This window comes from Streptomyces pyxinae (genome assembly GCF_024756275.1).
Classification (GTDB): Bacteria; Actinomycetota; Actinomycetes; order Streptomycetales; family Streptomycetaceae; genus Streptomyces; species Streptomyces pyxinae.
The window spans coordinates 1-57,671 of sequence record NZ_JANUGQ010000004.1; the positions used below are offsets into that span (position 1 = coordinate 1).

The window sequence follows — 57,671 nt, forward strand, 5'->3', positions numbered from 1 at the left end:
ACCACGGGGTCGTCGTCCTCGGCGGGTGCGACGGCCGCCTCCGGTGCGGCGGTGACGGCACGGCCGGTGATCCCGGTGTGCAACTGCCGCGCCAGCGCCTCGGCGTTGGGGTGGTCGAAGACCAGGGTGGGAGACAGGGCGAGCCCGGTCTCGGCATGGAGCCGGTTGCGCAGCTCCACCGCGGTCAGGGAGTCGAAGCCCAGATCCTTGAAGGCTCGATCGGACTCCACCTCGGCGGCCCCGCCATGGCCGAGCACGGCCGCCGCGTGGGTGCGCACCAGGTCGACCAGCAGGGTGTGCTGCTCGGTCTCCGGCAGCCTCGCGAGGCGAGCGGCCAGCGGCGAGGCGGCGGCCGGGCCGGGCTCATCGGAGGCTGGGCCGACCCCGCTCGGGACCGGCCCGGCCTCCGGAAGGTCACCGAGCAGCGCACTGGGACGGCTCAGGGTGAACGGGGGCAGGAAGCGCTCCCAGTCGACATCGGCCACGGTCACGGTCGCCTCGCCCGAGTCCAGCGCCTGCCGCAGGGCGGCCACGGCGAGCTCGGCGGGCATCGGGACCAGACCCCGGCGGCGCAGTCGTGCGTCCGCGCCTTCGCTCTCGGCCATGCCCCCGCCGGCCCAGGGCCCCCAGGCCACGGCGGTCGCGGGCAGGCCCTGGGCCCGCCGTCGTTCGGCGAGCCCGTCGAGCAGAGCGTTGGCCGCCGCGTAGGCGGCCTGATGGCCGCTGCCCCACACACCGGCGATGGAGGAGAACAGCACAAAGGCGTCCAGCTCCTGGCCGGCGAGGAGCGCGTCGAGGTGCAGGGCACCGGCCGCCTTGGCGGACAGCACCTCCGCGAAGGAGCCCGGTGTCATGGCGTCCAGCGGCTCCAGGTGGTCGACCCCTGCCGTGTGGACGACGGCGTTCACCGGATGCTCGGCCAGCAGCGCCGCCAGCGCCTCACGGTCGGCCACATCACACGCCACCACCGTCACCCGGACCCCCAACGCCTCCAGCTCGGCCGTGAGAGCCGCCGCACCGGGCGCCTCAGGACCCCGCCGACCGGCAAGCACCAGATGCCCGGCACCCGCACCCGCCAGCCAGCGGGCCACATGACCCCCCAGCGCACCCGTACCACCGGTGACCAGCACCGTGCCACGCGGCGACCAGCCGTGCCCGGTACCGGCGTCGGGGCGAGTGGCGGCATGGGACAGCCTGCGGGCGAACACGCCCCGGGCCCGGATCGCCACCTGATCCTCGGCCGGCCGGCCCGCAGCCGATCCACCCGCTGTCGATCCGCCCGGTGCCGATCCACCCGCTGTCGGCCCGTCCTGCGCCCGACCGTCCGCCGTCCGCTGCCCGAGGACCGCGGCGAGGCGGCCCGTTATCCGGTCGTCGATCAGGTCCGGGAGGTCCACCAGACCGCCCCAGCGCCGCGCATGCTCCAGCGCCACCACCCGGCCCAGCCCCCAGACCGCGTGCTGGACGGCGCCCGGCACCGCGTCCGAGCGACCGGTGGACACCGCCGACCTGGTCAGCACCCACAACGGGGCGTCGACACCGGCGTCGCCCAGGGCCTGGACCAGCGCCAGGGACAGGGCGGTACCGACGGAGAGGGCCGGGTGCCCGGGGTGGGGTCGCTCATCGGTGCCGAGCAGCGAGATCACACCCCGGACCGGGCTCTCTCCGACGGCGTCCCGGAGCTGCCGCAGCAGCGCGTCGCGGTCGGCCGCCGGGTCGACGGCCACCCGGATCAGCCGGGCCCCACGGGCGGTGAGCCCGGCCGCGACGGCGGCGGCCCACTCGGCACCCGGGGCGTCCACCGTGTCCGAGGCGTCCGAGGCGTGCCCGGCACCCTCACCTGTCCTGGTCACCTCGCCGCCCTCGGCGTCCCCCGGAGTGAGGAACAGCCAGTCACCGGGCAGTTCACCCGCCCGGAGGCCGCTCAGCGGCTTCCAGCCCGTGCGGTAGGACCAGCTGTCCGCCAGGGTCTCCCGGCGCCGCTGCCGCCGCCAGGCGGACAGCCGGGGCAGTACCGCGTCCAGGTGTTCGGCGGGCAGGTCGAGGGCGGTGGCGAGGGACTGGGCGTCCTCGCGCTCCACCGTCTCCCAGAAGTCCGCCTCCGCCGGGTCGGCCCCCGCGACGGCGGCGGTGGGCGTGGTGGTCTCCAGCCAGTACCGCCGGTGCTGGAAGGCGTAGGTGGGCAGCTTCGTACGGCGGGCGCCCCGGCCGGCGAAGAAGGCGGCCCAGTCGACCGGCACGCCGTGCATATGGAGCCGCGCGACGGCGTTGGTGATCGCCTCGGGCTCGGGCATGCCGGTCCGCGCGACGGGCACGGTGACCGCGCCGTCCAGGCAGCCCTGCGCCAGGGCGCTCAGCACTCCGCCGGGGCCGACCTCCACGAAACTGGTCACGCCCAGCTCATTCAGGGTCCGTACCCCGTCGGCGAAGCGCACCGCCTCCCGCACATGCCGCACCCAGTAGCCGGCGGTGTACTCCTCGATGAGCCGACCGGTCACATTGGAGACGACCGGAATCCCGGGCCGCCCGAAACGCAACCCCTCGGCCACCCGGGCGAACTCCGCCAGCATCGGCTCCATCAACGACGAATGAAACGCGTGGCTCACCTTCAGCCGGGGAGTCTTCCGGCCCAGCGCGGCGAACCCACCCGCGACGGCCAGCACGGCATCCTCGTCACCGGAAATCACCACCGCAGAAGGCCCGTTGACCGCCGCGACACTCACCCCCTCGGTGAGCGCCGACAGCACCTCCTCCTCCGTCGCCTCCACCGCCACCATCGCCCCACCACCCGGCAGCGCCTCCATCAACCGAGCACGCGCCGACACCAGCGCGGCCGCGTCCTCCAGCGACAACACCCCCGCCACATGAGCGGCAGCGACCTCCCCCACCGAATGACCACCGAGGTAATCCGGCCGGACACCCCACGACTCCAGCAGGCGGTGGACGGCGATCTCGTGGGCGAACAGGGCGGGTTGGGTGAAGGCGGTACGGTGCAGCTCATCGCCGTCCGGGTCGAAGGCCACCTCCCGCAGCGGCCGGTCCAGGTGCCGGTCGAGATGGGCGCACACCTGGTCGTACGCCTCCGCGAAGGCCGGAAAGGCCTCGTACAGCTCACGTCCCATGCCGGGTCGCTGCGAGCCCTGCCCCGAGAAGAGGAACCCGACCTGACCGGAGCCGGCACGGCCGCGTACGACTCCGGGGGCGGGCGCCCCCGCGGCCAGGGCTCGCAGACCCTCGGCCATCCGGTCCCGGTCGGCACCGGTCACGGCGGCGCGATGCTCCAGCGCGGCCCGGCCGGTGGCCAGCGAGAGACCCACATCGGCGAGGGACGGCCCGTTCTCCTCGGCCGTACCCGAGGCCCCGGTGGCACCAGCACCTTCCGGGACTTCGGCGCCTGCCGCGGCTCCGGGGCTTTCCGGGACCCCGGTGCCTTCCCCGACCAGGGACAGCAGGCGCTCGGCCTGGGCCCGCAGCGCGGCCTCGGAGGTGCCGGAGAGCACCCAGGGCACGGTCGCCGGGGCGGTCTCGGCCGGGGTGACGGCGGGCAGTTCGAGGGCCGGGGCCTGCTCGATGATGGTGTGGGCATTGGTGCCGCTCACCCCGAAGGAGGAGACCGCCGCCCGGCGCGGGTGGCCGGTCTCCGGCCACTCCATCGCCTCGGTCAGCAGCCGGACTTCACCGGCCGACCAGTCCACATGCGGCGAAGGCTCCGCCGCGTGCAGCGTGCGCGGCAGCACGCCGTGGCGCATCGCCATCACCATCTTGATCACCCCGGCGACACCGGAGGCCGCCTGGGCATGGCCGATGTTGGACTTCAACGAGCCCAGCCACAGGGGTCGTTCCGCCGGCCGCTCCCGGCCGTAGGTGGCGATCAGCGCCTGCGCCTCGATCGGATCACCCAGTGTGGTACCGGTGCCGTGCGCCTCCACCGCGTCGATCTCGCCCTCGGTCAGCCCGGCGGAGGCCAGGGCCTGGCGGATCACCCGCTGCTGAGCGGGGCCGTTGGGGGCGGTGAGACCATTGGAGGCGCCGTCCTGGTTGACCGCGCTGCCGCGCACCACCGCCAGCACCTCATGACCATGGCGTACGGCGTCGGAGAGCCGCTCCACCAGCACCACGCCCACGCCCTCGGCCCAGCCGGTACCGTCCGCACCCGCGCCGAACGCCTTGCACCGGCCGTCCGGCGACAGCCCACGCTGCCGGCTGAACTCCACGAACGCGGCCGGCACGGCCATGACGTTCACACCGCCCGCGACGGCCATCGTGGACTCACCGCTGCGCAGCGACTGGATGGCCAGATGCAGGGCGACCAGCGACGACGAGCAGGCCGTGTCCACGGTGACGGCCGGGCCCTCCAGACCGAACGAGTAGGCCACGCGCCCGGAGACGACGCTCGCGGCGCTGCCGGTGAGCAGATGGCCCTCGACACCTTCCGGGACCTGCGGGAGGCCGGCGCCGTACCCCTGGTAGGACATACCGACGAAGACGCCGGTGCGGCTGCCCTGCAGGGAGGCCGGGTCGATGCCGGCCCGCTCGAACGCCTCCCAGGACGCCTCAAGGAGCAGCCGCTGCTGCGGGTCCATCGCCAGCGCCTCGCGGGGCGAGATCCCGAACAGCGCGGCGTCGAAGTCGCCGGCGTCGTAGAGGAAGCCGCCGTCGCGGGCGTAGGTCCTGCCGGGGGTGCCCGGGTCGGGGTCGTACAGGTTCTCGATGTCCCAGCCCCGGTCCTCGGGGAAGCCCCCGATGGCGTCGCCGCCGGTCATCACCAGCCGCCACAGTTCCTCGGGCGAGCCGACGCCACCGGGGAGGCGGCAGCTCATGGCCACGATCGCGATGGGGTCCTGGTCGTCGGTGGCGGCGGCCGGGCTCCGTTCCTGCGGTGCGGCAGGCGGTGAACCGAGCAGTTCGGCGCGGAGGTAACGGGCCAGGGCCGTGGCGTTCGGACAGTCGAACACCAGGGTGGTGGGCAGCCTCAGACCGGTCTCGGCCGTGAGCTTGTTGCGCAGATCGACGGCGGTGAGCGAGTCGAAGCCGAGGTCGTTGAAGGCCCGGCCGGCCTCCACCGCCGTCGCGCCGTCGTGGCCGAGCACGGCGGCGGCGTGCGTACGGACGAGGTCCACCAGCGCCCGGTCCTGCTCACCGGCCGGGAGCCCGGCCAGTTTCGCGGCGAGCGACTCGCCGGCCCCGGTGCCACCGGGGGCCGGGGCGTCCAGGGCGCGGCGCGCCTCGGGCACCTCGGAGAGCAGGGCGCTGGGGCGGCCGACGGTGAACGGGCCGATGAACCGCTCCCAGTCGAAGTCCGCGACGGTCAGGGTGGTCTCGTCGTCGGCAAGCGCCTGCTGGAGCGCGGAGACCGCGAGGGCGGGCCGCATGGGCGGCAGGCCCCGGCGGCGCAGCATCTCCTCGCCGTCCCCGACCCCGGCCATGCCGCCCTCGGCCCAGCCGCCCCAGGAGACGGCGAGCGCGGTACGTCCTCGCCCCCTCCGGTGCTCGGCGAGGGCGTCCAGATAGGCGTTGGCCGCCGCGTAGGCGCTCTGTCCGGCGCCGCCCCAGATGCCCGCACCGGAGGAGAACAGGACGAACGCGTCGAGTTCCCGATCGCCCAGCAGTTCATCCAGATAGGTGGCGCCGGCCGCCTTCGCCGCCACCGTACGGGCGAGGCCGGCCGGGTCGGAGTCCTCGATCATGGTGTGGTCACCGACACCGGCGGCATGCACGACGGCGTTGACGGGGTGTTCCGCCAGCAGCGCCCGGAGAGCCTCCCGGTCGGCCGCGTCACAGGCCACCACGGTCGCGGTCGCGCCCAGTTCCGCCAGCTCCGCGACGAGTTCGGCGGCGCCGGGCGCGTCGGGGCCGCGCCGGCCGGTGAGTACCAGGTGCTCGGCACCCGCGCCCGCCAGCCAGCGGGCCACATGACCGCCCAGCGCACCCGTACCACCGGTGATCAGCACCGTGCCGCGCGGCGACCACTCCCGGCCGGGTGCGGTGGCGCGGGTGGCCCGGACGAGCCGCCGTCCGAACACGCCCGAGGCGCGCACCGCCACCTGGTCCTCGGTCACCCCGCTCTCGGCCGCCCCGGCGCCGACTGCCCGGTCCTTGGCCGCCCGGTTCTCGGCCGCCCCGCCGGCGGCCGTCCGGCCGAGGACGGCGACCACCCGGGCCGCGGTGCGGGCGTCCAGCTCCTCGGGGAGGTCGAGCAGACCGCCCCAGCGCTGTGGGTACTCCAGTGCCGCCGCCCGGCCGAATCCCCAGATCTGCGCCTGGAGCGGCCGGTTCAGCCGGTCGGAACGGCCGGTGGACACCGCACCGCGGGTGGCGCACCACAGCGGCGCCTCCACACCAGCGTCACTGAGCGCCCGCACCAGGCAGAGGGTCGAGGCCAGGCCGCTCGACAGGCCGGGGTGACCGGCCGAGGCGTCCTCGTCCTCCGCGAGCAGCGACAGCACACCGGCCACCGGGCCCACGGCCACCAGTTCACGGGCCAGCGTTTCCTGGTCGGTACCGGGCGCGGCGACGAGCGTCGCCAGTTCCAGCCCGCGCCCGCCGAGCGCGTCGCGGACCGAGGCGGCCCACTCGCTCTCCCCGGCCACCACGAGCAGCCAGGTCCCGGACGCACCGGGCCCCGGGAGCACTCCGAGCGGCTTCCAGGTGACGCGGTACCGCCAGCCGTCGACCACGGACTCCTCGCGGCGCCGGCGGCGCCATGCGGACAGCCGGGGCAGCAGCGCGCTCAGCGACGTGTCCGCGCCGACGCCCAGGGTCGCGGCGAGGGACTCCACGTCCTCCCGCTCCACGGTGTCCCAGAACCCCGAGTCGGCCGCGTCCGCCGGAGTGCCGGCGACGGCGGCGTTGTCCTCCTCTCCCGCCAGCCAATACCGCTCGCGCTGGAAGGCATAGGTGGGCAGATCGACCCGTCGTGCCCCGGGAAACAGCGCCCGCCAGTCCGGGGAGACGCCGTGCGCATGGAGCTCCGCGAGCGCGGTGACCACAGCCCGCCGCTCGGGACGGTCCCCCCGCAGTACGGGGACGGTGACCACGCCGCCGTCGCCCAGGCACCCCTGCGTCAGGGCGCTCAGTACGCCCCCGGGCCCGATCTCCAGGAAGGTGGTGACCCCCAGCTCATGCAGGGTCCGTACCCCGTCCGCGAAACGCACCGCCTCCCGCACATGCCGCACCCAATACTCCGGCGTGTACGACTCCGCCAGCGCACCCGTCAGGTTCGACACCACCGGAATACGGGGCTCGTGATACGTCAGCCCGGCCACCACCCGACCGAACTCCACCAACATCGGCTCCATCAACGGCGAATGGAACGCATGGCTCACCTGGAGACGACTGGTCCTACGACCCTGCCGGGCGAAGAGCTCAGCGATCTCCGCCACGGCCTCCTCAGCACCCGAAACCACCACCGACCGAGGACCGTTGACCGCCGCCACCCCGACCCCCTCCATCAGCAGCGGCACCACCTCCTCCTCGGCCGCCTCCACCGCCACCATCGCCCCGCCACTCGGCAACGCCTGCATCAACGCAGCCCGCGCCGACACCAGCGTGGCCGCATCCTCCAGCGACAACACCCCCGCCACATGCGCGGCCGCGACCTCCCCCACCGAATGACCCGCCACAAAATCCGGCCGGACACCCCACGACTCCAACAACCGGAACAACGCCACCTCGACCGCGAACAGAGCGGGCTGAGCCGACCCCGTCCGGTGCAGTTCCTCCGAGTCCACATCGACCGGAACGTCCAGCCGCGCGCACACCTCGTCGTACGCCTCCGCGAACACCGGGAAGGCCGCATACAACTCGCGCCCCATGCCGATCCGCTGCGCACCCTGTCCCGAGAACAGGAAACCGACCTTGCCCCCGGAACGAGCTCGTCCCAGCGTCAGATTGGCCGCCGGTTCGCCTGCGGCAAGGGCGGAGAGCGCCTGCCGGAGCTCGTCCGAGCCCTCCGCCAGCAGCACCGCGCGGTTCTCGAATGTCTCCCGGGCGGCGAGGGAGCGACCGATGTCGGCAGCCGTCCATCCGCCCCGCGTGTCGAGCCAGTCGGCCAGTCGGGCGGCTTGGGCGCGCAGTGCCGCCTCGGTCCTGCCGGAGAGCACCCAGGGCAAAGGGCCGTCGGCAGCAGCCTCCCGGGACTTCTCGACGGCCACCGGCGGTGCCTGCTCGATGATGGTGTGGGCGTTGGTGCCGCTGACGCCGAAGGAGGAGACCGCCGCGCGACGGGGGCGGCCGGTCTCCGGCCACTCCATCGCCTCGGTCAGCAGCCGGACTTCACCGGCCGACCAGTCCACATGCGGCGAAGGCTCCTCGACATGCAACGTGCGCGGCAACAGGCCGTGGCGCATCGCCATCACCATCTTGATCACACCCGCCACCCCGGCAGCCGCCTGAGTGTGACCGATATTCGACTTCAGCGACCCCAGCCAGAGCGGCCGGCCCTCCGGACGACCCTGACCATAGATCGCGATCAGCGCCTGGGCCTCGATCGGATCACCCAGCGTCGTCCCCGTGCCATGCGCCTCCACCACATCCACATCACCCGACACCAACCCGGCCGAGGCCAACGCCCCCCGGATCACCCGCTGCTGAGCCGGACCGTTCGGCGCCGTCAGACCATTCGACGCACCGTCCTGGTTCACCGCGCTGCCCCGCACCACCGCGAGAACCTCATGCCCGTGGCGTACGGCATCGGAGAGCCGCTCCACCAGCACCACACCTACGCCCTCGGCCCAGCCGGTACCGTCCGCACCCGCGCCGAACGCCTTGCACCGGCCGTCCGGCGACAGCCCACGCTGCCGGCTGAACTCCACAAACACACTCGGACTGGCCATCACGGTCACACCACCGGCCAGCGCCATCGAGCACTCACCACTGCGCAGCGACTGCACCGCCAGATGCAACGCCACCAACGACGACGAACAAGCCGTGTCGATCGTGACCGCCGGACCCTCCAGACCGAAGGTGTAGGCCACCCGGCCGGAGACGACGCTGGACGCGCCGCCGACCAGCCGGTGTCCCTCGACGCCCTCCGGCGTCCGGCGCACCTCCGCCCCGTAGCCCTGGTAGGCCATGCCGATGAAGACACCGGTCCGGCTGCCGCGCAGCTGGGCGGGGGTGAGCCCGGCCCGCTCGAATACCTCCCAGGACGCCTCCAGCAGCACTCGCTGCTGCGGGTCCATCGCCAGCGCCTCGCGCGGCGAGATCCCGAAGAAGCCGGCGTCGAAGTCGGCCGCCTCGTACAGGAAGCCGCCGTCGCGGGCGTAGGTCGTGCCGGGGCGCTCGGGATCGGGGTCGTACAGCGCCTCGATGTCCCAGCCACGGTCCACCGGGAACCCGGAGATGGCGTCACCGCCGGAGGTCACCAGGTCCCACAGGGCTTCGGGGCTGTCGACGCCGCCGGGGAGATGGCAGCTCATCGCCACGATGGCGATGGGCTCGTCGTCGGTGGCGACCGGGTGCGGTCCCTGTGGCGCGGTGGTCTCCGTGCCGAGCAGCTCGGTCCCCAGGAGACGGGCGAGAGCTGAGGGGTTGGGGTGGTCGAAGACCAGGGTGGGCGGCAACGCGAGACCGGTCGCCGTGTTGATCCGGTCGCGGAGTTCGACGGCGGTCAGGGAGTCGAAGCCGAGGTCCTTGAACGCCCGGTCGGGCTCGATCTCGGTGGGCGAGGAGTGGCCCAGGACGGCCGCGACCTGTGCGCGTACCAGGTCGGTCAGGGTCTGGGCGCGCTCGGCCTCCGGCAGCCCGGCGAGCCGGGCCGTCAGGGACGCGGCGTTCCCGGCGGCGGCCGGTGCGGCGTCCCCGGAGCCGGTGGCGCCGCGCACCTCGGGCAACTCGGACAGCAGGGCGCTCGGGCGGGCCAGGGTGAACGGTCCGATGAACCGCTCCCAGTCGATGTCGGCCACCACAACCGTGGGGTCGTCGCACTCCAGGGCGCGCCGGAGCGCGGTCACGGCGCGGGCGGCGGGCAGGGTGACGACGCCCCGGCGGCGCAGTTGCTCCTCGTCGGCGTCGGTGACCATGCCGCCGTCGGCCCAGGGGCCCCAGGCGATCGCGGTGGCCGTCAGCCCGTTGGCCCGACGCCGCGTGGCGAGCCCGTCGAGGAAGGCGTTGCCGGCCGCGTAGGCGGTCTGGTGACCACTGCCCCACACCCCGGCGATCGAGGAGAAGAGAACGAAGGCGTCCAGCTCCTGGTCACCGAGCAGTTCATCCAGGTGCGCCGCGCCGGCCGCCTTCGCCTCCAGTGCCCGGGCGAAGTCGGCCGGGGTCAGCGTGTCGAAGGGGGCGAACTGTGCCGTACCCGCCGCGTGGAAGACGGAGGTGAAGGTGTGCTCGGCGAGCACCGCCGCCACCGCGTCGCGGTCGGCCACATCGCACATGGCGAGGGTGACCCGTGCTCCCAGCGCCTCCAGTTCGACCTTGAGGGCCGCCGCGCCGGGCGCGTCCGGGCCGCGCCGGCCGGCGAGCACCAGATGCTCGGCCCCTGCACCGGCGAGCCAGCGGGCGACATGACCGCCCAGCGCCCCCGTGCCGCCGGTGATCAGTACGGTGCCGTGCGGCGACCAGGGCCGGCCGGCGCCGCCGCGGGCAGGGGCGAGCCGGGCGGTGAACACCCCGGACGCCCGGACGGCGACCTGGTCCTCCGCGCTGCCGGTGCCCTGGCTCAGCACGGCGGCGAGCCGGCCGGCGGCGCGCTCGTCCATGGTCAGCGGCAGGTCGATCAGGCCGCCCCAGCGCCGGGTGTGCTCCAGGGCCAGGGCGCGGCCGAGGCCCCAGACCTGGTTCTGCACCGCGCTGAGCGGAGCGTCGTCCGAGCGGCCGGTGGCCGCCGCGCCCCGGGTGACGCACCACAGCGGCGCGTCGATGCCCGTGTCGCCCAGCGCCTGGGCCAGCGCCACGGTTCCGGCGAGCCCCCGGGAGAGCGCGGGGTGTTCGGGCGAGGCGGCCTCGTCGAGCGCCAGCAGTGACAGCACTCCGTCGACCCGGCCGAGCCCGTCGCTCTCCGCCACGACTCGGGTCAGCTCGGCCGCGAAGGACTCCCGTCCGGCGTCCGCGCCGACCGCCAGCGGGACCAGCCGCGCGCCGCGTCCCGCGAGGGCCGCCCGGATCGTCTCGGCCCACGCGTCGCCCTCGGGCGCGGCGAACAGCCAGTTGCCGCCGGCGAGGTCGCCGGCGGGCAGCCCGTTCAACGGCTGCCAGGCCAGCTGGTAGCGCCAGCCGTCCACCGCGGACTGTTCGCGTCGCTGCCGCCGCCAAGCCGACAACTTGGGTACGACGGCGTCCAGTTCCTCGGCGCTCAGCCCCAGAGTGGCGGCGAGCGACTGGGCGTCCTCCCGCTCGACGCTCGCCCAGAAGTCGGCGTCCACCGCGTCCACGACCGCCGCTCCGGCCTCGGGGGCGTCCAGCCAGAAACGCCGCTCCTGGAAGGCGTACGTCGGCAGATCGACCCTTCGCGCGCCGGGGAAGAGTGCCCGCCAGTCCAAGGAGACGCCCTGGACGTGCAGTTCCGCGAGCGCGGTGGCGACGGCCCGCGTCTCGGGGCGGTCGGCGCGCAGCACCGGCACGGTGGCGACACCGTCCACACAGCCCTGCGCCATACCGCTGAGCACCCCGCCGGGCCCGACCTCCACGAACGTCGTCACACCCAGCTCGTGGAGGGTCCGTACCCCGTCCGCGAAACGCACCGCCTCCCGGACATGCCGCACCCAGTACTCGGCGGTGTACGACTCCGCCACCTCACCCGTGAGGTTCGACACCACCGGGATCCGGGGCTCGTGGTACGTCAGCCCGGCCACCACCCGGCCGAACTCCGCCAACATCGGCTCCATCAACGGCGAATGAAACGCATGGCTCACCTGAAGACGACTGGTCCTACGACCCTGCCGGGCGAAGAGCTCAGCGATCTCCGCCACCGCGTCCTCAGCCCCCGAAACCACCACCGACCGGGGGCCGTTGACCGCTGCCACCCCGACCCCCTCCGTCAGCAGCGGCACCACCTCCTCCTCGGCCGCCTCCACCGCCACCATCGCCCCACCCACCGGCAACGCCTGCATCAACCGAGCCCGCGCCGACACCAACCGTGCCGCATCCTCCAGCGACAACACCCCCGCCACATGAGCGGCAGCGACCTCCCCCACCGAATGACCCGCCACGAAGTCCGGCCGGACACCCCACGACTCCAACAACCGGAACAACGCCACCTCAACCGCGAACAGAGCGGGCTGAGCCGACCCCGTCCGGTGCAGTTCCTCCGAGTCGACATCGACCGGAGCGTCCAGCCGCGCGCACACCTCGTCGTACGCCTCCGCGAACACCGGGAACGCGTCATACAACTCCCGCCCCATACCGACCCGCTGCGCACCCTGTCCCGAGAACAGGAACCCGGTCTTCTCCCCGGTGCGGGACGCGTTGCAGACCACGGCAGCGGACGGCGTGCCCGACGCCAGTGCCCGTACTCCTTCGGTGAGTTCGGCCAGGTTCTCACCGACGACGGCCGCCCGGGTGTCCCAGGCGGTACGTGTGGTGGCGAGGGAGAAGCCGATGTCGGCCGGCGACCGGTCGGGGCCGTCCGCCAGGAAGGAGAGCAGGCGCTCGGCCTGGGCCCGCAGTGCCGCCTCGTTCCTGGCCGAGAGCACCCACGGAAGCGTGGGCAGCGCACCGGCGGCAGCGATCCCGTCGGCCCCGTCGATGGTCTGGCCGGCGGGCTCGTCGTCGACGGCCGGGGCCTGCTCGATGATGGTATGGGCGTTGGTGCCACTGACCCCGAAGGACGAGACGGCCGCACGGCGGGGGCGGTCCGATTCGGGCCAGGGGACGGCCTCGGTGAGCAGCCTGACCCCACCGGCCGACCAGTCGACCTGGGGGGACGGCTCGTCCACATGCAGCGTCTGCGGCAGCACACCGTTGCGGATGGCCATCACCATCTTGATCACACCGGCGACACCGGAAGCCGCCTGGGTGTGACCGATGTTGGACTTGATCGAGCCCAGCCACAGCGGCCGGTCGCCCGGGTGTTCCTGGCCGTAGGTGGCGAGCAGCGCCTCCGCCTCGATCGGGTCGCCGAGGGTGGTGGCCGTGCCGTGCGCCTCCACCGCGTCCACCTGGGAGGCGGTGAGCCGGGCGTTCTCCAGCGCCTGCTGGATCACCCGTACCTGCGAGGGACCGTTCGGCGCGGTGAGGCCATTGGAGGCGCCGTCCTGGTTGACGGCGCTCCCCCGGATGACGGCCAGTACCTCATGGCCGTTGCGGCGGGCGTCGGACAGCCGTTCCAGCAGGAGCACTCCGACACCCTCGGACATACTGGTGCCGTCGGCGGTGGACGAGAACGCGCGGCAGCGGCCGTCGGGCGAGAGACCGCGCTGGGCGCTGAAGGCGATGAAGGTGTTCGGTGTGGCCATCACGGTCACCCCGCCCGCCAGGGCGAGCGAGCACTCGCCCCGGCGCAGCGCCTGGGCGGCCAGGTGGAGCGCCACCAGCGAGGACGAGCACGCGGTGTCGACGGTGACGGCCGGGCCTTCGAGGCCGAGGGCGTACGAGATGCGGCCGGACACCACGGCGGCGGTGTTGGCGGTGACGAGATGGGCCTCGATGTCGCTGTCGCCCTGTCGCTGGAGGTAGGCGTGGTCCTGGCCGTTGGTGCCGACGAAGACTCCGGCCCGGGTGCCGCGTGCGGTGGTGGGGTCGATGCCGGCGCGCTCGAACGCTTCCCAGGAGGTCTGGAGCAGCAGCCGCTGCTGTGGGTCCATGACCAGGGCCTCGCGGGGGGATATCCCGAAGAACCCCGGGTCGAAGTCGGCGGCACCGTCCAGGAAGCCGCCCTCGCGCACATACGTCCGGCCGGTGCGCCCGGGCTCGGGGTCGTAGAGCGTGTCCAGGTCCCACCCCCGGTCGGCGGGAAATCCGGACACCGCGTCGCCGCCCGAGGAGACCAGTCGCCACAGGTCCTCGGGCGAACCGACGCCGCCCGGGTAGCGGCAGGCCATCCCGACGACGGCGATGGGCTCGGTGTCCTTCTCCTCCAGCTCACCCAGCTGCCTGCGGGTCTGGCGCAGGTCCACCATCACGCGCTTGAGGTAGTCCCTGAGCTTGTCGTCGTTCGACATGTTTTACGTCCTCGGTAGCAGTGCGTGCGAAGAGTCGGAGAAGCTGAAGGAGCCGAAAGAATCGAAGGAACCGAAGGAACCGAAGAGTTCGCCGGAGACGACCCGGCGAAGATCCGCCGCAGATTCCTCGGAAATCCGTCGGAGGTCTGCCAGCGATCCGCCAGCGATCCGTCGGATCCGCCGAATGAGTCAGAGCGAGCCGAGCTCGCGGTCGATGAGGTCGAACATCTCGTCGTCGGTGGCCGCGTCGATCCGGTCGAGATCGGGGTCATGACCGGGGCCGGAGTAGGCGCCGGCAGCGGTGACATCGGCGGTGCGGGAGGCGTTCGCCGTGCCGGTGGTGCCGGTCCCGGTGTCCCGGTGGGTGTCGGTCCACCTCCAGAGCAGCGCCTTGAGCCGGGCGGTCACCTTGTCCCGTACCGCGTCCTCCGGAGCGAGTGCGGCCAACTGGGCCTCCAAGCGGTCCAGTTCGTCGAGCACCGGTGGGGTCACGGCGGCGAGGTCGAGGACCAGCTCCTTGTGCAGCAACCGGGCGATCGCGACCGGGGTGGGGTGGTCGAAGACCAGGGTGGGCTTGAGCCGGAGCCCGGTAGCGGCCTTGAGCCGGTTGCGGAGCTCCACCGCCGTCAGGGAGTCGAAGCCGATGTCCCGGAAGGCCGTGCCGGGCTCGATCCGGGCCGCGTCGGCATGGCCCAGCGCGGCGGCCGCCTGGTTGCGCACCAGGTCCAGCAGGGCCTTCTCCTGATCGGCCTCCGGCAGCCCGGCGAGGCGGCGGGCCGGCGCGGGCGGCCCCATGGTCGCGGCGGCCGCGCCGGCCGCGCCGCCCGGGTCGCCCACCAGGTCGCGGAAGACCGCCGGGAGCAGGCCGGCCCGGGCCATGGAGCGCAGCCCCGGCAGATCCAGCCGGACCGGGACGACCACCGGCCGGTCCACGCCGAGGCAGGCGTCGAACAGGGCCAGCCCCTCGGAGGAGGTGAACGGTACGACTCCGGCGCGGCCCATCCTGTCCCGGTCGGCGTCGGTGATCCGGTCCCCCAGGCCGCCGTTCTCCGTCCACAGGCCCCAGGCCAGCGAGGTGCCGGGCAGACCGGCGGCCCGGCGCTGCCGTGCCAGCCCGTCCAGGAACGCGTTGGCCGCCGCGTAGCCCGCCGCTCCGGCGCCGCCCAGCACACCGGCCAGCGAGGAGAAGAGGACGAACGCGGAGAGGTCCAGGTCCCGGGTCAGCTCGTGCAGATGCAGCGCCCCGTCCGCCTTCGGCCGCAGCACGGTGTCCAGCCGCTCCGGGGTCAGGGCGGTGATCACACCGTCGTCCAGGGCCGCCGCCGCGTGCACCACGGCCACGAGCGGGTGCTCGGCCGGGACCGAGGCCAGCAGCTCCACGAGGGCACTCCGGTCCGCGATGTCGCAGGCCGCCACGTCCACGTGCGTCCCCGAGCCGGTGAGTTCGGCGACGAGTTCCCCGATTCCGTCGGCCGTGGCACCGCGACGGCTGACCAGCAGCAGCCGCCGAGCGCCGCGCTCGGTCACGAGGTGCCGGGCGAGCGACTGGCCGAGGCCGCCGGTCGCCCCCGTGAGCAGCACGGTCCCCTCGGGATCCCACGCCGGACCATCGGGGCCGGCGTCCGGGGCGTCCCGGCCCTCCGGGGCATCGGGGGTCTCCGGCGCGGCGACCGGAACGAGACGCGGTACGAACAGCTTGCCGCCGCGCACCGCGGCCTGTGGCTCGTCCAGGGCGACGAGCGCCGCCGCGAGTGCGGGGCCCACGGCGCCGCCCGCGACCGAGTCGTCCGCGTCCAGTAGCAGCAGGCGGTCCGGGTGTTCGGCCTGGGCCGACTTCACCAGTCCGGTGAGCGCGGTGTGTGCCGGGTCGGGCGCGGCGCCGGGCAGCTCGACCGCTCCACGGGTCAGCACCACCAGCCGCGCGTCCCCGAACCGTTCGTCGGTGACCCACTCCTGGACGGCGGACAGCACACCGGCCAGCAGAGCCCGTGTCGCCGGGGCGGTGTGGCCCTCGCCCCGGGCGCAGGGCAGCAGCACGTGGGCGGGCGGGGTCGCACCGTCGTCGATCGCCTCGCGGAGCGCGGCGAGAGCGGCGGCCGGGTCCTCACCGTCGAGGACGGGCCAGGCGGGCTCCGGTCCGGTGGCCGGTGCCCCGGTGTGCTCGACCCAGTCGACCGTGAACATCCAGTTCCGGTGCGCCACCCGTGAGGCCAGCACCTGCTGCGGGGAGACCGTACGGGTGTGCACCGACGCCACCGAGGCGACCGGAGCGCCGTCGGCGTCGGCCAGTTCCACGGCCACCGCACCGCCGCCGGCGGGCCGGACCCGGATGCGTACGGCTCCGGCCCCCGGGGTGTGCACGGACACCCCGCTCCAGGCGTACGGCATGAGCACCTCGCCGAGCCCGTCGGTGCCCCCGGCCCGGGCGTGGAGCCGCACGGCGGCGTCCAGCAGCACCGGGTGGAGCCCGTAGCGGTCCGCCCGGTCCCGCTCCGCCGGAGGCAGTACGGCCTCGGCGTACAGCTCGTCCCCGACGCGCCAGGCGGCGGACAGCCCCGGGCAGGCCTCGGCGTCCACCGGCTCGGCGCCCGGTGGCGGCCAGCTCATCAGGTCGAACTCCGCCGCCGGAGCGTCCCGGGAGAGCTCTCCGGTGACATGGGAGACCCATGGTTCGCCGGCGCTCCCGGAGGCGGTCCGGCTGAAGACCCGTACCGACCGCCGGCCGGTGTCCTCGCCCGCGCCGATCTGCACCTGGACGCGTACGGCACCCTGGTCCGCCAGCACCAGCGGGGCGTCCAGGTGCAGGTGTTCCAGGTGCGGGAATCCTGCCTGTCGGCCCGCGTGCAGGACGAGTTCCACGAACGCGGCAACCGGCAGCACCGGCACGCCGCCGACCTGGGCTTCCGCGATCCAGGGCGGGTCGGCCGGGGAGAGCCGGCCGGTGAAGAGCAGGTCCGCTCCCCCGGCGGTCTCCACCATCGCGCCGAGCAGCGGGTGGCCGGCGGAGTCCAGGCCCGCCGAGGAGACATCGAGCGCGGCCGTGCCCTTGAGCCAGAAGCGCTCGCGCTGGAAGGCATACGTCGGCAGATCGACCTGCCGAGCACCCGGGAAGAGCGCTCGCCAGTCCGGCGAGGTCCCATGGGTGTGCAACCGGCCCAGGGCGGCGACGACCGCGTACGGCTCCGGGCGGTCGGCGCGCAGCGCGGGGACGGCGACGATCCCGGCCTCGTCCACGTTCCCGTTCTCGTCCACGTCATCCAGGCATCCCTGGGCCAGTGCGCTCAGTACGCCTCCGGGCCCGATCTCCAGGAAGGTGGTGACCCCCAGCTCGTGCAGGGTCCGTACCCCGTCCGCGAAACGCACCGCCTCCCGGACATGCCGCACCCAGTACTCCGGCGTGTACGGCTCCGCCAGCCCGCCCGTCAGGTTGGACACCACCGGAATACGGGGCTCGTGATACGTCAGCCCGGCCACCACCCGGCCGAACTCCGCCAACATCGGCTCCATCAACGGCGAATGGAACGCATGGCTCACCTGGAGACGACTGGTCCTACGACCCTGCCGGGCGAAGAGCTCAGCGATCTCCGCCACGGCCTCCTCGGCACCCGAAACCACCACCGACCGAGGGCCGTTGACCGCCGCGACCCCGACCTCGTCCGTCAGATACGGCAGCACCTCCTCCTCGGCCGCCTCCACCGCCACCATCGCCCCGCCGCCCGGCAGCGCCTGCATCAACCGAGCCCGCGCCGACACCAACGCGGCCGCGTCCTCCAGCGACAACACCCCCGCCACATGAGCGGCCGCGACCTCCCCCACCGAATGACCCGCCACAAAATCCGGCCGAACACCCCACGACTCCAACAACCGGAACAACGCCACCTCAACCGCGAACAGGGCGGGTTGAGCCGACCCCGTCTGATTCAGGGTGTCGGCGGCGACATCGACCGGAGCGTCCAGCCGCGCGCACACCTCGTCGTACGCCTCCGCGAATACCGGGAACGCGTCATACAACTCGCGCCCCATGCCGATCCGCTGCGCACCCTGTCCCGAGAACAGAAACCCGACCTTGCCCGCCGGGAGAACACGCCCCCCGACCACATCGCCGGCCGACTCCCCTGCCGCCAGGGCCTCCAGCCCCGCTCGCAGCTCGGCCAAGTCGGCGCCGACGACCACGGCCCGGTGATCCAGTGCGGATCGGGTGGTCGCCAGCGAGTAGCCCACATCGGCCGGTGGCGCCGCCATGGTGTCCACCGCCTTCAGCAGGCGCCGGGCCTGCTCGCGCAGCGCCTCTCCGGTCTTTGCGGAGAGCACCCACGGCAGCACGGCCGGGGTCCGCGCCCGCGGCGCTCCCGCAGCCGGGTCGTCAGCCGGGGCGTTCGCCGGCTCCTCCGCCGCCGGGACGGGGGCCTGCTCGATGACGACATGGGCGTTGGTACCACTGATCCCGAAGGAGGAGACACCGGCCCGGCGCGGCTGGTCCGACTCCGGCCAGCCGGCCGGCTCGGTCAGCAGCTCGACCGCGCCGGCCGACCAGTCGACCCGCGGGGTGGGCCGGTCCACGTGCAGTGTCCGCGGCAGCACTCCGTTCCGCATCGCCAGCACCATTTTCATCACGCCGGCGACCCCCGCCGCGGCCTGCGTATGGCCGAGGTTCGACTTCAGCGAGCCGACCAGCAGCGGCCGCCCGCGATCCTGTCCGTAGGTCGCCAGCAGTGCCTGCGCCTCGATCGGGTCACCGAGGCTCGTACCCGTGCCGTGCGCTTCGACGGCGTCGACCTCTTCGCCGGACAACCGGGCGTCGGCCAGCGCCTCGAGGATCACGCGCTGTTGGGAAGGACCGTTGGGCGCGGTCAGGCCGTTGGAGGCACCGTCCTGGTTCACCGCGCTGCCCCGGACGACCGCGAGCACCCGGTGGCCCAGCCGCTGGGCGTCCCGGAGCCGCTCCACCAGCAGCAGCCCGGCGCCTTCGGACCATGCGGCGCCGTCCGCCGCCGCCGCGAAGGACTTGCAGCGGCCGTCGGGGGCGAGTCCGCGTTGCCGGCTGAACTCGATGAACGCGCTCGGGCCCGCCATGACCGTGACCCCGCCGGCGAGCGCCATGGAGCACTCACCGGCGCGCAGCGCCCGTACGGCGAGGTGCAGGGCGACCAGCGAGGACGAGCAGGCGGTGTCGACGGTGACCGCCGGGCCCTCGAAGCCGAGGGTGTAGGCGATGCGCCCGGAGGCGACGCTGCCGGAGTTGCCGGTGCTGAGCAGCCCTTCGACCCCTTCGGGGAGGACACCGGGCGTGAAGCCGTAGTCGTGGTACATCAGACCGGTGAAGACCCCGGTGCGGCTCCCCTTGAGGGAGGCGGGGTCGATGCGCGCGTGCTCGAAGGCCTCCCAGGCGGTCTCCAGGAGCAGCCGCTGCTGGGGGTCCATCGCCAGCGCCTCGCGCGGCGAGATCCCGAAGAAGTCCGCGTCGAACCCGGCCGCGTCATGGAGGAAGCCGCCGTGCCGGGTGTAGACCTTGCCGGGCCGCTCGGGGTCGGGGTCGTAGAGCGCGTCCACGTCCCAGCCGCGGTTCTCGGGGAACGATGAGATCGCGTCGCGCCCCGCGTCCAGCAACTGCCACAGGTCATCAGGGGAGTTGACGCCGCCGGGGAACCGGCAGCTCATGCCCACGATCGCGACCGGCTCCTGGTCGCGGGCCTCCAGCTCGCGCACCCGCCGCCGGGCCTGGCGCAGGTCGGTGGTGGCCCGCTTGAGGTAGTCCCGGAGCTTGTCTTCGTTCATCATCGGTGTTGCCATCGGTGTTGCCCGCCCCTTTTGGCCTGTGCGGTTCAGGAGATGCCGAGTTCGTCGTCGAGAAGCTCGTACAGCTCCTCGTCGCTCGCCGAGCTGAGGTCGTCTTCGCCCCCGGCTCCGCCGGAGACTCCCGGATCGGCCTGTTCGTCCCCGTTCCAGCGGGCGAGCAGAGCGGCGAGACGCATGGTGATCCTGGTTCGGGTGACGTTGTCCACGCCCTCCGCCCCGGCGCCGTCCAGGACGGCGGTGAGGCGGTCCAGCTCGTCGAGGGCCGACGCCGTCCCGCCCGCGCCGACGGGGAGGTCCTTCAGCACCCGCTGCGCCAGCGCGGCGGGCGTCGGATGATCGAAGACCAGCGTCGCGGGCAGCCGGAGCCCGGTGGCCCGGTTCATCCGGTTGCGGAGCTCCACCGAGGTGAGCGAGTCGAAGCCCAGGTCGCCAAAGGCCCGTTCGGCCTGGACGGACTTGCCCGAGCCGTGCCCGAGGACGGCGGCGACCTCGGAGCGGACCAGGTTCAGGACCGCTTCCTCGCGCTCCCTCCCGGGGAGGTCCGCGAGTCGCTCCGCCAGCGGTACGGAGCCCGCCCGTTCCGGGCGCCGCGGCCGGCCGCCGACGAGCCCCCGCAGCAGCGGCGGCACCGGGGCGGTCGCGTTCCGCAGGGCGGCGAGGTCCAGCCGGGCCGGCACCACCAGGGCCTGCCGCGACGCGAGCGCGGAATCGAGGAGTTCGAGGCCGTCCGCGTCGGAGAGCGGCAGCACACCGCCGCGCGCAAGCCGGGTCCGGTCCGCTCCGCCGAGTTCCTCGGTCATGGCGCCGGTCCGCCGCCACAGGCCCCAGGGCAGCGACACCGCGGGGAGTCCCCGCATGGCGCGGCGCCGGGCGAAGGCATCCAGGAAGGCATTGGCCGCCGCGTAGTTGGCCTGGCCGGGAGTCCCGAGCGTGCCCGCGAGCGAGGAGAAGACGATGAACGCCGACACCTCGCCGGCCAGTTCGTGGAGGTTGAGCACCGCGTCCACCTTGGGCCGCAGCACCGCGTCCAGGCGTTCCGGGGTGAGCGAGCCGATCACCCCGTCGTCCAGGACACCTGCCGTATGCACCACGGCCGTCACCGGCGTACCGGCCAGCACCCCGGCGAGAGCCTCCCGATCGGCCGCGTCACACGCGGCCCAGCGCACCTCCGCGCCACCCGCGATCAGTTCGGCCTCCAGCTCACCCGCGCCGGCCGCCTCCGCACCACGCCGGCTCAGCAACAGCAGGCCGCGCACACCGTGTTCAGCGACGAGGTGCCGGGCGACGAGTCCGCCCAGGGCACCGGACGCGCCGGTCACCAGCACCGTCCCGGTGCCGAAGTCCGGGGCACTCGCCGCGGCGTCGGGGGCGGCCCTGACGAGCCGGGGCAGCAGCAGTGTCTCGCCGCGCAGTGCCGCCTGTGGCTCCCCGGAGGCGAGGAGCCGGGGGACGGCCGCCGCCGCGCCCCGCCACCAGCCGCCGTCCCGGTCGGCGGCTCCGGAACCGTCCCTGTGGGTGCCTCCGGCGCCGTTCGGGTCAGGGGCCCCGGCGCCGTCCCCGGGGCTCTCTCCGAGGCCGTCCCCCTCGTCGTACTCCTCGGTGTCGAGGAGGACGATGCGGTCGGGGTGCTCCGACTGTGCCGAGCGGACCAGACCCCATACGGCCGCCTGCACCGGATCCGGTACGAGGATGTGCTGGGCCGAGACGGTCCGGGCCGGGCCGTCGTCCGCCGGGCCCGCACCGGCGGTGACCGCGCCCCGGGTGACCAGCACCAGCCGGGTCGCTCGGTCCTCGGCCAGCCACCACTGCACCAGCCCGAGCACCTCGGCCAGCACGTCGCGGACCCGTTCGCCGTCGGAAGCCGAGGCGCCCGGGTCGCCCGAGCCGATCGGGCACCGTACGACCACGGCGTCCGCCTCCCCCTCCGTGTCCGCACCCGCCTCCGGAGGCGTGCCCGTGTCCGTGTCCGCGTCCGCACCCGCCTCCGGAGGCGTGCCCGTGTCCGCGGGCGTGCCCGTCGCCGGGGCGGAGCGAAGGGCGGCGATGTCGTCGTAGACCCGTACGGCCGGAACTTCGGCCCCGGAGCCGGACTTGGTACCGGACCCGGCTCCGGCCCGGCCCGGATCGGTGAGCGGCGTCCACTCCAGGGCGAACAGGGAGTCCCGGGAGCCGGTCCGCAGCTGGTCGGCCGAGACCGGGCGCAGCGTCAGCGACTCCACCGACGCGACGGGCCGGCCCGAGCCGTCGGCGGCCTCCAGCCGTATCGCGTCCTCGCCGGCCCGGGAGAGCCGTACCCGCAGGGCGGACGCCCCGGTCCGGTGCACCGTGACACCGGACCAGGCGAAGGGCAGCAGGGGTCCGTCGGCCGCCGGAACCAGGCCGCCCGCGCCCAGCGCGTGCAGCGCGGAGTCGAGCAGCGCCGGGTGCACACCGAAGGCATCCGCACCCGGCCGGTCCGCACCGTCGAGGGCCAGTTCGGCGTAGACCGCGTCGTCGCCGCCGCGCCAGACGGCACGCAGCCCCTGGAAGAGTGGGCCGTAGCTCAGACCGAGGTCGGCCAGCCGTTCGTAGAAACCGTCCAGGTCCACCGGTCGCGCGCCGGCCGGGGGCCAGTCGCTCAGCTCGGTACCGGAGGCGGAGCCGCCCACGGCGAGGGCGCCGGTGGCGTTACGGAGCCAGGGGCCCTCCCCGGCGCGCGAGTGCACGCTCAGCGGGCGACGGCCGGAGTCGTCCGGTGCGCCCACCAGGACCTGGACCGCGACGCCGCCCTGTTCGGGCAGTACCAGCGGCGCCTCCAGGGTGAGTTCGTCCACCCTGTCGCAGCCGGTCTCGGCCGCCGCATGGGCGGCCAGTTCCACGAACGCCGTGCCCGGGAGCAGTACCGCGCCCAGCACCGCGTGGTCGGCCAGCCAGGGCTGCGTGCGCAGGGAGAGCAGTCCGGTCAGCAAATGGCCTCCGGCGTCGGGCAGTTCCACCGCCGCGCCCAGGAGCGGATGGTCGGCGGCGTCCAGCCCGGCCACCGTCACGTCACCGGCCGGGGCGCCCGCCTCCAGCCAGTACCGCTCGTGCTGGAAGGCGTACGTCGGAAGATCCACCGGGCGCGCGCCCGGCAGGACGGCGTCCCAGTCGACACCGACGCCGTGCGCGTGAGCCAGGGCCAGCGACATCAGCAGCCGATGACGGCCGCCGTCGCCCCGGCGCAGCGTCGGGACGGCCACGGCCTCGGCACCCGCGGCCTCGATGGCGTCCTGGATGCCCGCCAACTGTACGGCGTGCGGGCTGACTTCGATGAAGGTGTCGTGCCCGTCGGCCAGGGCGGCCCGGATCGCGTCATGGAAGCGTACGGTCCCCCGCATATTGCGGTACCAGTAGCCGGAGCCGAGTTCGGCCGGGTCCAGTTTCCCGCCGGTCACCGTGGAGTAGAAGGGTACGGCGCCGGAGAGGGCGTCGATGCCGGCGAATCCCTCTCGGGCCCGCGCTTCGACCCGTTCGATCTGTGGCGAGTGCGCGGCGTAGTCGACGGCGACCTTACGGGCCTGAATCCCCTCTTCGGCGCAGTGCGCGAGGAGTTCGTCCAGGGCGTCGGTGTCGCCGGAGACCACGACGGATCCGGGTCCGTTCACGGCACCGACACCGAGGCGTCCGGACCACCGGCCGACCAGTTCCCGCGCCGCCTCGTCCGGGAGGGTCACCGAGACCATGCCGCCACGGCCCTGGAGTTCGAGCACCGCGAGGCTGCGGCGCGCCACGATGCGTGCCGCGTCCTCCAGGGAGAGCGCCCCGGCGATCACCGCCGCCGAGACCTCGCCCTGGGAGTGTCCGACGACGGCGGCGGGCGTCACTCCGAAGGCGCGCCACACCTCGGCCAGCGCGATCGTCATCGCCCACAGCACCGGCTGGAGCACATCCACCCGGTCCTGCTCGGCGTCGGACGTACCGCGCAGCACCTCCGTCAGCGACCAGTCCACATGAGGCGCGAGGGCCCGTTCGCAGGCTTCGATCCGGTCGCGGAAGACCGGTGAGGTGTCCAGCAGTTCGGCGGCCATGCCCGTCCACTGGGAGCCCTGGCCCGGGAAGACGAAGACGGTCTTGGCGCCGCCCGGGCGGGCGGAGCCGGTCACCACGCCCGGCGGGGTCCAGCCGCCCGCGAGCCCGGTCAGCCCCTGCTGGAGGCCCTCGGGGGTGTCCGCGACGACCACGGCCCGGTGTTCGAAGGCCGCCCTGGTGGTGGCCAGCGAGTAGGCCAGATCGACCGCCGCCGGGGCGGCCGGGGCGCCGTCAGTGCCGGCATCGGTGTCGGTGTCGGTATCGGCCAGGAAGGAGGCCAGTCGGGCGGCTTGGGCGCGCAGTGCCGCCTCGGTCCTGCCGGAGAGCACCCAGGGCAAAGGGCCGTCGGCAGCAGCCTCCCGGGACTTCTCGACGGCCACCGGCGGTGCCTGCTCGATGATGGTGTGGGCGTTGGTGCCGCTGACGCCGAAGGATGAGACCGCCGCCCGGCGCGGGTGGCCCGCCTCCGGCCGCCATTCCACCGCCTCGGTCAGCAGCCGGACCTCACCGGCCGACCAGTCCACATGCGGCGAAGGCTCCGCCGCATGCAGAGTCGGTGGCAGCACGCCGTGGCGCATCGCCATCACCATCTTGATCACACCCGCCACCCCGGCAGCCGCCTGAGTGTGACCGATATTCGACTTCAGCGACCCCAGCCAGAGCGGCCGGCCCTCCGACCGCTCCTGACCATAGGTCGCCAGCAGCGCCTGGGCCTCGATCGGATCACCCAGCGTCGTCCCCGTGCCATGCGCCTCCACCACATCGACATCACCCGACACCAACCCGGCCGAGGCCAACGCCCCCCGGATCACCCGCTGCTGAGCAGGACCATTCGGCGCCGTCAGCCCATTCGACGCCCCATCCTGATTGACCGCACTCCCCCGCACCACCGCCAGTACCTGGTGGCCATAACGCCGGGCGTCGGAGAGCCGCTCCACCAGGAGCATGCCCACGCCCTCGCCCCAGCCGGTGCCATCGGCCCCGGCGCCGAACGCCTTGCACCGGCCGTCCGGCGACAGCCCGCGCTGCCGGCTGAACTCCACAAACACACTCGGACCGGCCATCACGGTCACACCACCGGCCAGCGCCATCGAGCACTCACCACTGCGCAGCGACTGCACCGCCAGATGCAACGCCACCAACGACGACGAACAGGCCGTGTCGATCGTGACCGCCGGACCCTCCAGACCGAAGGTGTAGGCCACCCGGCCGGAGGCGACACTGCCGGAGCCCCCGGTGGTGAGCAGTCCCTCGACGCCCTCGGGCAGTTCGCGCGGTCCCTGACCGTAGTCGTGGTACATCAGGCCGGTGAAGACGCCGGTGCGGCTGCCGCGCACCGTCGCCGGGTCGATCCCGGCCCCCTCGAACGCCTCCCAGGACGCCTCCAGCAGCAGCCGCTGCTGCGGGTCCATCGCCAGCGCCTCACGCGGCGAGATGCCGAAGAAGCCGGCGTCAAAGTCGGCCGCCTCGTACAGGAAGCCGCCGTCGCGGGCGTAGGTCGTGCCGGGGTGCTCGGGATCGGGGTCGTACAGCGCCTCGATGTCCCAGCCACGGTCCACCGGGAACCCGGAGATGGCATCCCGGCCGGAGGACACCAGCCGCCACAGGTCCTCCGGTGAGCGCACCCCGCCGGGCAGTCGGCAGCTCATGCCGACGATGGCGATCGGCTCGTCGGCGCCGGCCGGGGAACGGCGTTCCGTGGTGGCGGGCGCGGTGGCCGGGGCTTCGCCGAGCAGTTCGGTGCCGATGTGCCGGGCCAGGGCGGCGGGGGTGGGGTGGTCGAAGACCAGCGTGGCGGGCAGCCGCAGGCCGGTGGCGGTGGCGAGCCGGTTGCGCAGTTCCACGGCCGTCAGCGAGTCGAACCCCAGGTCCTGGAAGGCGTGTGCGGGCTGGATCGCCCGTGACGAGGAGTGCCCCAGTACGGTGGCGACCTCGGTCCGGATCAGGTCCAGCACGGCTTCGTCGCGCTCGTCCCCGGAGAGCCCCGCGAGCCCCGAGAGTCCCGCGAGCCGGTCGGCCGGTGCTCCGGCGGCGGCGCGCCGGGCGGTGCCGCGATCGGGGACGCGTACGAGTCCGCGCAGCAGTGCCGGTACGGGCCCGGCCGGCCGGTTCCGCAGCGCGGTGGTGTCCAGCCGGACCGGTACGAGGACGGACCGGTCCGAGTCGAGCGCCGCGTCGAACAGCCGGAGCCCGTCCTCGGTGGAGAGCGGCAGCACCCCGGAGCGCGCCATCCGTGACCGGCCCGCCGCGTCGAGGGCGTCGGCCATGGCGCCCGCCTGCTCCCAGGGGCCCCAGGCCAGCGAGATGGTGGGCCGGCCCTGGGCACGGCGGTGCCGGGCGAAGGCGTCCAGGAAGGCGTTGGCGGCGGCGTAGTTGCCCTGGCCGGGATTGCCGAAGGTGCCGGCGGCGGAGGAGAACAGCAGCAACCTCGTGCTCGCGTCGGTGAGTTCATGCAGATTGAGTACGGCGTCGGACTTGGGCCTCAGGACGGCGTCCAGGCGCTCCGGGGTCAGCGCGGCGATCACTCCGTCGTCCAGCACTCCGGCGGTGTGCACCACGGTGTCGACCCGGGTGCCGGCCAGCAGCCGGGCGAGCGCGTCACGGTCGGCGGCGTCACAGGCGGCCCAGGTCGCCTCGGCTCCCAGCGCGGCGAGTTCGTCCGCCAGGTCTTCCGCGCCCGGGGCCTCGGCACCCCGGCGGCTGACGAGCAGCAGCCTGCGCACCCCGTGTGCGGCCACCAGGTGCCGGGCGAGGGCCCCGCCGAGCGCGCCCGAGGCCCCGGTGAGCAGCACGGTGCCGAGGCGACCGGAGGCGTCGGCGGTCTCCCCGGGACCGGAGGCCGTGTCCGCCGACGCCCCGGAGGCCGCGTCCCCGGTCGCCGCCTGGTCGGCGCCCGCGGCACGGACCAGGCGCGGTGCGCGGGCCTCCCCGTCCCGGACGGCCACATGGGGCTCACCCGACAGCACGACCCCGGGTACGAGCCCGGTCACGTCGGCCGGGCGGTCGGTCTCCAGCAACACGATGCGGCCGGGGTTCTCGGCCTGGGCCGAGCGCACCAGTCCGCCCGCGGCGGCATGGGCGAGGTCGTCGCAGCGCGCCACCAGCACCAGGCGAGGCGCCCGGTCCTCGGCCTGCCACCGCTGGAGCAGCCGCAGCACCTCGGTGGTGACCGCGCGCACCCGCTCGGCCTCGGGAGGCCCTTCCGGGCCGTCGGGGCACGGGACGACCACCACGTCCGACCGCGACAGCTCCCCGGCGGCGCCCGGAGCGGCGAGATCGGGGACGTACGCGATCACCGGTCCGTCCGCGCCGCCGGAGGGCAGGGGCAGCGGCGCCCACTCGATGCCGAACATCGCGTCGGCGGAGTGCTCGCGGAGCTGCCCCGCCGACATAGGGCGGAGCGTCAGCGACCGCACGGATGCCACCGGCTCACCGGCGGCGTCGGCCATGAGCAGGGAGACCGCGCCCCGGCCGGCCGGCGCCAGCCGCACCCGTACGGTGGACGCGCCCGTGGCCCGGACGGACACCCCGGACCAGGCGAACGGCAGCAGCGGCCCGTCCTCCGCCGCCCCGGGGAAACCGCCTGTGGCGGCCGTACCGGCCGTACCGGCTGTAGCGCCGGGGCCACCCGCCCCGCCGGCGTTGTCCGTACCGCCGGGGCCACCCGCCCCGCCGGCGTCGTCCCTACCGCTCGCGCCGAGCGCGTGCAGCGCCGCGTCCAGGAGGGCCGGGTGCAGCAGGAAGGAGCCGGTGTCCGTGCCGTCGGGGAGGGTGACCTCGGCGAAGATCTCCTCGCCCGCCCGCCAGACGCTCCGCAGCCCACGGAACGCCGGGCCGTACTCCAGGCCGAGCGACGCCAGTTGGTCGTAGAAGCCGTCGAGGTCGACCGGCTCGGAGCCCTCCGGCGGCCACACCGCGAGCCCCGGACCGGCGGCCGGATCGCCCGCCGCCTCGGCGACATGACCGGTTGCGTGCCGCACCCACGCCAGATCATCGTCGCCCTCGGGGCGTGCGTGCACGGTCAGCGGCCGGCGCCCGGAGCCGTCGTCGGCCCCGACCCAGACCTGGACCGCCACGCCACCCCGCTCGGGGATCACGAGGGGCGCCTCCAGGGTGAGTTCCTCCAGCAGCTCACAGCCGGCCTCGTCGGCGGCACGGACGGCCAGTTCGACGAACGCGGTACCCGGCAGCAGCACGCTGCCGAGCACGGCATGGTCGTCCAGCCATGGGTGCGTACGCAGGGACAGCCGGCCGGTGAGCAGCCGTTCGTCCCCGCCGGCCAGCGAGACGGCGGCGCCCAGCAGCGGGTGGTCGGCGGAGCCCAGGCCGGCCGCCCGCACATCGCCGGGGGCGGCCGGGGCGGGGTCGAGCCAGTAGTGCTCGTACTGGAAGGCGTAGGTGGGCAGTTCGACGGGCCGGGCACCGGGGAGGAAGGCGTGCCAGTCCGGTGAGATCCCCTGGACGTGCAGTTCGGAGACCGCGCCGACAAGCGAGGCCCGCTCGGAGCGGTCGGCGCGCAGGGCGGGGATGGCGACAACCCCGCCCTTGTCAGGGCCGTCCAGGCACCCCTGCGCCAGGGCACTCAGTACGCCCCCGGGCCCGACCTCCACGAACGTCGTCACGCCCAGCCCATGCAGGGTCCGTACCCCGTCCGCGAAGCGCACCGCCTCCCGGACGTGCCGCACCCAGTAGTCGGCGGTGTACGACTCCGCCACCGCACCCGTCAGGTTGGACACCACCGGAATCCGGGGCTCGTGATACGTCAGCCCGGCCACCACCCGGCCGAACTCCGCCGACATCGGCTCCATCAACGGCGAATGAAACGCATGACTCACCTTCAGACGGCTCGTCCTACGCCCCTGCTCCCGGAAGGACTCCGCAAGCGCGTCAACCGCGTCCTCAGCGCCGGAGATCACCACCGACCGAGGCCCATTGACCGCCGCCACCCCGACCCCCTCCGTCAGCAGCGGCAGCACCTCCTCCTCGGCCGCCTCTACCGCCACCATCGCCCCACCACCCGGCAACCCCTGCATCAACGCAGCCCGCGCCGACACCAACCGTGCCGCATCCTCCAGCGACAACACCCCCGCCACATGAGCGGCCGCGACCTCCCCCACCGAATGACCCGCCACGAAATCCGGCCGAACACCCCACGACTCCAACAACCGGAACAACGCCACCTCAACCGCGAACAGAGCGGGCTGAGCCGACCCCGTCCGGTGCAGTTCCTCCGAATCGACATCGATCACCGCATCCAGAAGTGCGCACACCTCGTCGTACGCCTCAGCGAACACGGGGAACGCCTCGTACAACTCGCGCCCCATACCCAGCCGCTGCGACCCCTGGCCCGAGAAGAGGAAGGCGACACGGCCGCCGGTGCCGGACTGGCCGTGCGACACATTCACGGCCGGGGAGCCGGCGGCCACCGCCCGCAGTCCTTCGGCGAGTTCGGCCGGGGTCTCGCCCCGCACCACCGCGCGGTGTTCCAGAGCCGTGCGGGTCGTGGCGAGCGAGAACGCCACGTCCCGCGGCGAGACCTCCGCGTCCGCCCAGGGCAGCAGGCGCTCGGCCTGCGCGCGCAGGGCCGCCTCGGTCTTGCCCGAGACGACCCATGGCACCGGTCCGCCCTCGGCCGGGCGCACGCTCTCCGCCGCCTTCCCGTCCTCCTTCGGGGTCGCCCCCGAGGCCTCCGCCGGCATCTCTCCCGAGCCGACAGGAATCCTCCCGGCCTCTGCGGCCTCCGAGAGCTCCGGCGCCTCGGTGTCCTGGGGAAAGGTTTCGGCCGACGGGGCTTCCTCGATGATCGTGTGTGCGTTGGTGCCGCTGATTCCGAAGGAGGAGACACCGGCCCGGCGCGGCTGGTCCGAGGCCGGCCAGGGGGCCGGCTCGGTCAGCAGCCGCACGCCGCCCGCCGACCAGTCCACGTGCGGGGAGGGCGCGTCGACGTGCAGAGTGGGCGGCAGTTGGCCGTGGCGCATCGCCATGACCATCTTGATGACACCCGCCACACCGGCCGCGGCCTGGGTGTGGCCGATGTTCGACTTGATCGAGCCCAGCCACAGCGGCCGGTCGCCGGAGTGTTCCCGGCCGTAGGTGGCGAGCAGCGCCTGCGCCTCGATCGGATCGCCCAGCCGGGTGCCCGTGCCGTGCGCCTCCACCGCGTCGATCTCTGCGGCGGTCAGTCGCGCGGTGGCCAGGGCCTGGCGGATCACCCGTTGCTGCGAGGGGCCGTTGGGGGCGGTCAGGCCGTTGGAGGCGCCGTCCTGGTTGACGGCGGAGCCCCGAACGACCGCGAGCACCTGGTGTCCGTTGCGGCGGGCGTCCGAGAGGCGCTCCACCAGGAGCAGTCCGGCGCCCTCGCCCCAGCCCGTACCGTCGGCACCGGCGGCGAACGCCTTGCAGCGGCCGTCGGGAGCCAGCCCGCGCTGCCTGCTGAAGCCGACGAAGGTGGCGGGGCCGACCATCGCGGTGACACCGCCCGCGACGGCCAGCGAGCACTCGCCGTTGCGCAGCGCCTGTACGGCCAGGTGCAGGGCGACCAGCGAGGACGAGCACGCCGTGTCGACCGTCACGGCCGGCCCTTCGAGGCCGAAGGTGTAGGCGACCCGGCCGGAGGCGACACTGCCCGAGGTGCCCGTGCCGAGGTAACCCTCCAGATCCTCGGGCGAGTTCTGGAGCGCGGCGAGGAACTCGTGGTTCATCATTCCGGCGAACACCCCGGTCCGGCTCCCCGCGAGCGAGGCGGCGTCGATGCCGGCCCGTTCGAAGAGCTCCCAGGACGTCTCAAGCAGCAGTCGCTGCTGGGGGTCCATGGCGAGCGCCTCGCGGGGCGAGATCCCGAAGAGGCCGGCGTCGAACCGCGCCAGGTCCCGCAGGAAGGCGCCCTCGCGGGCGTAACTGGTCCCCCGCGCCTCCGGGTCGGGGTCGTACAGCGCCTCCAGGTCCCAGCCCCGGTCGGCGGGGAACTCCGTGACGGCGTCCCGGCCGGAGGCGACCAACTCCCACAGATCCTCGGGCGAGTCGACCCCTCCGGGGTAACGGCAGCTCATCCCGATGATGGCCACCGGCTCCCCGGCGGCGTCCTCATGGTCACGAAGGCGCCGCCGGGTCTCCTGGAGGTCTGCGGTGACTCGCTTCAGGAAATAGCGGAGCTTGTCCTCGTTCGCCACCGAAATCGTCCCTCACCCTTGCGAAGACTTAGCGGAATTCGGCAAGGGGCCTCCCGGGACGCACCGGAGCGGTCAGGAGATCCCGAATTCCTTGCCGAGCAGATCGAATACCTCGTCGTCCGTGGCCGATTCCAGATCGCTGCCCGTTCCAGCGCTTTCCGGCACGGACGACGTCCCGCCGGATTCACCGGCAATCGCCAGTACTGCCTGGAGCTTTGACAGGATCCGGTCGCGGGCTGCACCCTCTGACAACTTCGTCACCAATTCTTGTTCGACCCTGTCCAGATCGGCAAGTAGGGAATCCACTAGGGCCGGCCCGGCCGCCCCCGCCGTTCCCACCGTCTCCGTGAGCACCTGACCGGCGAGGAGAGCGGGTGTCGGACAGTCGAAGACCAGCGTCGCGGGCAGCCGCAGTCCGGTGGCCTTGTTCAGCCGATTGCGCAGTTCGACTGCCGTGAGTGAATCGAATCCCAGGTCCTGGAAGGCGTGTTCCGGCCGGACCGTACGGTCCGACGCGTGCCCGAGGACCGCGGCCACCTCGGCCCGTACCAGGTCCAGAACGGTCCTGTGCCGCTCGGCCTCCGGCAGCCTCTCCAGCCGCTCGGCCAGCGAGGACACGACCGGAGCGGCAGTGGCTCGCGCCGTCCTCCGGACCGCCGGCTCCACCAGGGCACGCAGTACCGCCGGTGTCCCGTCCGCCGTGCCCAGCCCACCGGTGTCGATACGGACCGGCGCCAGCACCGCCGAGTCCGAGGCCAGTGCCGCGTCGAACAGCCGCAGCCCGTCCGCCGGCGACAGGGGCAGCACTCCCCCGCGCGCCATCCGCGCCCGGTCGGCCTCGGCGAGACCGCCCGTCATCGCACCGGGCTGCTCCCACACCCCCCAGGCCAGCGAGGTGGCGGGCAGGCCGGCGCGGTGACGGTACGCCGAGAAGGCGTCGAGGAAGGCATTGGCCGCCGCGTAGCTCGCCTGGCCGGCGCTGCCGACCATTCCGGCGACGGACGAGAACACCACAAAGGCGGCCAGGCCCATCCCCCGGGTGTGGTGGTGCAGATTCAGTACGGCGTCGACCTTGGGCCGGAAGACCTCCCTCATCCGTTCCGGGGTGATCGAGGTGACGATGCCGTCGTCGAGAACCCCCGCGGTGTGTACGACCGCCGACAGCGGATGGCCGCCCAGGCCGTCCAGCATGACCGCGACCGAATCCCGGTCGGCCAGGTCGCAAGCGGCCCAGGTGACTTCGGCTCCCCAGGTGGTCAACTCGGCCGCCAGCTCGGCCGCGCCGGGGGCCTCCGCGCCCCGGCGGCTCGTCAGCAGCAGCCGGCGCACCTTGTGCTCGGTGACCAGATGCCGGGCGACCAGTGTGCCCAGGGCCCCGGAGGCGCCGGTCACCAGCACGGTTCCGGCGGCGAGGTCCGGACGGCCCGCGGCGGGCCCGGTGGACTTCACCAGGCGCGGTACGAACATCTCCTGGCCGCGCACCGCGAACTGCGGCTCACCGGAAGCCACCACCGCGGGCAACACCCGTACCGCGTCCCCGACGTCCTCGGCCTCCACCAGCACCAACCGGTCCGGATGCTCCGACTGCGCCGACCGCACCAGCCCCCACACCGCCGCATGCGCCAGATCACCAGGACGCGTCACCAGCGCCAGACGCCCCCCACGCTCCTCCGCCAACCACCGCTGAACCAGCTCCAGCGCCTCACTCGCGACACTGTGCACCCGCTCGGCGGTGTCCGGGCCGGCCGCCTCCGGATCCGGGCCCGGCGCGACCGCGACGACCGCGACCTCGGGCAGGGCCGGATCGGCGTACAGCGCGGCCGGGTCCGGGTAGCTCCGTATGCCGGTCCCGGCAGGGGCCTCGGCCCCGGTGAGGTGCGCGGGCCGCCAGACGAGGCCGAACAGCGAGTCGTCGGCCCGCCCGCCGGAGCCACCCGCCTGGAGCAGCTGCTCCCGGGACACCGGCCGCAGTGCCAGCGAGCCGACCGTGGCCACCAGGCCGCCCGCTTCATCGGTCACGGTCAGCGACACCGTGTCAGTGGCCGTCTCCGTGCTCGTGCCCGTGCCCGTGCCACTGCCCGAATCCGCGCCCGTCCGCGACACCTTGACCCGCAGTGCCGTCGCTCCGGCGGCCCGCACATCGACCCCGGACCAGGCGAAGGGCAACAGCGGCCCCTCGGTCAGGGGGACGAGCCCGCCCGCGCCGATCGCGTGGAGCGCCGCGTCCAGCAGGGCCGGGTGCAGGGCAAAGCCGTCCGCCTCCGTGCCCTCGGGCAGGGCGACCTCGGCGAAGACGTCCTCCCCGTCGCGCCAGACCGACCGCAACCCCTGGAAGACCGGGCCGTAGCCCAGGCCGACCGCGGCCACCTCCGTGTAGAAGCCGGTCAGATCGATCGACTCCGCGCCCCCCGGCGGCCAGGCGGCGACAGCCGCACCGTGCGGACGGTCGTCGGCCCCGAGCGGACCGTCCCCGGCACCGGATGGACCGTCGTCGGCCCCGAGCGGACCATCGTCCGGACCTCGCACCCCCTCGGGCTGCGCGTCCGTCAAGGTACCGACCGCGTGCCGCACCCATGGCGCGTCACCCGGGGAGCCGTCCGCCCGCGAGTGCATACTCAGCGCGCGCCTGCCCGATTCCTCCTCGGCACCGACCCACACCTGCACGGCCACTCCGCCCCGCTCCGGCACGATCAGCGGCGCTTCCAGCGTCAGGTCCTCCACCTGGCCGCAGCCGGCCTCGTCCCCCGCCCGCACCGCCAGCTCCACGAGCGCGGTACCCGGCAGCAGCGCAGTGCCCATGACCCGGTGGTCGGCGAGCCAGGGGTGGGAGGTGAGCGAGAGCCGCCCGGTGACCAGGAAACCACCCGCTCCCGGCAGCGCGACCGCCGCCCCCGCCAACGGGTGCCCGGCAGCACCCAGCCCGAGCCCGGCGGCAGCGGCGGTGCCGGTGAACTCCTCAGGTGCTTCGAGCCAGTAGCGCTCGTACTGGAAGGCGTACGTCGGAAGATCGATGCGCCGGGCGCCCGGGAAGAGCGCCCGCCAGTCCGGCGAGACCCCCTGCACATGGAGTTCCGCGAGCGCGGTCACCACGGCCTGCCGCTCCGGACGGTCCCCCCGCAGTACGGGCACGGTGACCACCCCGTCGCCCTCCAGGCACCCGTGCGCCAGCGCACTCAGCACACCCCCGGGCCCGACCTCCACGAACGTCGTCACGCCCAATCCGTGGAGGGTCCGTACCCCGTCCGCGAAGCGCACCGCCTCCCGCACATGCCGCACCCAGTAGTCGGCGGTGTACGGCTCCGCCAGCGCACCCGTCAGGTTGGACACCACCGGAATCCGGGGCTCGCGATACGTCAGCCCGGCCACCGCCCGGCCGAACGGCGCCAACATCGGCTCCATCAAAGGCGAATGAAAGGCATGGCTGACCTGCAACCGGGAGGTCTTACGCCCACGCTCCCGGAAGGTCTCCGCGATCGCAACGACCGCGTCCTCAGCACCGGAGATCACCACCGACCGAGGCCCGTTGACCGCCGCGACCCCGACCTCCTCCGTCAGATACGGCAGCACCTCCTCCTCGGCCGCCTCCACCGCCACCATCGCCCCACCACCCGGCAACCCCTGCATCAACCGAGCTCGCGCCGACACCAACGCGGCCGCATCCTCCAGCGACAACACCCCCGCCACATGCGCGGCCGCGATCTCCCCCACCGAATGACCCGCCACGAAGTCCGGCCGAACACCCCACGACTCCAACAACCGGAACAACGCCACCTCAACCGCGAAGAGAGCGGGCTGAGTCGACCCTGTCTGATGCAACTCCTCCGAGTCGACATCGATCACCGCGTCCAGAAGCGCGCACACCTCGTCGTACGCCTCAGCGAACACCGGGAAGGCGTCGTAGAGTTCACGCCCCATACCCAGCCGCTGCGACCCCTGGCCCGAGAAGAGGAACCCGAGCTTGCCCTCGCCGGCCCCCGGCTCGCTCAGGACGACGCGGGTGGACGGCGCCCCGCCGGCCAGCGCCCGCAACCCCTCCAGGAATTCGTCCCGGCTCTCCGCCACCACGGCGGCTCGATGCTCCATGGCCGAGCGCGTGGTGGCGAGCGAGAACCCGATGTCGGCCGGCCGCAGGTCCGTGTCCGAGGCCAGGGGCAACAGCCGCTCCGCCTGGGCCCGTAGTGCCTCCTCCGTCCTGCCCGACAGCACCCATGGCGCACGGGGACCCGAGTCCGGGGTCGCGGGAAGCTGCTGCTCAGCAGGGGCCGGTGCCTGCTCGACGATGACATGGGCATTGGTGCCGCTGATACCGAAGGAGGACACCGCCGCTCGGCGCGGGTGGCCGGCCTGCGGCCATTGCCTTGCCTCGGTCAACAGCCTTACCTCACCTGCCGACCAGTCCACATGCGGCGACGGCTCCCCCACATGCAGGGTCTCCGGGAGCACCCCGTGGCGCATCGCCATCACCATCTTGATCACACCACCGACACCCGCCGCCGCCTGGGTATGACCGATATTCGACTTCAACGACCCCAGCCACACCGGCCGCCCCTCCGGACGCCCCTGACCATAGGTCGCCAGCAGCGCCTGCGCCTCGATCGGATCACCCAGCGTCGTCCCCGTACCATGCGCCTCCACCACATCGACCTCGCCCGAGGACACCCCGGCGTTCGCCAGCGCCTGCCGGATCACCCGCTGCTGAGCCGGACCGTTCGGCGCCGTCAGACCATTCGACGCCCCGTCCTGGTTGACCGCGCTGCCCCGCACCACCGCCAGTACCCGATGCCCATTCCGCTCGGCATCGGACAACCGCTCCACCAGCAGCATTCCCGCGCCCTCGGCCCACCCGGTGCCGTCCGCGCCGGCACCGAACGCCTTGCACCGACCGTCCGCCGACAGACCACGCTGCCGACTGAACTCCACAAATGTCGAGGGAGTCGCCATGACGGTCACACCGCCCACCAGCGCCATCGAGCACTCGCCGCTGCGCAGCGCCTGGGCCGCCAGATGCAGCGCCACCAGGGAGGATGAGCACGCGGTGTCGACCGTGACGGCCGGCCCCTCCAGACTGAAGGTGTACGACACCCGGCCCGACGCGACGCTGCCCGCGCTGCCGCTGCCCAGATAGGCGTCCATGCCCTCGGGAGCCGTCTTCACCCGGCCGCCGTAGTCGTGGTACATCATCCCGGCGAAGACACCGGTCCTGCTGCCCCGCACCGAGGCCGGATCGATGCCCGCCCGCTCGAACGCCTCCCACGACGTCTCCAGCAGCAGCCGCTGCTGCGGATCCATCGCCAGCGCCTCACGCGGCGAGATCCCGAAGAAGGCCGGGTCGAACTCGGCCGCCTCGTGGAGGAAGCCACCGTGGCGCACAGAGGACGTGCCGGAGTGGTCGGGATCGGGGTCGTAGAGCTTCTCCATGTCCCAGCCCCGGTCCTCGGGGAAGCCGGAGATCGCGTCGCCGCCGGAGGCGACAAGGCGCCACAGGTCTTCGGGGGACCGCACATCGCCCGGGTAACGGCAGGCCATGCCCACAATGGCGATGGGCTCGTCCGTCCCGGTGACGGCGGCGACGGCGGCCCCGGTCCCCTCCCGGACGCCCAGTGTCTCGGTCAGCAGGAAACGGGAGAGCGCAACGGGCGTCGGGTGGTCGAAGACCAGCGTCGCGGGCAGCCGGAGCCCGGTGGCCGCGTTGAGCCGGTTGCGTAGTTCCACCGAGGTGAGTGAGTCGAAACCGGCTTCCTGAAAGGCGAGTTCCGGCCGGACCGCTTGGGCCGAGGCATGGCCGAGTACGGCCGCGACCTCGGTACGCACCAGATCCAGCACCAGCCGCTCGCGCTCGGCCTCCGCCAGACCGGCCAGCCGCTGCCCCAGCGACCCCTTCGGCACGGCCGTCCCAGCCACGCGCCGCGCACCGCCACGTACAGGACCGCGCAGACCCCGCAGCCCGCGCAGAACCGGAGGCACCGCACCCCCGAGACCACCCAGATCCAGCCGCACCGGGGCGACCGCCGCCCGGTCCAGAGCCAGCGCCGCGTCGAACAGCCGCAGTCCCTCATCGACGGCCAGCGGGGCCAGGCCCACCCGCTTCAGTCGGGTGAGGTCCGTCCGGTCGAGCCGGTCGGCCATGCCACCGCCCTGCTCCCACAGACCCCACGCCAGCGAGGTCGCGGGAAGCCCCTGGGCGCGACGGGCCTCGGCGAAGGCGTCGAGGAAGGTGTTGGCCGCCGCGTAGTTGCCCTGGCCCGCGCTGCCCAGGATCCCGGACACCGAAGAAAAGACGACGAACTCCGACAGATCGCCCGTCAGCTCGTGAAGGTTGAGCACCGCGTCCACCTTGGGCCGCAGCACCGCGTCCAGGCGCTCCGGGGTGAGCGAGCCGATCACCCCGTCGTCCAGAACACCCGCCGTATGCACCACGGCCGTCACCGGCGTATCCGCCAGCACCCCGGCGAGAGCCTCCCGATCGGCCGCGTCACACGCGGCCCAGCGCACCTCCGCGCCACCCGCGATCAGTTCGGCCTCCAGCTCACCCGCGCCGGCCGCCTCCGCACCACGCCGACTGACCAACAGCAGGCCGCGCACACCGTGTTCAGCGACGAGGTGCCGGGCGACGAGCCCGCCCAGGGCACCGGACGCACCGGTCACCAGCACCGTCCCAGCGCCGAAGTCCGGCGTACGGGTGGTTGCGGCTCCGGTGGACTTCACCAGGCGCGGTACGAACACCTCCTGGCCGCGCACCGCGAACTGCGGCTCACCGGAAGCCACCACCGCGGGCAACACCCGTACCGCGTCCCCGATGTCCTCGGCCTCCACCAGCACCAACCGGTCCGGATGCTCCGACTGCGCCGACCGCACCAGCCCCCACACCGCCGCATGCGCCAGATCACCAGGACGCGTCACCAGCGCCAGACGCCCCCCACGCTCCTCCGCCAACCACCACCGCAGCAACGCCAGCACGGCATGGCTGACCTCACGAACACGGTCGGCCTCGTCCGTACCCATGCCCTCGCCGGAGCCCGTCGGGCACGGGACGACCACGACATCGGACGCCTCCGCCAACTCCCGCAGCGCATCGAAGTCATCAGTGGACTCGACGGCCTGGATCACCAGCGCGTCGGCGGCAGTCGGCAGGGCGAACGGCGTCCAGTCCAGTTCGAAGAGCGAACCACCGCCGCCGTTACCAACCCCTGCGCCGGCACCGGCACCACGCAGTTGCTCCGCCGACACGGTCCGCAGCGACAGCGAGTCCACCGAGGCCACCGGATCACCGGCGCCATCGGCCACGGTCAGCGTCACCGAACCGGTGGCCGCCTTCGACAGTCTCACCCGCACCATGGCCGCACCGACAGCATGGACGGCGACACCGGACCAGGCGAACGGCAGGGCGGGGCCGTCCTCCATCGATACCAGCCCACCGGCGGCGAGGGCGTGCAGAGCGGCATCCAGCAGCGCCGGATGCAGAGCAAACCCCGCCGCATCGGCAACCGAGCCCTCCGGCAGCTCGACCTCGGCGAAGACCTCGTCTCCGCCGCGCCACACCGCCCGCAGCCCCCGGAAGGCGGGTCCGTACTCCAGGCCCGCCGCGGCCATCTCCTCGTAGAACGCCGTCAGATCGACGGCTTCCGCACCAGACGGCGGCCAGGCGCCCAGGCCCTCGGCGGGCGACTCCACCGTCGGGGACAGCACACCCGTCGCATGCCGCAGCCAGGAACCGCCTCCGACCCGCGAGTGCACGCTCAGCTGCCGCCGGCCCGACTCGTCCTCCGCACCGGCCGTCACCTGGAGGGTGACACCACCACGCTCCGGCACGATCAGGGGAAGCTCCAGGGTGAGATCCTCGATCCGTCCGCAGCCCGTCTCGTCGCCCGCCCGGGTCGCCAGCTCCACAAACGCGGTGCCGGGCAGCAGAACCGTCCCGTTCACGGCGTGGTCGGAGAGCCACGGGTGGGTTTCGAGGGAGATCAGCCCCGTGAGCAGAACCCCCTCACTGTCGGCCGTCGCGATCGCGGCACCGAGGAGGGGGTGATCCGCCACCCCCAGACCGGCGGCCCGGATGTCACCGGGGGCCTGGGGTGCGTCGAGCCAGTAGCGCTCGCGCTGGAAGGCGTACGTCGGCAGATCGACCTGCCGCGCCCCCGGGAAGAACGCCCGCCAGTCCGGCGAGACCCCGTACATGTACAGCCGGCCGACCGCCTCCGCGACCGCATACGCCTCCGGCCGCTCCCCACGCAGCACCGGTACGGCGACCACCCCGTCACCGTCCAGGCACCCCTGCGCCAGCGCACTCAGCACGCCCCCGGGCCCGACCTCCACAAAGGTGGTGACCCCCAGCTCGTGCAGCGTCCGCACCCCGTCCGCGAAACGCACCGCCTCCCGCACATGCCGCACCCAATACTCAGCCGTGTACGGCCCCGCCAGCGCACCCGTCAGGGTCGACACCACCGGAATCCGGGGCTCGTGATACGTCAGCCCGGCCACCACCCGGCCGAACTCCGCCAACATCGGCTCCATCAACGGCGAATGAAACGCATGACTCACCTGCAACCGGGAGGTCTTACGCCCACGCTCCCGGAAGGTCTCCGCGATCGCAACGACCGCGTCCTCAGCACCGGAGATCACCACCGACCGAGGCCCATTGACCGCCGCCACCCCGACCCCCTCCGTCAGCAGCGGCAGCACCTCCTCCTCAGTCGCCTCCACCGCCACCATCGCCCCACCACTCGGCAACGCCTGCATCAACGCAGCCCGCGCCGACACCAACGCGGCCGCATCCTCCAGCGACAACACCCCCGCCACATGAGCGGCCGCGACCTCCCCCACCGAATGACCCGCCACGAAGTCCGGCCGAACACCCCACGACTCCAACAACCGGAACAACGCCACCTCAACCGCGAACAACGCCGGCTGGGTGCATCCCGTCTGATGCAACTCCTCCGCACCGGCATCCAGCGACACCTCCAGGTGCTCCCGAACCCGGTCATAAGCAGCGGCGAACGCCGGGAACGCCACATACAGCTCACGCCCCATCCCCACCCGCTGCGAACCCTGGCCCGAGAACAAGAACCCGACCTTGCCCCCCACCGCGCCACCCACCACAGCAGCACCGGAGACGACCGACTCCAACCCCCGCCGCAACTCCGCCACATCACCACCCACGACCACCGCCCGCCGCTCCAGCGACGCACGCGAGGCAGCCAGCGAAAACCCCACATCAACCGGCCGAACCCCCGCCCCCTCAGCATCCACAAAGGACAACAACCGCCCCGCCTGCGCCCGCAGCGCCACCTCACTCCGCGCCGACAACACCCACGGAACCACCACACCCGAACCAGGGTCCGGCTCTGTCAACGGCAGTTCAGCCCGAGCAGGCGCCTGCTCGACAATCACATGGGCATTGGTGCCGCTCACGCCGAAGGAGGACACCGCCGCTCGGCGCGGGTGGCCGGCCTGCGGCCATTCCCTTGCCTCGGTCAACAGCCTTACCTCACCTGCCGACCAGTCCACATGCGGCGACGGCTCCCCCACATGCAGCGTCTCCGGAAGCACCCCGTGGCGCATCGCCATCACCATCTTGATCACACCACCGACACCCGCCGCCGCCTGGGTATGACCGATATTCGACTTCAACGACCCCAGCCACACCGGCCGCCCCTCCGGACGACCCTGACCATAGGTCGCCAGCAGCGCCTGCGCCTCGATCGGATCACCCAGCTCCGTCCCCGTACCATGCGCCTCCACCACATCCACCTCGCCCGAAGACACCCCGGCGTTCACCAACGCCTGCCGGATCACCCGCTGCTGCGCCGGACCGTTCGGCGCCGTCAGACCATTCGACGCCCCGTCCTGGTTCACCGCGCTGCCCCGCACCACCGCCAGCACCCGATGCCCATTCCGCTCCGCATCGGACAACCGCTCCACCAGCAGCATCCCCGCACCCTCGGCCCACCCGGTACCGTCCGCGCCGGCACCGAACGCCTTGCACCGACCGTCCGCCGACAGACCACGCTGCCGACTGAACTCCACGAACACGGAGGGGCCGGCCATCACCGTGACGCCACCGACCAGAGCCATGGTGCACTCGTCGTTCCGCAGCGCCTGGGCCGCCAGGTGCAGGGCGACCAAGGAGGACGAACAGGCCGTGTCCACCGTCACCGCCGGACCCTCCAGACCGAAGGTGTAGGACACCCGGCCCGACGCGACGCTGCCCGCGCTGCCGTTGACGAGGTAGCCCTCAAGTCCGGCCGGCGAGGTGTGCACGCGCCCGCCGTAGTCGTGGTACATCACCCCGGCGAAGACACCGGTCCTGCTGCCCCGCACCGAGGCCGGATCGATGCCCGCCCGCTCGAACGCCTCCCACGACGTCTCCAGCAGCAGCCGCTGCTGCGGGTCCATCGCCAGCGCCTCACGCGGCGAGATCCCGAAGAACTCGGCGTCGAACTCCGCCGCGTCGTGGAGGAATCCGCCCTCCCGGGTGTAGCTGGTACCCCACTGGTCGGGATCCGGGTCGTAGAGCTTCTCGATGTCCCAGCCACGGTCCTCGGGGAAGCCCGCCACGGCGTCGCGCCCGGAGAGCACCAGCTGCCAGAGGTCTTCGGGCGACCGTACGTCACCGGGGTAACGGCAGGCCATGCCCACGATCGCGATCGGCTCGTCCACCGCGCCGGTGACCCGGGGGACGGGCTCCGGCGCCGCTGCCGCAGCCTCGCCGGAACCCACGGCCTCGGCGGTGAGAAAGCGGGCGAGAGCGAGCGGGCTCGGGTAGTCGAAGATCAGTGTGGCGGGCAGGCGCATGTCGACGGCCGAGTTGAGCCGGTTGCGCAGCTCGACGGCGGTCAGGGAATCGAAGCCGATGTCCCGGAACGAGTCGTCCGCGCCCACCGACTGCGCACCGGTGTGCCCGAGTACGGCCGCGACCTCGGTACGCACCAGGTCCAGCACCAGCCGCTCGCGCTCGGCCTCCGACAGCCCGGCCAGCCGCTGCCCCAACGACCCCTTCGGCGCGGCCGTCCCAGCCACGCGCCGCGCACTGCCACGTACAGGACCCCGCAGCCCGCGCAGAACCGGAGGCACCGCACCCCCGAGACCGCCCAGATCCAGCCGCACCGGGGCGACCGCCGCCCGGTCCAGAGCCAGCGCCGCGTCGAACAGCCGCACGCCGTCCGACGCAGGAATGGCGGCGAGGCCCATGCGCCTGATGCGCGTGAGATCGGTGCGGTCGAGGCCGCCGGTCATGGCGCTCTCGCTGTCCTGCGCCCACAGGCCCCAGGCCAGCGATGTGGCGGGCAGGCCCTGGGCACGGCGGTGCTCGGCGAGGGCGTCGAGGAAGGTGTTGGCGGCGGCGTAGTTGCCCTGGCCCGGCATGCCGAGGATGCCCGCCACCGAGGAGAAGAGCACAAACGCGGACAGCTCGCCGCTCAGCTCTCCGGCCAGTTCATGCAGGTTCAGCGCCGCGTCGACCTTGGGACGGAACACACGGTCCAGCCGCTCGGGAGTCAGTGAGCCGATGACTCCGTCGTCCAGGACTCCGGCGGTGTGGATGATCGCGGACAGGTTCCGCCCGGCCAGGAGGTCGCGTACGGCCTCGCGGTCGGCCACGTCACAGGCGGCCCAGGTGACATCGGCACCCAGTGCGGCCAGGTCGGCGGAGAGCTCGGGCGCACCCGGTGCGTTCCCACCACGACGGCTCACGAGCAGCAGGCTGCGGACACCGTGCTCCGCGACCAGGTGCCGGGCGAAAAGCCCCCCAAGTCCGCCCGACGCGCCGGTCAGCAGCACGGTGCCGGAGCCGAGGTCGGGGAGTTCCGCGTCAGCCCCCGGCGCGGTGAGGCGCACCAGCCTCGGCACCCGGATCTCGCCCGCGCGCACCACCGCGTGCGGCTCACCGGAGGCGATCAGGCCGGGCAGCAACCGGGCGAGACCGCCGCCACCACCTCCATCGCCATTACCACCACCATCGGCGTTACCACCACCATCGGCGTCGTCACCACCATCGGCGTCATCACCACCGACGCCGCCGACGGCAACGGTACCGGCACCGGTATCGGCACCGCCGTCGGTCTCCACCAGCACCACACGGTCCGGGCTCTCGCTCTGCGCCGAGCGCACCAGCCCACGGACCGCCGACTGGGCGAGGTCCCCCGTCCGCATCACCAGCACCAGGCGGGCCGACCGTTCCGCGGCCAGCCACCACTGCACCAGTTCGAGTACCGTTCGGGTGACTTCCCGGACCCGGGTGACGGTATCCGCACTGGCCCCGGTCGGGCACGGCACGACCACCGCGTCGGCTCCGGCGTCCGGCAGCGGCTCGGCCGCCCGCAGCGTGGCGACATCCTCGTACATCGCTATCCGCACACCGTCCCACGCGGGCCCTGACGGCAGTTCGGCGGACGCCGACGGCGCGTCGGCGGGCAGCGACGGCAGTTCGATCGGCCTCCACTCCAGACCGAGGACCGAGTCCGCACCGTCGGAGCCGGCGCGCAACTGGTCGGCGGAGACCGGGCGCAGCGCCAGCGAGTCGATGAGCGCGACCGGCTCACCGATACCGTCGGCCAGCACCAGCGACACGGTGGAGGTGCCATGGCCGACGCGCGAGACCTTCACCCGCAGGGAGGTGGCCCCGGCGGCCGTGAGGCGCACCCCGCTCCAGGTGAACGGCAGCAGCCCGTTCCCGGTCCCGGTCCCGGGCTCCACCGCGCCCAGCCAGACGGTGTGCAGAGCTGCGTCGAACAGCGCGGGATGCAGACCGTACGCACCCGCCACCGGCCTCTCGGCGTCGGGCAGTTCCACCTCGGCGTAGTAGTCGTCCCCGCTCCGCCAGGCGGCACGCAGCCCCTGGAAGACAGGCCCGTAGTCGAAGCCCTTGTCCGCGAGCCGGTCGTAGAACCCGTCAAGAGCGAGTCGTTCCGCCCCGACGGGCGGCCATGCGGTGAGCGAGCCGTCCGCCGCGCCTTCCGGGGCGACGGTCAGCGAGCCGGAGGCGTGCCGGACCCACGGCCCCTCGGTCGCGCCCTCGTCGTCGATTCGCGAATGCACGGTCAGCGGCCGGCGGCCCGAGCCGTCGTCGCCCCCGACCCGCACCTGAAGTGCGACGCCGCCTCGTTCGGGCACGAGCAGCGGTGTCTCCAGGGTCAGTTCTTCCAGCAGATCGCAGCCCACGGCGTCGGCGGCACCGATCGCCAGCTCGACAAACGCGGTCCCCGGTAGAAGGGCGACCCCGTTGACGACGTGCTCCATCAGCCACGGATGGGTGTGCGTGGAGATACGCCCGGTGAGCAGATGTCCGTCTCCGTCGGCCAGTGGCACGGCGGCGCCCAGCAGCGGATGACCGGCCTCGCCCTGCCCCACCGCACGCAGGTCACCGGCGGAGGCAGGGGCGGTGAGCCAGTAGCGCTCGCGCTGGAAGGCGTACGTCGGCAGATCGACGCGCCGGGCGCCCGGGAAGAAAGCACGCCAGTCCACTTCGACGCCGCTGACGTGCAGCCGACCGACCGCCTCCGCGACCGCATACGCCTCCGGGCGGTCGGCGCGCAGCACCGGCACGGCGACCACCCCGTCACCCTCCAGGCACCCCTGCGCCAGCGCACTCAGCACACCCCCGGGCCCGACCTCCACAAAGGTGGTGACCCCCAGCCCGTGCAGCGTGCGCACCCCGTCCGCGAAACGCACCGCCTCCCGGACATGCCGCACCCAATACTCAGCCGTGTACGGCTCCGCCAGCGCACCCGTCAGGTTCGACACCACCGGAATACGGGGCTCGTGGAAACTCAGCCCGGCCACCACCCGACCGAACTCCGCCAACATCGGCTCCATCAACGGCGAATGGAAGGCATGGCTGACCCTCAAGCGCGATATCTTACGGCCCCGCTCCCGGAAGACCTCGGCAAGCGCGACAACCACGTCCTCGGCACCGGAGATCACCACCGACCGGGGCCCATTGACCGCCGCCACTCCCACCTCACCGGTCAGCAGCGGCAGCACCTCCTCCTCGGACGCCTCCACCGCCACCATCGCCCCACCACCCGGCAACGCCTGCATCAACCGAGCCCGCGCCGACACCAACCGTGCCGCATCCTCCAGCGACAACACCCCCGCCACATGAGCAGCCGCGACCTCCCCCACCGAATGACCCGCCACAAAATCCGGCCGGACACCCCACGACTCCAACAACCGGAACAACGCCACCTCAACCGCGAACAACGCCGGCTGAGCCGCCCCCGTCTCGTTCAACTCCTCCGCGTCATCCACCTTCACAGGAGCGTCCAGCAGCCCGCAGACCGCATCGAATGCCTCAGCGAACACCGGGAAGGCGTCATACAGCTCACGTCCCATCCCCACCCGCTGCGACCCCTGGCCCGAGAACAAGAACCCGGCCTTGCCCGCCGAATGGGCACGACCCACGATCACATCGCTCACCGGTTCGCCCGCCGCGAGGGCCCTCAGTCCCGCCCGCAATCCCGCCGGGTCGGCGCCGATCACCGCGGCCCGGTGCTCCAGCGCCGACCGGGTGGTCGCCGCGGAGAATCCGGTGTCGGCCGGCGACACATCGTCGGCCGCGAAGGCCGACAGGCGCTCCGCCTGGGCCCGCAGTGCCGCCTCCGTCCGGCCCGACAGCACCCACGGTACGGGCGCCGGCAGCGGGCGGTGTTCCCCGGCCGGCTCGGCCGTGTCAGCCGGGGGTGCCTCCTCGATGATCGTGTGCGCGTTGGTGCCACCGATGCCGAAGGACGAGACGGCGGCCCGGCGCGGTGCGGCGGTCCCGGTCCATTCCACCGGCTCGGTCAGCAGCCGCACGGCCCCCGCCGACCAGTCCACGTGCGTGGTCGGCTCGTCGGCATGGAGAGTGCGCGGCAGCACACCGTGCCGCATGGCCAGCACCATCTTCATCACACCGGCCACACCCGCCGCGGCCTGGGTATGACCGATGTTGGACTTGACCGATCCCAGCCACACCGGCCGGTCGTCGGAGTGCTCCCGGCCATAGGTGGCGAGCAGCGCCTGCGCCTCGATCGGATCGCCCAGCCGGGTGCCCGTGCCATGTGCCTCGACGGCGTCCACATCGGCGGGTGTCAGCCCGGCGGCGGCCAGCGCCTGCCGGATCACCCGCTGCTGAGCGGGGCCGTTGGGGGCCGTCAGGCCGTTGGAGGCGCCGTCCTGGTTCACCGCGCTGCCCCGCACCACCGCCAGCACCGGGTGCCCGTTGCGGCGGGCGTCCGAGAGGCGCTCCACCAGGAGCAGGCCGGCGCCCTCGCCCCAACCCGTACCGTCGGCACCGGCGGCGAACGCCTTGCAACGGCCGTCGGGAGCCAGCCCGCGCTGCCTGCTGAACTCCACGAAGAGGTCCGGTGTGGTCATGACGGTGACCCCGCCGACCAGCGCCAGCGAGCATTCGCCGGCGCGCAGCGCCTGAGCCGCCAGGTGCAGGGCCACCAGCGAGGACGAGCACGCCGTGTCCACCGTCACCGCCGGCCCCTCCAGGCCGAACGTGTAGGAGATGCGCCCGGAGACGACCGAGGCCGCCTTGCCGGTGAGCGCGTAACCCTCGGTCTCCTCGGGCGCGTTGCGCAATCCGTTGGCGTAGTCCTGGCCGTTGGTGCCGACGAAGACGCCGGTACGGCTGGCGCGCACGGAGGCGGGGGCGATGCCCGCGCGCTCGAACGCCTCCCACGCGGTCTCCAGGAGCAGCCGCTGCTGGGGGTCCATCGCCAGCGCCTCACGCGGCGAGATCCCGAAGAGCCCGGCGTCGAAGCGGTCGGCGTCCTGAAGGAAACCGCCGTCCCGCGCGTACGTCCGGCCGGACCGGTCGGGGTCGGGGTCGTACAGGGAGTCGATGTCCCAGCCCCGGTCGGTGGGGAAGCCGGACACCGCGTCCCCTCCGGAGCGCAGCAGTTCCCACAGATCCTCCGGCGTCCGGACGCCACCGGGGAAGCGGCAGCTCATGCTGACGATCGCGAGGGGCTCGTCGGTCGTGGCGGCGGCCGTCGGCCGGACGGCTTCCGCCACCGGTTCCGGCCGGCCGAGGAGTTCCTCGCGCAGCCGGCGGGCGAGCGCGGTGGGCGTCGGGTGGTCGAAGACCAGGGTGGCGGGCAGCTTGAGCCCGGTGGCCGCGCCCAGCCGGTGGCGCAGTTCGACGGCAGTGAGCGAGTCGAAGCCGGTCTCGCGGAACGTCCGGTCGGCGTCGAAGGCGCCCTTGCCGGAGTGGCCGAGCACCAGGGCGGCCTGTGTGTGGACCAGGTCCAGCAGGATACGCGTCTGCTCCCCCGGCGTGCCGCCGAGCAGGCGCCGGACCAGCGCGGAGGAAGACGCGTCGGTGCTTCCGGGGGCCTCCGCGTGTGCCTCCAGGGCGTTACGGGCCTCCGGCACACCGAGCAGCAGCGGACACGGGCGGGAACCGGCGAAGGCCGGGACGAAGCGGTCCCAGTCCACGTTCGCCACGGTCACGGCGGTCTCGCCCCGGGTCAGTGCCCCGTGCAGCACGGCGAGGGCGGGCGCGGCCGTGATCGCCCGGATGCCGCGCCGCCGCAGGTGGTCTCCGGCGGCGCCGTCGGCCATGCCGCCGTCCGCCCAGGGGCCCCAGGCGACGGCCAGCGCGGGCAGACCCTCGGCACGGCGGTGCTCGGCGAGGGCGTCAAGGAAGGCATTGGCGGCGCCGTAGGCTCCCTGGCCGCCGTTGCCCCAGACACCGGTCATCGACGAGAAGAGCACAAAGGCGTCGAGGTCCGCACGGTCCCGGGTGAGATCGTGCAGGTGGAGCGCGGCGGCCACCTTGGGCCGCAGCACCTGGCGCAGCCGCTCGGGCGTGAGCGATTCGACCAGGCCGTCGTCGAGTACGCCGGCGGTGTGCACCACGGCGCTCACGGGGTGCTGCCGGAACAGCGCGGCAAGCGCGTCGCGGTCGGCCGTGTCACACGCCGCGACGGTGACCCGGACCCCCATCTCCAACAGTTCCGACGCGAGTTCGGCGGCACCCGGAGCTTCGGGCCCCCGGCGGCTGGTGAGCAGCAGATGTTCGGCTCCGGCGGTGGCGAGCCAGCGGGCCACCCGGCCGCCGAGCGCACCCGTACCACCGGTCACCAGCACCGTGCCGCGCGGCGACCAAGGCGGGTCCGCCGGTGCGGCGCTGTGCGGCGCGCGTACCAGACGGCGGCCGAACACACCGGAGGCGCGCACGGCGAGCTGGTCCTCGTCGTCCTGGGCGAGCAGGCCGGCCAGGCGCTCCAGCGAACGCGGATCGAGTTCGGCGGGCAGATCGACGAGGCCGCCCCAGCGCTGCGGCTGCTCCAGGGCGACGACCCTGCCCAGACCCCAGAGCTGAGCCGAGACGGGGTCGGTCAGCGGGTCCTCGGTGCCGGTCGACACCGCGCCGCTGGTCAGACCCCACAGCGGGATGTCGAGCCCGGCGTCGCCGAGGGCCTGGACGAGCAGAACCAGCCGCTGAAGGGCACGGTCCGCCGCCCCCGCCCCGGCACGCGGAGCCGCGAACACGATGCCGGCGGCCTCACCGCCTGCGGCGTCGGTCAGGGCCCGGGCCAGCGACTCGCGGTCGGTGTCCTCCTCCAGGGCCAGCGGCACGAGTGCGACGCCCAGTCCCTCAAGCGCGGCCCGGATCCGCTCTGTCCAGGCGGTGTCCTCGGAGCCCGCCCAGAGCCAGGTCCCGGACGGCGCCGCGCCGCCGAAGTCCCCGAGCGGCTGCCAGGTGATCCGGTAACGCCAGCCGTCGGCGGTGGACTGCTCCCGCCGCTGCCTGCGCCAGGCGGACAGCCTGGGGGCGACCACATCCAGCGCGGCGGGCTCAAGCCCCAGGAGCGCGCCGAGTGTTGTACGGTCCTCGCTCTCCACGGAGTCCCAGAACGCGGCGTCCATCGCCTCCGGAACGCCAGGGCCCGCCACCGGGCGAGGTGCGTCGAGCCAGTAGCGCTCGCGCTGGAAGGCGTACGTCGGCAGATCGACCTGCCGCGCCCCCGGGAAGAACGCCCGCCAGTCCGGCGAGACCCCGTACATATACAGCCGGCCGACCGCCTCCGCGACCGCATACGCCTCCGGGCGGTCGGCGCGCAGCACCGGCACGGCGACCACACCGTCACCCTCCAGGCACCCCTGCGCCAGCGCACTCAGCACGCCCCCGGGCCCGACCTCCACGAACGTCGTCACACCCAATCCGTGGAGGGTCCGTACCCCGTCCGCGAAGCGCACCGCCTCCCGGACATGCCGCACCCAGTAGTCGGCGGTGTACGGCTCCGCCAGCGCACCCGTCAGGTTCGACACCACCGGGATTTGGGGCTCGTGATACGTCAGCCCGGCCACCAACCGACCGAACTCCGCCAACATCGGCTCCATCAACGGCGAATGAAACGCATGACTCACCTGCAACCGCGAGGTCTTACGCCCCCGCTCCCGGAAGACCTCGGCAAGCGCGACAACCACGTCCTCGGCACCGGAGATCACCACCGACCGAGGCCCATTGACCGCCGCCACCCCGACCCCCTCCGTCAGCAGCGGCACCACCTCCTCCTCAGTCGCCTCCACCGCCACCATCGCCCCACCACCCGGCAACCCCTGCATCAACCGAGCCCGCGCCGACACCAGAGCCGCCGCATCCTCCAGCGACAACACTCCCGCCACATGCGCGGCCGCGACCTCCCCCACCGAATGACCCGCCACGAAGTCCGGCCGGACACCCCACGACTCCAACAGCCGGAACAGCGCCACCTCGACGGCGAACAACGCCGGCTGAGCCGACCCCGTCTGATGCAACTCCTCCGAATCGACATCGACCACCGCGTCCAGCCGCGCACACACCTCGTCGTACGCCTCAGCGAACACCGGGAAGGCGTCGTAGAGTTCACGCCCCATCCCCGCCCGCTGCGAACCCTGGCCCGAGAACAAGAACCCGACCTTGCCCCCCACCGCACCGCCCACCACAGCAGCACCGGAGACAACCGACTCCAACCCCCGCCGCAACTCCGCCACATCACCACCCACGACCACCGCCCGCCGCTCCAGCGACGCACGCGAGGCGGCCAGCGAGAACCCCACATCAACCGGCCGGGCACCAGCCCCCTCAGCATCCACGAAGGACAACAGCCGCTCCGCCTGCGCCCGCAGCGCCACCTCACTCCGCGCCGACAACACCCACGGAACCACCACACCCGAACCAGGGTCCGCACCGGCCGCCGCGGAGGCGAACTCTTCCTGCACAGCGCCCTGCTCGACGATCACATGCGCGTTGGTGCCGCTGATGCCGAACGAGGACACGGCGGCCCGGCGCGGTGCGTCACCCGCCGGCCACTCCACCGCCTCGGTCAGCAGCCGCACACCGCTTGTCGACCAGTCCACCTGCGGGGTCGGCTCATCCACGTGCAGAGTCCCCGGCAGCACCCCGTGCCGCATGGCCATCACCATTTTGATCAGGCCGGCCACGCCCGCCGCCGCCTGGGTGTGGCCGATGTTGGACTTCAGTGAGCCCAGCCACAGCGGCCGGTCCGCCGGCCGGTCCCGCCCATAGGTGGCACCCAGGGCGTCCGCCTCGATCGGGTCGCCGAGTCGGGTACCGGTGCCGTGCGCCTCCACCGCGTCGACATCGGTGGGCGCGAGTCCGGCGGCGGCCAGCGCCTGTCGGATCACCCGCTGCTGCGCCGGACCATTCGGCGCCGTCAGGCCGTTGGAGGCACCGTCCTGGTTGACCGCGCTGCCGCGCACCACCGCCAGCACCCGATGCCCATGGCGCCGCGCGTCGGACAGCCGCTCCACCAGCAGCATTCCCGCGCCCTCGGCCCAGCCGGTGCCGTCCGCACCCGCGCCGAAGGCCTTGCACCGGCCGTCGGCCGACAGCCCGCGCTGCCGGCTGAACTCCACGAACATGCCGGGCGTGGACATCACGGTCACCCCGCCGGCCAGGGCCATCGAGCACTCGCCGCCGCGCAGCGACTGGATCGCCAGGTGCAGAGCGACCAGGGACGAGGAGCATGCCGTGTCCACCGTCACCGCCGGACCCTCCAGGCCGAAGGTGTAGGCCACCCGGCCCGAGGCGACACTGGTCGTCGTGCCGGTCAGCAGATAGCCCTCGATGCCGTCGACCGGCTCGTGCAGGCGGGGGCCGTAGTCCTGGGCCGTCGCGCCGATGAAGACACCCGTCGGGCTCCGCCGCAGGGTGGCCGGGTCGATGCCGGCGCGCTCGAACGCCTCCCAGGCGGTCTCCAGGACCAGCCGCTGCTGGGGATCGATCGCGGCGGCCTCCCGGGGGCTGATGCCGAAGAAGCCGGCGTCGAACTCGGCGGCGTCGTGCAGAAAGCCGCCGTACCGCGTCGAGGACTTGCCGGGTGTGCCGGGCTCCGGGTCGTACAGCGCTTCGACGTCCCAGCCTCGGTCCGCAGGAAATCCGGTGATGGCGTCACCGCCGGAGGCGACCAGCCGCCACAGATCCTCCGGCGAGCGCACCCCGCCGGGCAGTCGGCAGCTCATGCCGACGATCGCGATCGGCTCGTCGGGGTCGGCCGCCGTCCCGGGCAGAGGGACCGCCGGGTCCTTGCCCGTCGCCGCGTTCTCGCCCAGGGACAGCGAGTTGAGGTGGCGGGCGAGTGCGCCAGGGGTCGGATGATCGAACAACAGCCCGCTGGGCAGGCGCAGTCCGGTGGCCTCAGCGAGCTGGTTGCGGAGTTCCACGGAGCTGAGCGAGTCGAAGCCGAGGTCCTTGAAGGTCCACTCGGGGTCGACCTGACGGGCTTCGGTGTGCCCCAGTACGGCCGCGACATGGGCGCGGACCAGGTCGAGTGCCGCCTCGTCGCGCTCGGACTCGGGCAGACCAGTGAGCCGCCGCGCCAGAGCGCCCAGGGGCGCGGCTCCGGTCCCGTCGATCGCGCCCGGCCGCCGCGCCGCGGCAGAAGGGGCCCAGACGGGGGTGGGGGTGGGGGTGGCCGTGGGGTTCCCGTCCAGCCAGTGTCGCTGCCGTTCGAACGCGTAGGTGGGGAGCGCGACCCTGCGCCGGGTGGCTCGCCCGCCGAACAGGGCGGTCCAGTCCGGTTCCAGACCGTGGGCGTGCAGCGCGGCGACCGCCGTCAGCAGCGCCCGCGCCTCGGGGCGGCGGGCGCGCAGGGCGGGCACGTACAGGGCATCGCCGTCCGTGCGGGCGCGGGCCAGGGAGGTCAGCACGCCCCCGGGCCCGAGCTCCAGGTAGGTGCGGACGCCGTACTCGTCGAGGCGGGCCAGGCCGTCGGAGAACCGGACCGCCTCGCGGACGTGGCGGACCCAGTACGCGGCCGAGCACCCCTCGTACGCCCCGCCCCTTGCGTCCTCCTCACGCCCTGCTTCCCCCGCACGCCCGTCCTGCCCGCCGGGACCATCCACGTCCCCGGGCAGCCGGCCCGTCACATTGGACACGATCGGAATGAGCGGCGGGTGGAAGGTCAACCCCTCGGCCACCCGGCGGAACTCCTCCAGCATGGGTTCCATGTGCGCGGAGTGGAAGGCATGGCTGACCCGCAGCCGGCTGGTCCTGCGGCCTTGGGCGGCGAAGACGTCGGCCAGTTCCGTGGCCAGGTCCTCGTCACCGGAGACGACCACGGAGTCCGGGCCGTTCACCGCGGCGACGCTCAGGCGGTCCGTCCGGTCACCGATGCGGGCGCGGACCTCCTCCTCCGTGGCCTGGATCGCGCTCATGGCACCGCCGGCGGGCAGTGCCTGCATCAGCCGGCCCCGGGCTGCGACCAGGGCGCAGGCGTCCGCGAGCGACAGGACGCCGGCCACCTGGGCGGCGGCGATCTCACCGATGGAGTGGCCCAGCAGCACATCGGGGGTGATCCCCCAGCTCTCCAGCAGCCGGAACAGGGCGACTTCGACGGCGAAGAGCGAGGTCTGGGTGTAGAGGGTCCGGTCGAGCTCGGCCGCTTCCCCGGTGCCTTCGGGTGCGAACATGACCTCGCGCAGCGGCCTCGGCAGCCGGGGGTCGAGATGCGCACAGACCTCGTCCAGCGCGGCGGCGAACACCGGGAAGGTCCGGGCCAGTTCGCGTCCCGTCCCGGCCCGCTGGCTGCCCTGGCCCGAGAAGAGGAAGGCGACCTTGGAGCGCGGCCCGGAGCGGCCGGTGGTCAGGGCCGCGTCCGTGCCGCCGGCGGACAACTCGCGCAGGGCGCGCAGAAAGTCGTCGCGGTTCTCGCCCACGACAACGGCTCGGTGTTCGAAGGCGGTACGGCCGGTGGCCAGCGCCCGGCCGATGTCGGCCGGCGCGAGTCCGGGCCGCGCCTCGGCATGGGCGAGCAGGGCGGCGGCCTGTCCGCGCAGCCCCGAGGCGGTCTTGGCGGACAGCGGCCACAGGGCCGGAGCCTGGACCGCGCCCGGCCCCTGTTCCGTCCCCGGCTCCAGTTCCGTCCCCGGCCCCGGGCTCGTCCCCGGCTCCGGGCCGTCCGCCGGGGCCGGCGCGCGGTGTTCCGCCAGCACGAGGTGGCAGTTGGTGCCGCCCATGCCGAACGAGCTGACGCCGGCGAGCAGCGGACGGCCGTCCCGCTCCTCCCACGCGGTGTGTTCGGTCTGCACCCGCAGGTTCAGCCGGGTGAGCGGAATCGCCGGGTTCGGGGTCTCGAAATGGAGGCTGGCGGGCAGTTCGCGGTGGCTCAGCGACAGGGCGGCCTTGAGCAGGCCCGTGATGCCGGCGGCGCCCTCCAGGTGGCCGACGTTGGTCTTGGCCGAGCCGACGCGCAGGGGCCGGCCGGGCTCGCGTCCCGCGCCGAGCACCGCGCCGAGTGCGGCTGCCTCGACGGGGTCCCCCACCTTGGTGCCGGTGCCGTGCAGCTCCACATAGCCGACCTCGGCGGGGTCGATCCCGGCCCGCTCACAGGCGAGCCGGAGCACCTGCTCCTGTCCGGACTGCAGCGGTACGGTCAGCCCGTCGCCGCCGCCGTCGTTGTTGACCGCGCCGCCGCGGATCACGCAGTAGACCGGGTCGCCGTCCGCGACGGCCCGGGCCAGTGGCTTGAGGACGACGATGCCGCCGCCCTCGCCGCGGACGTAACCGTTGGCGCGGGCGTCGAAGGTGAAGCAGCGGCCGTCCGGGGACAGGCCACCGAACTTGGCGGCTCCCAGAGTACTTTCGGGAACGATGTTGAGGTTCACACCGCCCGCGAGGGCGATCGTCGATTCGCCCTCGCGGAGGCTCTCGCAGGCCAGGTGGACCGAGACGAGGGAGGAGGACTGGCCGGAGTCCACGGTCAGGCTGGGGCCGTTCAGACCGAGGAAGTACGAGACCCGGTTGGCGATGATGCCGCGGTGCAGACCGGTGACGGTGTGCGGGGAGATGGCGGTGAGCCCGGAGCGGTGGTGCAGGGTCGCGTAGTCGTCCCAGATGGCGCCGACGAAGACTCCGGTACGGGTGGAGCGCAGCGTCCCCGGGCGCACCTGTGCGTCCTCCAGGGCCTCCCAGGCCAGTTCCAGCACCAGCCGCTGCTGTGGGTCCATGGCCGCGGCCTCCTTGGGGGAGAGCCCGAAGAACCCGGCGTCGAAGTGGCCGATACGGTCGAGGAATCCGCCCCGGCGGATGTCGGTCCGGCCGGGCGCGGACGGGTCGGCGTCGGCCACGGCTGCCCCGTCCCAGCGGTCCGGGGGGACATCGGTGATCGCGTCCGCGCCCTCGCTGAGCAGCCGCCAGAAGGCGGCCGGGTCGGCGGCACCCGGCAGCCGGCAGGCGAGGCCGATGACGGCTATGCCGTCCGCCGAATCCGCCGAAGCCGAACCGGCCCGATTCCCCGTTCCGTTGAGCCCGGACTCGACCATATTGCGCTCCACCCACCCACACAGAGAACGAAAAGACACCGCGAGACACCGCACATATGGCGGAGTGACCTCAGTTTCGGCTCCGTGGACGGGATTATGGCGCCGTACCGGATCAGTTCTAGGGGAATCCCCAACGGACGGCGCGGGCCGGCGGCCGGCGTCCTCGGCACCGGTCGGGCGGGGCGACCAGGACTAAGGAAAACCCTAGGGGCGGTCGCGGGAGGGTTGTCGGCCGCACAGCCTTTCCTGTTTTCCTCTGACGAATGACGAAGAGGCCGCACCGTCCCATGACGCAGACCACGCAATCGCAGGAATCCGAGAATCGCTTGCCGCGCCCTTTCCCCACGGCGCGCCCGTCGGGCTGCCCCTTCGATCCGCCGGCACCTTTCGCGGAAGCGCGCGCGGAATGCCCGGTGACCCCGCTGCGATACCCGGACGGCCACATCGGCCGTCTCGTCACCGGGCTCGCGAGCGGGCGGGCCGTACTGGGCGACACCCGGTTCAGCTCATTGCCGGCCGGGAAGCGTTCCCCGGTCATGACGCCCGGCTCCGAGCTGAGCACCGACGCTCTGCCCACCGGCATGTTCGTCAATATGGATCCGCCCGAGCACACCCGTTACCGCCGCCTGCTGAGCAAGCACTTCACCATTCGGCGGGTACGGGAACTCCGTCCGCGTGTCCAGGAGATGGCGGACCGGCTGCTGGACGCGATGGAGCGCGACTGCGGGCCCGTCGATCTGGTGGAGGCGTTCGCCAAGCCACTGCCCACGCTGGTCACCTCGGAGCTGCTCGGACTGCCGGAGGAGGACCGTGCGGAGTTCAGGCGCCATGTCGACGTACTCTTCAGCCTCTCCAGCAGCGGGGAGGAGATGCGGCAGTCGATGACCCTCCTCGGCGGCATGCTGCACGCCCTGATCGGCGCCGCGCGCGAGGATCCGGGTCCGGACATCCTCGGCCGGCTCACCGTCGAGACCGATCTCAGCGACGAGGAACTGCTGGGCATCACGATCGTTCTGCTGATCGCCGGGCTGGAGACCACCACCCATATGCTGGCGCTGGGCACCTACGCCCTGCTCAGCCACCCCGAGCAGCTGGCGGAGCTGCGCGCCGACTGGTCCCTGCTGGACGGTGCCGTGGAGGAGTTGCTGCGCTACCTCAGTGTGGTGCAGATCGGCCCGGTCCGGGTCGCCGCCGAGGACTTCGAGTTCGAGGGGCGGTCGATCCGCACGGGCGAGGTCGTGACGGTGTCGCTGCCCGCCGCCAACCGTGACCCGCTCGGCTTCGAGAATCCGGACGTGTTCGACATCCGGCGCGGCGCGACCCGGCATCTGGCCTTCGGCAGCGGCCCCCATCAGTGCATGGGGCACCATCTGGCCCGGCTGGAACTCGCCGTCGGCTACGAGTCGCTGCTGCGCCGATTCCCCCGGCTGGAACTCGCGGTGCCGGCGGAGGAGATCGGTACCCGGGAGATGATGGTGACGTACGGCGTCCTGGCACTTCCGGTGCGCTGGTGAGGAGGCGGCCCCGATGAGGATCGAGATCGACCGGGACCTCTGCTGCGGCGCGGGTACCTGCGTACTCCTCGCCCCCGGGGTCTTCGACCAGGACGACGAGGACGGCACGGTGATCCTGCTCGACGCCACCCCGGGCGCCGGGCGGCGGGCGGCGGTGGAAGAGGCCGCCGAACGGTGCCCGACGGCGGTCATCAGCATCACCTGAGCGCGCCGTCCCCGGCCGGCCGGGGACGGCGCGAGGCCCGGCGCGGGGGCTGCCCCGCAGGTCCTCGGACCGGATGGATCAGCCCACTTCCGCGGCGAAGACCTCGTACGCCCGCTCGTCGTAGAGGACGAAGCGGACCTCCTCCACCGAGGTGGGGGTGTGCCGCACGGTCTCGACGGCGATCCGGGCGGCGTCCTCCAGCGGCCAGCGGTAGACGCCCGTGGAGATGGCCGGAAACGCGACCGTCCGGGCGCCCAGCTCGTCCGCGACCCGCAGGCTCTCCCGGTGGCAGGAGGCGAGCAGCTCGGAGCGGTCCTCGCTCTTGCTGAACACCGGGCCGACGGTGTGGATGACCCACTGGGCGTCGAGCCGGCCGGCGGTGGTGGCGACGGCCTGGCCGGCGGGCAGGCCCTTGCCGTAGTGGGAGGCGCGCAGCGCCCGGCAGGCCTCCAGGATCTCCGGGCCGCCGCGCCGGTGAATGGCTCCGTCCACTCCGCCGCCGCCCAGCAGCGAGGAGTTGGCGGCGTTCACCAGGGCGTCGGCGTGCTGGCGGGTGATGTCGCCCCGGACCAGGGTGATGCGCACGGTCAGTTCCTCCTGAGATGGCGCCAGACGGCCTTGGCCGCGTTGTGACCGGACATGCCGTGCACGCCCGGCCCCGGCGGCGTGGCGGAGGAGCAGAGGAACACGGCGGGATGCGGGGTGTGGTACGGGAAGAGGGAGAGCTTGGGCCGCAGCAGCAGCTGGAGGCCGCTCGCGGCGCCGCAGGCGATGTCCCCGCCGATGTAGTTGGCGTTGTGCGCCGCGAGTTGGGGCGGACCGGCGGTGGCGCGGGCCAGCACGAGGTCGCGGAAACCGGGCGCGAACCGCTCGATCTGACGCTCGATCGCGTCGGTGAGGTCGCCCTGCCAGCCGTTCGGCACATGGCCGTAGGCCCAGAAGACCTGCTTGCCCTCGGGGGCCCGGGTGGGATCGGCCAGACTGGGCTGGGCGGTGATGAGGAACGGCATCTCGGGGGCGGTGCCGCCGGACGCCTGGCGGAGCGCCGTGGCGATGTCCCGGCTGCCGGGGCCGACTTGGA

Annotated in this window: 7 protein-coding genes and 1 pseudogene (1 of these 8 running past the window's edge); 2 read left to right on the plus strand and 6 right to left on the minus strand. The window is 73.2% G+C overall.

Translation table 11 applies throughout. From position 1 onward, the window contains the following. The 4 genes and pseudogenes from NX801_RS06555 to NX801_RS06570 form a co-directional block, all read right to left on the minus strand. A partial coding sequence (locus tag NX801_RS06555) for a type I polyketide synthase (protein WP_258786132.1) occupies window positions 1-14,102 on the minus strand: 14,102 nt, incomplete at its 3' end. A 189-nt stretch (window positions 14,103-14,291) separates the two neighbouring features. Next, window positions 14,292-19,862, minus strand: a pseudogene (locus tag NX801_RS06560) (SDR family NAD(P)-dependent oxidoreductase); the annotation flags it as partial. Between the two features lie 62 nt (window positions 19,863-19,924). Beyond that, entirely contained in the window at window positions 19,925-31,114 is an 11,190-nt protein-coding gene (locus tag NX801_RS06565) for a type I polyketide synthase (protein WP_309505793.1), read from the minus strand. 72 nt (window positions 31,115-31,186) lie between these two features. Beyond that, entirely contained in the window at window positions 31,187-54,871 is a 23,685-nt protein-coding gene (locus tag NX801_RS06570; protein ID WP_258786135.1) for a type I polyketide synthase, read from the minus strand. Window positions 54,872-55,284: 413 nt separating this feature from the next. Here NX801_RS06570 and NX801_RS06575 point away from each other — a divergent pair, with 413 nt between their 5' ends. Then, window positions 55,285-56,385 (plus strand): cytochrome P450, encoded by a 1,101-nt coding sequence (locus NX801_RS06575; protein WP_258786137.1) that lies wholly within the window; start codon window positions 55,285-55,287, stop codon window positions 56,383-56,385. Between the two features lie 13 nt (window positions 56,386-56,398). Continuing rightward, window positions 56,399-56,590, plus strand: coding sequence for a ferredoxin (locus tag NX801_RS06580; protein ID WP_258786138.1), 192 nt, complete (start codon window positions 56,399-56,401; stop codon window positions 56,588-56,590). A 78-nt stretch (window positions 56,591-56,668) separates the two neighbouring features. On the opposite strand, the gene NX801_RS06585 is transcribed toward NX801_RS06580, so the two are convergent. Beyond that, complete coding sequence (locus NX801_RS06585) at window positions 56,669-57,181, minus strand: O-acetyl-ADP-ribose deacetylase (RefSeq protein ID WP_258786416.1); 513 nt, start codon at window positions 57,179-57,181, stop codon at window positions 56,669-56,671. After that, window positions 57,178-57,671: the final stretch of a phytoene desaturase family protein gene (locus NX801_RS06590; RefSeq protein ID WP_258786139.1), read on the minus strand. Its footprint extends 922 nt past the window's final position; only the last 494 of its 1,416 coding nucleotides appear in the window; its start codon lies off the right edge, out of view; its stop codon occupies window positions 57,178-57,180. The genes NX801_RS06585 and NX801_RS06590 overlap by 4 nt, the downstream gene beginning before the upstream one ends.

Excerpts from the sequence above, each read along its gene's own strand:
- NX801_RS06580 (WP_258786138.1), top strand. The coding sequence starts at position 56,399 with ATGAGGATCGAGATCGACCGGGACCTCTGCTGCGGCGCGGGTACCTGC.
- NX801_RS06570 (WP_258786135.1), bottom strand. The coding sequence starts at position 54,871 with ATGGTCGAGTCCGGGCTCAACGGAACGGGGAATCGGGCCGGTTCGGCT.